The 57,671-nt window shown below is 46.2% G+C and carries 46 protein-coding genes (1 of these 46 running past the window's edge); 28 read left to right on the top strand and 18 right to left on the bottom strand.

Annotation, left to right across the window (positions count from 1 at the left end; all coding sequences use genetic code 11):
• Positions 1-952, bottom strand: partial view of a Na+/H+ antiporter NhaC family protein gene (locus MO387_RS14190; protein WP_107403921.1) — the 5' portion only. Its footprint begins 383 nt before the window's first position; only the first 952 of its 1,335 coding nucleotides appear in the window; it begins with the start codon at positions 950-952; its stop codon lies beyond the left edge, outside the window.
• Positions 953-1,676: 724 nt separating this feature from the next.
• Between MO387_RS14190 and MO387_RS14185 the strand changes: the two genes are divergently transcribed.
• The gene (locus MO387_RS14185; protein ID WP_107950295.1) at positions 1,677-2,522 is read left to right on the top strand and encodes an FAD:protein FMN transferase; all 846 of its coding nucleotides are present in this window, start codon (positions 1,677-1,679) and stop codon (positions 2,520-2,522) included.
• Between the two features lie 131 nt (positions 2,523-2,653).
• Here MO387_RS14185 and MO387_RS14180 read toward each other — a convergent pair whose 3' ends face one another.
• Together MO387_RS14180 and MO387_RS14175 are read right to left on the bottom strand one after the other, a co-directional pair.
• The gene (locus MO387_RS14180) at positions 2,654-4,285 is read right to left on the bottom strand and encodes a methyl-accepting chemotaxis protein (protein ID WP_107948871.1); all 1,632 of its coding nucleotides are present in this window, start codon (positions 4,283-4,285) and stop codon (positions 2,654-2,656) included.
• Positions 4,286-4,448: 163 nt separating this feature from the next.
• Positions 4,449-5,339 (bottom strand): DMT family transporter, encoded by an 891-nt coding sequence (locus MO387_RS14175; protein WP_107948869.1) that lies wholly within the window; start codon positions 5,337-5,339, stop codon positions 4,449-4,451.
• A 312-nt stretch (positions 5,340-5,651) separates the two neighbouring features.
• Here MO387_RS14175 and MO387_RS14170 point away from each other — a divergent pair, with 312 nt between their 5' ends.
• Positions 5,652-6,428 (top strand): helix-turn-helix transcriptional regulator, encoded by a 777-nt coding sequence (locus MO387_RS14170; RefSeq protein ID WP_107948867.1) that lies wholly within the window; start codon positions 5,652-5,654, stop codon positions 6,426-6,428.
• Positions 6,429-7,205: 777 nt separating this feature from the next.
• Here MO387_RS14170 and MO387_RS14165 read toward each other — a convergent pair.
• The 4 genes from MO387_RS14165 to MO387_RS14150 form a co-directional block, all read right to left on the bottom strand.
• Positions 7,206-7,607: a GreA/GreB family elongation factor gene (locus tag MO387_RS14165; protein WP_006083949.1), complete on the bottom strand. Its 402-nt coding sequence runs from the start codon at positions 7,605-7,607 to the stop codon at positions 7,206-7,208.
• A gap of 734 nt (positions 7,608-8,341) precedes the next feature.
• The gene (locus MO387_RS14160) at positions 8,342-8,476 is read right to left on the bottom strand and encodes a DUF2474 domain-containing protein (protein ID WP_014620618.1); all 135 of its coding nucleotides are present in this window, start codon (positions 8,474-8,476) and stop codon (positions 8,342-8,344) included.
• Between the two features lie 197 nt (positions 8,477-8,673).
• A complete protein-coding gene (gene cydB / locus MO387_RS14155; protein ID WP_107948865.1) occupies positions 8,674-9,681 on the bottom strand; it encodes a cytochrome d ubiquinol oxidase subunit II in 1,008 nt (335 codons plus the stop codon).
• A 60-nt stretch (positions 9,682-9,741) separates the two neighbouring features.
• On the bottom strand, positions 9,742-11,076 hold the full coding sequence (locus MO387_RS14150) for a cytochrome ubiquinol oxidase subunit I (RefSeq protein ID WP_107948863.1): 1,335 nt from the start codon (positions 11,074-11,076) through the stop codon (positions 9,742-9,744).
• Between the two features lie 157 nt (positions 11,077-11,233).
• Here MO387_RS14150 and MO387_RS14145 point away from each other — a divergent pair, with 157 nt between their 5' ends.
• Both MO387_RS14145 and MO387_RS14140 read left to right on the top strand, forming a co-directional pair.
• Positions 11,234-12,652, top strand: a complete 1,419-nt coding sequence (locus MO387_RS14145) for a PLP-dependent aminotransferase family protein (RefSeq protein WP_107948861.1) — start codon at positions 11,234-11,236, stop codon at positions 12,650-12,652.
• 122 nt (positions 12,653-12,774) lie between these two features.
• Positions 12,775-14,073 carry an aminotransferase class I/II-fold pyridoxal phosphate-dependent enzyme gene (locus MO387_RS14140; RefSeq protein ID WP_107948859.1) on the top strand — a complete coding sequence of 433 codons (1,299 nt, stop codon included), beginning with the start codon at positions 12,775-12,777 and terminating at the stop codon, positions 14,071-14,073.
• Between the two features lie 121 nt (positions 14,074-14,194).
• Here MO387_RS14140 and MO387_RS14135 read toward each other — a convergent pair whose 3' ends face one another.
• Together MO387_RS14135 and MO387_RS14130 are read right to left on the bottom strand one after the other, a co-directional pair.
• Positions 14,195-17,422, bottom strand: a complete 3,228-nt coding sequence (locus MO387_RS14135) for a DUF2339 domain-containing protein (RefSeq protein WP_107948857.1) — start codon at positions 17,420-17,422, stop codon at positions 14,195-14,197.
• 225 nt (positions 17,423-17,647) lie between these two features.
• Entirely contained in the window at positions 17,648-18,784 is a 1,137-nt protein-coding gene (locus tag MO387_RS14130; protein ID WP_107948855.1) for a methyltransferase, read from the bottom strand.
• A gap of 148 nt (positions 18,785-18,932) precedes the next feature.
• On the opposite strand from MO387_RS14130, the gene MO387_RS14125 reads away from it, so the two are divergent.
• The 17 genes from MO387_RS14125 (at position 18,933) to dinB (ending at position 36,849) form a co-directional block, all read left to right on the top strand.
• Positions 18,933-19,631 (top strand): alpha-ketoglutarate-dependent dioxygenase AlkB, encoded by a 699-nt coding sequence (locus tag MO387_RS14125; RefSeq protein ID WP_107948853.1) that lies wholly within the window; start codon positions 18,933-18,935, stop codon positions 19,629-19,631.
• A gap of 170 nt (positions 19,632-19,801) precedes the next feature.
• Positions 19,802-20,122 (top strand): BolA/IbaG family iron-sulfur metabolism protein, encoded by a 321-nt coding sequence (locus MO387_RS14120; RefSeq protein ID WP_107948851.1) that lies wholly within the window; start codon positions 19,802-19,804, stop codon positions 20,120-20,122.
• 286 nt (positions 20,123-20,408) lie between these two features.
• A complete protein-coding gene (locus MO387_RS14115; RefSeq protein ID WP_242326348.1) occupies positions 20,409-21,527 on the top strand; it encodes a TRAP transporter substrate-binding protein in 1,119 nt (372 codons plus the stop codon).
• 168 nt (positions 21,528-21,695) lie between these two features.
• Positions 21,696-22,205 carry an S-ribosylhomocysteine lyase gene (gene luxS / locus MO387_RS14110; protein ID WP_006083939.1) on the top strand — a complete coding sequence of 170 codons (510 nt, stop codon included), beginning with the start codon at positions 21,696-21,698 and terminating at the stop codon, positions 22,203-22,205.
• A 165-nt stretch (positions 22,206-22,370) separates the two neighbouring features.
• The gene (locus MO387_RS14105) at positions 22,371-24,425 is read left to right on the top strand and encodes a TonB-dependent receptor (RefSeq protein ID WP_242326346.1); all 2,055 of its coding nucleotides are present in this window, start codon (positions 22,371-22,373) and stop codon (positions 24,423-24,425) included.
• 401 nt (positions 24,426-24,826) lie between these two features.
• The gene (locus MO387_RS14100) at positions 24,827-26,161 is read left to right on the top strand and encodes a Na(+)-translocating NADH-quinone reductase subunit A (protein ID WP_006083937.1); all 1,335 of its coding nucleotides are present in this window, start codon (positions 24,827-24,829) and stop codon (positions 26,159-26,161) included.
• On the top strand, positions 26,161-27,360 hold the full coding sequence (locus MO387_RS14095; RefSeq protein WP_006080463.1) for an NADH:ubiquinone reductase (Na(+)-transporting) subunit B: 1,200 nt from the start codon (positions 26,161-26,163) through the stop codon (positions 27,358-27,360). Before MO387_RS14100 ends, MO387_RS14095 begins: the two co-directional genes overlap by 1 nt.
• Positions 27,353-28,141 carry a Na(+)-translocating NADH-quinone reductase subunit C gene (locus tag MO387_RS14090; protein ID WP_107948845.1) on the top strand — a complete coding sequence of 263 codons (789 nt, stop codon included), beginning with the start codon at positions 27,353-27,355 and terminating at the stop codon, positions 28,139-28,141. The genes MO387_RS14095 and MO387_RS14090 overlap by 8 nt, the downstream gene beginning before the upstream one ends.
• The gene (locus MO387_RS14085) at positions 28,141-28,773 is read left to right on the top strand and encodes an NADH:ubiquinone reductase (Na(+)-transporting) subunit D (protein ID WP_006080467.1); all 633 of its coding nucleotides are present in this window, start codon (positions 28,141-28,143) and stop codon (positions 28,771-28,773) included. The genes MO387_RS14090 and MO387_RS14085 overlap by 1 nt, the downstream gene beginning before the upstream one ends.
• Before the next feature lie 5 nt (positions 28,774-28,778).
• Positions 28,779-29,387, top strand: coding sequence for an NADH:ubiquinone reductase (Na(+)-transporting) subunit E (nqrE, locus tag MO387_RS14080; protein WP_006080469.1), 609 nt, complete (start codon positions 28,779-28,781; stop codon positions 29,385-29,387).
• A 46-nt stretch (positions 29,388-29,433) separates the two neighbouring features.
• The gene (gene nqrF, locus MO387_RS14075) at positions 29,434-30,690 is read left to right on the top strand and encodes an NADH:ubiquinone reductase (Na(+)-transporting) subunit F (RefSeq protein WP_006080471.1); all 1,257 of its coding nucleotides are present in this window, start codon (positions 29,434-29,436) and stop codon (positions 30,688-30,690) included.
• Between the two features lie 98 nt (positions 30,691-30,788).
• Positions 30,789-31,835 carry an FAD:protein FMN transferase gene (locus MO387_RS14070; protein WP_107948843.1) on the top strand — a complete coding sequence of 349 codons (1,047 nt, stop codon included), beginning with the start codon at positions 30,789-30,791 and terminating at the stop codon, positions 31,833-31,835.
• Between the two features lie 11 nt (positions 31,836-31,846).
• Complete coding sequence (gene nqrM, locus MO387_RS14065) at positions 31,847-32,071, top strand: (Na+)-NQR maturation NqrM (RefSeq protein WP_063884096.1); 225 nt, start codon at positions 31,847-31,849, stop codon at positions 32,069-32,071.
• A gap of 261 nt (positions 32,072-32,332) precedes the next feature.
• The gene (gene bfr, locus MO387_RS14060) at positions 32,333-32,806 is read left to right on the top strand and encodes a bacterioferritin (protein WP_106651431.1); all 474 of its coding nucleotides are present in this window, start codon (positions 32,333-32,335) and stop codon (positions 32,804-32,806) included.
• Between the two features lie 9 nt (positions 32,807-32,815).
• A complete protein-coding gene (bfr, locus tag MO387_RS14055) occupies positions 32,816-33,283 on the top strand; it encodes a bacterioferritin (protein WP_006080476.1) in 468 nt (155 codons plus the stop codon).
• 296 nt (positions 33,284-33,579) lie between these two features.
• A complete protein-coding gene (locus MO387_RS14050) occupies positions 33,580-35,583 on the top strand; it encodes a methyl-accepting chemotaxis protein (protein WP_107948841.1) in 2,004 nt (667 codons plus the stop codon).
• Positions 35,584-35,772: 189 nt separating this feature from the next.
• Positions 35,773-36,849: a DNA polymerase IV gene (dinB, locus tag MO387_RS14045; protein WP_107948839.1), complete on the top strand. Its 1,077-nt coding sequence runs from the start codon at positions 35,773-35,775 to the stop codon at positions 36,847-36,849.
• A 43-nt stretch (positions 36,850-36,892) separates the two neighbouring features.
• Here the strand turns inward: dinB and MO387_RS14040 are convergent, their stop codons facing one another.
• Positions 36,893-37,792 (bottom strand): LysR family transcriptional regulator, encoded by a 900-nt coding sequence (locus tag MO387_RS14040; RefSeq protein WP_107948837.1) that lies wholly within the window; start codon positions 37,790-37,792, stop codon positions 36,893-36,895.
• A gap of 92 nt (positions 37,793-37,884) precedes the next feature.
• Between MO387_RS14040 and MO387_RS14035 the strand changes: the two genes are divergently transcribed.
• The gene (locus MO387_RS14035; protein WP_107948835.1) at positions 37,885-38,817 is read left to right on the top strand and encodes a DMT family transporter; all 933 of its coding nucleotides are present in this window, start codon (positions 37,885-37,887) and stop codon (positions 38,815-38,817) included.
• Between the two features lie 135 nt (positions 38,818-38,952).
• On the opposite strand, the gene MO387_RS14030 is transcribed toward MO387_RS14035, so the two are convergent.
• The 3 genes from MO387_RS14030 to MO387_RS14020 all read right to left on the bottom strand — a co-directional run bounded on the left by MO387_RS14030 (position 38,953) and on the right by MO387_RS14020 (position 42,967).
• Positions 38,953-40,599 carry a methyl-accepting chemotaxis protein gene (locus MO387_RS14030; RefSeq protein WP_107948833.1) on the bottom strand — a complete coding sequence of 549 codons (1,647 nt, stop codon included), beginning with the start codon at positions 40,597-40,599 and terminating at the stop codon, positions 38,953-38,955.
• Between the two features lie 95 nt (positions 40,600-40,694).
• Positions 40,695-41,249, bottom strand: a complete 555-nt coding sequence (locus tag MO387_RS14025) for a cache domain-containing protein (RefSeq protein ID WP_006080485.1) — start codon at positions 41,247-41,249, stop codon at positions 40,695-40,697.
• A gap of 257 nt (positions 41,250-41,506) precedes the next feature.
• On the bottom strand, positions 41,507-42,967 hold the full coding sequence (locus tag MO387_RS14020; RefSeq protein WP_107948831.1) for an aminoacyl-histidine dipeptidase: 1,461 nt from the start codon (positions 42,965-42,967) through the stop codon (positions 41,507-41,509).
• 219 nt (positions 42,968-43,186) lie between these two features.
• Here MO387_RS14020 and MO387_RS14015 point away from each other — a divergent pair, with 219 nt between their 5' ends.
• From MO387_RS14015 to MO387_RS14000, 4 genes are all read left to right on the top strand, one after another.
• Positions 43,187-44,725 (top strand): peptidase M17, encoded by a 1,539-nt coding sequence (locus MO387_RS14015; RefSeq protein ID WP_107948829.1) that lies wholly within the window; start codon positions 43,187-43,189, stop codon positions 44,723-44,725.
• A gap of 1,241 nt (positions 44,726-45,966) precedes the next feature.
• Positions 45,967-47,256 carry an NCS2 family permease gene (locus tag MO387_RS14010; protein WP_006083923.1) on the top strand — a complete coding sequence of 430 codons (1,290 nt, stop codon included), beginning with the start codon at positions 45,967-45,969 and terminating at the stop codon, positions 47,254-47,256.
• Positions 47,257-47,466: 210 nt separating this feature from the next.
• The gene (proB, locus tag MO387_RS14005; RefSeq protein ID WP_107948827.1) at positions 47,467-48,585 is read left to right on the top strand and encodes a glutamate 5-kinase; all 1,119 of its coding nucleotides are present in this window, start codon (positions 47,467-47,469) and stop codon (positions 48,583-48,585) included.
• 12 nt (positions 48,586-48,597) lie between these two features.
• Entirely contained in the window at positions 48,598-49,875 is a 1,278-nt protein-coding gene (locus tag MO387_RS14000) for a glutamate-5-semialdehyde dehydrogenase (protein ID WP_107948825.1), read from the top strand.
• A gap of 132 nt (positions 49,876-50,007) precedes the next feature.
• On the opposite strand, the gene MO387_RS13995 is transcribed toward MO387_RS14000, so the two are convergent.
• The 3 genes from MO387_RS13995 to MO387_RS13985 form a co-directional block, all read right to left on the bottom strand.
• The gene (locus tag MO387_RS13995; RefSeq protein WP_107948823.1) at positions 50,008-50,310 is read right to left on the bottom strand and encodes a hypothetical protein; all 303 of its coding nucleotides are present in this window, start codon (positions 50,308-50,310) and stop codon (positions 50,008-50,010) included.
• Between the two features lie 201 nt (positions 50,311-50,511).
• Positions 50,512-50,988, bottom strand: coding sequence for a Cys-tRNA(Pro) deacylase (ybaK, locus tag MO387_RS13990; RefSeq protein WP_107948820.1), 477 nt, complete (start codon positions 50,986-50,988; stop codon positions 50,512-50,514).
• Positions 50,989-51,152: 164 nt separating this feature from the next.
• Complete coding sequence (locus MO387_RS13985) at positions 51,153-52,079, bottom strand: DMT family transporter (RefSeq protein ID WP_107948818.1); 927 nt, start codon at positions 52,077-52,079, stop codon at positions 51,153-51,155.
• A gap of 288 nt (positions 52,080-52,367) precedes the next feature.
• On the opposite strand from MO387_RS13985, the gene dnaK reads away from it, so the two are divergent.
• On the top strand, positions 52,368-54,287 hold the full coding sequence (dnaK, locus tag MO387_RS13980) for a molecular chaperone DnaK (RefSeq protein WP_107948816.1): 1,920 nt from the start codon (positions 52,368-52,370) through the stop codon (positions 54,285-54,287).
• A gap of 110 nt (positions 54,288-54,397) precedes the next feature.
• Positions 54,398-55,531, top strand: coding sequence for a molecular chaperone DnaJ (gene dnaJ / locus MO387_RS13975; RefSeq protein ID WP_006082793.1), 1,134 nt, complete (start codon positions 54,398-54,400; stop codon positions 55,529-55,531).
• 420 nt (positions 55,532-55,951) lie between these two features.
• Here dnaJ and MO387_RS13970 read toward each other — a convergent pair whose 3' ends face one another.
• Entirely contained in the window at positions 55,952-56,719 is a 768-nt protein-coding gene (locus tag MO387_RS13970; RefSeq protein ID WP_107948814.1) for an ATP-binding protein, read from the bottom strand.
• On the bottom strand, positions 56,719-57,360 hold the full coding sequence (locus MO387_RS13965) for a hypothetical protein (protein WP_107948812.1): 642 nt from the start codon (positions 57,358-57,360) through the stop codon (positions 56,719-56,721). Before MO387_RS13965 ends, MO387_RS13970 begins: the two co-directional genes overlap by 1 nt.
• Between the last annotated feature and the right edge of the window lie 311 nt (positions 57,361-57,671).

Below are 57,671 nucleotides of genomic sequence, written 5' to 3'. Positions count from 1 at the left end.
AGGCAAGACCACCTTGTTGCTGCATAAGTGCCGCTAAACCACCAACCAGCATAGACAAAATGAAAATCTCCTGCATATTGCTAAAGCCAGCATAAATATCTTTACCAAATTGGATTACGCCGTAATCCATGGTAAACAGACCCGTAGCGCCCGCTAATAAGATACCTAAGGTCAAGACCACAAATACGTTCAGACCCGCTACAGCTAAGATCAAAATGGTCAAATAAGGAATGACCTTAATGAGATCAATGTTCTGCGTCGCTAATTCCGCCTGGCCTTGGCCTGCAAATACAAAGGCAATCAAGGTTAGCAGTGATGCTGGGATAGCGAAAATCAGGTTTTCACGGAATTTATCTTTCATATCACAGCCTTGAGTACGGGTAGCTGCAATCGTGGTATCTGAAATAATCGATAAGTTGTCACCGAATAGGGCGCCAGACATGACCGCACCTGCCATCAGGGCGTAGTCGATTTGCGCTTGGTCGGCCACGCCGAGGGCGATGGGGGCGACAGCAGCTATGGTGCCCATTGATGTCCCCATGGCTGTTGCGATAAAGGCCGCAATCACGAAGAAACCGGGTAACAACAAGTTTGATGGGATCAGTGATAAACCCAGAGCAACGGTGGCATCGACGCCGCCTGTGGCTTTAGCGACCGCCGCGAAGGCGCCTGCTAATAGATAAATCAAACACATAGCAATAATGTTGCTGTGACCAATACCGCCAATAAAGGTATCAATCGATTGATTCAATTTCTGCTTTGATAGAATCAACGCCAGAATAATCGCAGGTAAAATGGCGATAACACTCGGTAATTGATAGAAGGCGAAGTCGACACCTTGGCTTTGGAAATACACACCCGCGCCAATGAAAAGACCAAGGAAAACAAATAATGGCAACAGGGCAATGAAAGATGCCGGGCTGTGCTGTGTTGCTGGTGTTGGATTGCTCAAATGTTATCTCTCTTTCGCTTAGAGTTCTTTCCGCTGGATCCTTAGCAGTCAAACTCGCTTAAATTTAGTGTCGCTTCGGCATCGTATCTTAGCAACTTGAGGCAAAGCATATTTGATCCCTGCTAACCTGTCAATTTAGACGTCTAGATGTTTTTACTTCCGTTGTGATCGCTAGGTTATTAATTGGTTGTATAAGATGAGGCTTAGTCTGTATTTTAATTTGTAATCAATGCATTAACAGTTTGCATTCAGGTTAAGTTAGCGGGTTTTTATCTGATTTAGAGTGTATTGCAACAGAATGGAATAGCGTGAAATTTAAGCTAATGACTGGTGTGATGGAGTAAGCTGGCTATTTATCGCCCCATTGAGTTTGAGTTGTTGATGGGTAAGCCAGCATCAATAACGTAAATAATGAGTGGCAGTAAGCAATAGGGCTCAGTCGGGGATGTTTTGATTTAGTTCGCTTGTTTAGCGTTGCGATAGTAATGGCACGTAAAATAACTTTAAGAATGCCTTAATAAGCAATCTATTGTTTTTAAATGTAAAACGTTCTCTAGTATCTAAAGTCCCTATAAAAATTAATGGCAACAATTTGTATTGAAGTAGAGACTTTAATAGAATCCGCACAAATTATGTTAATTACTCTTAGTGCTTTGTTTAAATTTAACGGGATGAAGTGTTTATTGCTGATCCCTCAGATCTTCCTACTACAGTGGGTTTTATCATGATACGTCGCGCTAAGCCATTACTCGGAACACTGGTGGAAATTGCCGCCGAGTCACTGCCAGATCAAGGCGGTGTGATCCCACTTGGGGATAAAACCTTAGAAGCCGCGATCACAGCGGCTTTTTCGCGTGTGGCGCATATTGGGCGGTTGCTGAGTTTTCATCAGCAGGACAGTGAGTTAAATCAGTTAAATCGCCAGCCGGGAACATGGATTCGTGTAAGCCAAGACAGTTTACGGGTGCTCAAGTTAGCTAAGTGGCTAGGCAAGGCGAGCAATAATTTATTCAATTGTACTGTCGGCGGGGAAATGATGTCCCGCGGCGCTTTGCCTGCTTATCTTGGTATGCCTTTACTGTTGCAAGGCGAGTGGCAGGATATTGAAATAAAAGGCAATCAAGTGCGATTAGCTAGACCACTCATTTTAACCTTAGATGGTATAGCCAAAGGTTATGCGGTCGATATGGCGGTGAGTGAGTTGCGCCGCGCGGGCGTTGGCGGTGGCTGGGTCAATGCAGGGGGGGATTTAAAAGTCTTTGGCAGTGCCTCTTTAAATGTACTCTGCCGTGGTCCAAAGGGATTGAGCCAAAAGATTTGCGTGAGCAATATGGCGCTGGCAAGCTCGCGAGTATCACAAACTTTAAGCCATGATTATCCTGCGTTATTACTGCCCACGGGCAATGTTACTGATGTGAATGTCGATACTGAAACTGAGCGTATTGTCAGTGTGAGTGCGCCTTTTGCTTGGCGTGCCGATGCCTTGACTAAGGTCGCAGGTTACCTAAGTTCTGACTCCGTCACTGATAGAATTGCCCACTTAGGTGGTCGATTAGTCAGTTTTGAGTGATGTATCTTTTGGCTGTTTTACAGCTTTTGCAGGATTCCTATTAAATTGTTTCTATTAAAAAGAGTGCCTTTATTGGGCACTCTTTTCGTTTCAATAGCTTATCGCTAACCATTTATCGTTAGTCATTTATCTTAAGCGACTTTAAATCGCGCCACTTCTTTTTGTAGATTGCTGCAAATAGCCTTAGTGTTGACGACGATTTGCTGAGTCTCTTGAATGACTAAGTTGCAGTATCTGGTTTTATCGGATAATTCAGTCAAGTTACGGTTAATTTCTTCGGTTACATGGGTCTGTTCTTCGGTCGCCGTTGCCGTTTGAGTGGACATCTCGCTGACCTTAGAGGTGGAGTTTAGGATTTCATCCAATGCATCTTGGGTTTGGCTGGCGAGGGTGACAGTTGATGTGGTCAGGCTGGCGCCCGATTCAATGCTTTTAACCGCATCATTTACGCCGCGTTGTAACTCTTCAATCATACGCTGAATATCTTGGGTCGAGGTTTCGGTGCGACTCGCCAGTGTACGCACTTCGTCGGCGACCACGGCAAAGCCGCGGCCTTGCTCGCCAGCGCGCGCCGCTTCAATGGCCGCGTTAAGGGCGAGTAGGTTAGTTTGCTCGGCAATAGAGCGGATCACATCGAGCACTGAGGCAATATTGGCTGAATTGACTGAGAGTTTTTCAATAACAGTCACGGCATTCTTAACCGATTCAGACAGTTGCTGAATATGATTAACGGACTGGGCGAGGATATTTTTACCTTCCACCGTTTGGTCGTTCACCTTAGTGATTTCGGTCGCAGTGTGCAGGGCATTGCTGGCGACTTCTCTTACGGCCGCACTCATTTCATTGACTGCTGTGACTATGGTATCGACAAACTGCTCTTGTTCATGACTGATGTTGATAGTGGTTGCCGACTTAGTCGCAAGGCTTTCAACGGTTTGGCTCACATCCTTGGTTTGGCCAATAATTGAGATCACCATTTGCTGCAGTTGTTCTACAAACAAGTTAAAGGCCTCGGCAAGCTCACCGATTTCATCCTGACGTTTGATCGGGATCCGTTGAGTTAAGTTACCGTCACCATCAACAATGTCATTGATCCTGCTAGTGATATCTTTAATAGCATTAACGATGATTTTAGGGCCGAAGTAGGCAATCAACAGAGCGACTATGGCCACTAAGCTGGCTATGGTGAGGGAAATTTGGGTTTGGGTGGTTGCCTGTTCTGTCGCTTGCAAGTCCAGCTCTTTGACGCGGTTATCGGCCGCTTCCCCTGCGGCATTATAGATGCTTCTTAAGGCTTTAAATTCTTGTTTGGATTTGGTTTCGTGGAGTTGTTTCGCGCGTTCAAAGTCATTACTTTTGACGGCATTAATGACTTCAGATGAGGCTTGATACCAAAGGGAAAATTGCGCTTCAAAGCCATTGGTGGATTGCAGTACCAGCAGATGGTCTTTAAGGATTTTTTTAAACTCGCCCATTCGGTCACGGGCTTGGTCGACGTTTTCTTGCCAGTTATCAATCTCACTCTGGCGATTCTCGGCTGATAATTCTTCCCTTAATAACACTTCTTCACTGAGCTGCGCTTGGTAAAGATCGCGGTCGGCATTGAGAATCGCCGAAATCGCAGGATTAAATAACTGACTGAACTCTTGCATCTGTTTTACCGTCGCACGGCTTTGCATGGCGTCGGTGACGGCCATAACAATGAGCGCTGTCGCCATAATGGCAAACATCAGTGAAAACTTAACGCGAATACTATTAAACATAGGGATATCTCCATTAATAACCTAATAAATAGCTTAGCCGTTATTGATGAAATTGCTTTTACATGCAGTAAATTGCGATGGGATTCTGGGCGAAGTTTTGTGCCCATAGAAAGAAGATGAATCGCCCCGACTGTGCAGCCAGGGCTTAGGTGTTTAGCTTAAATTATTCGGGGCAAGCTAAGGTGGGGATGGCTTTTGGCTTAGGTTTTATCTGCACTAGCATGACGCCAATAATGACCATAGAGCCGCCAATGTAATGATAAATGGCCAAGGTTTCATTTAGGATGATGGCCGCCAGTATCGCCGCAATAATAGGCATTAAATTAAAGAATACGCTGGTGCGATCGGCGCCGAGTTTGCTTATGCCATTGATCCAAGCCCACGGCGCGAGCAGCGAGGCCGCAATTGCCGCATACAGTATTAGTGGTGCCGATTGCGTGCTGATCGCCATACTCGGGCTACTGAACAGCAGTGGTGTCAGCATAAATACGGCTATGAGTCCTTGAATATAAACCGATTCCCAAGTGGGCAGTGGTAATTGCCAGCGTTTTAGTAATACACCATAGAGTGCATACACAAAGGCGCTGAACAGCAATAACAAGTCACCTTGGGTGACGCCGATGGCAAGATTCATCATATCGCCGTGGCTTAACATAAAAATTAAGCCAACGAGCGAGATCAGTGTGCCACCAAAGGCTAACGGCGACAGCTTCTGTTTGAGTAAGGGAACGGCTAAAAATAGGCTGATCATAGGCACGAGTGAGGTGATCAATGCCATATTCGTCGCCGTGGTGGTGGCCGCGGCAAAATAGGCCAGACTCTGGTTGAGCACCATACCTAGCATGGCCAAAGTCGCGAACTTAGGTAACAGTGGCAAGATCACTCGGCGCTTTTGCCACACGCGACCCGCGACAAAGGGCGTTAATAGCAACATTGCAAAAAACCAACGGTAAAACGCTATGGCTTCAGGATCGATAATCCCAAATGAGAGTTTATTAACTATCGAGTTACCCGCCCAAATGAAAACGGCTAATAGGGGAAACAAATACAACATGATTTTGCCTTTCGATAATGGTTTACGTGGCTGGACATGAGTGAATAGGCATAAGCGACTGAGTCTACATGGCTAAAACTGAGTAACTCAGAATGAGAGACTCTGCTTACTACGTATTACTTATACATCCAGATAATCATTGCAGGCAATTATCCATGGTCGGTTATGATATAGATATCGCTTATCAGACAAGGTCAGTTCCCCGGCGGACAGAGTGCTATGGGGTAGCAAAATTGCTTGAGTGCTATTAACCAGTTGAGTGCTATTGAATCAGAGAGTGTATTGAGCTAGAAGGCTTTAAGGACAGACAAAATGCGTACGGTTTATCATCCCCTTACGGCAGAGCAAGAGCCAGTTGCGGATATTTTCTTTAACTATGAAGCTTTCTTGCCAAATACGGTAACGCCAAAACATCAACATGTTTGGGGACAACTGCAGTTAATCAGCGGTGGCATCATGGAGTTACATGCTGCAGGGCAACGGTTTTTATCTCCGTCGCAATATGCAATTTGGGTTCCTGCGGGGATAGAGCATGAAAGTTTCACTCGGCGTAGTATCCATTATTGTTCGATGAATATCGTTGCCGAGCGGGTTGCGGCGTTTCCCCTAGAGACCTGTTTGTTAGCTGTGACACCTATTGCCCAATCTATCGTTAACGATCTACGGGAGCGGCAAGTTAGAGTGGCAAACTCGGCGGCGGATAAGCGCCTCGTTGAGGTTTTGCTCGATCAGCTCACTATCGGCAAAGCCCTGCCGCAATTTTTGCCCACAGTCTCAGATAAACTGTTACAGCCGTTGTTGCTGGCACTCGAAGCGGATCCTGCAAGTCCTAAGACCTTTAAATCTTGGGCAAGTGAATTACATACCACAGAGCGTACCTTAGCCCGTCGTTGCCAAGAAGCGCTGGGGATGAGTTTTACCGAGTTAAGGCAAAGGCATAAGTTTATCTATTCATTACAATTGCTGCGTCAGGGATTAGCGATCAAAGAGGTAGCATTAACGCTCGGCTACAACCAAACCTCACCTTATATTGTGATGTTTAAAAAGTATGCCCAGTGTTCGCCAGAGCAATATCGCCGTCGATTGTGATGGCGCATAGGTTTAGTGTGATGGCATATAAGCTTAGTGTGTTGAAAAATGACCGGGTGTTAAGTCGAACGTTAGCGGGTGAGTTGAAGCGATAAGCTGATAAAACCGTGAAATAAAATAGAGTGCTAAAGCATTTAGCACTCTATTCTCGGCCTATTTAAAGAGAGGATTTAAGGGGTTTTTACATTGTTGGATAAATTAGTCGGATGCTTTTTGGCGGTTCCGTTTATCCTGACGCTTCTCTTTTAAGGTTTTCATTGGCGGTTTTTTGTTTTTTTCTTTACTCATAGATATAGACTCCAAAGTGAAGGTCACTATCCGAATCCGCGCCGCAATTCGGTTTCGATAGTTGGGCTCAATTTTTATTTCAGGCTTAAATTGAGTCGGTTTATTTATAAAGGACACATAAAAATGAATTTAACGATTGAGGCGCCGAATCTAAACCTCTTAACCCTTTTGCTGTTTTACCTTAAAGCGCTGCCATGACTTAGTGTAAATAGTGGCAAAAGGCGTTAATTACAGTGTCAAATTCATTTAATAGCTGTCTTTAATAAATAACGCGGCCAGTTAATGACTTCAAAATAACATTCCTTCTTATTGTGTTCTGTTGAAAATACCGCTAGAAGCCGCCGCTAATAGCGAGTTGAAGTATGTTGTCACGGAGTAGAACACACTATATCTTTAATTACGTCATCTAAAATGGCTCAACACTTGAGTAGATTCAGTCAACATAAACCACTAAAAGCCATTAGAAATAACGCTGCTTGAATCAGCTGGCTACTTAGCTTTTTTAGGCTTTTTCGCTAGGCTGATATCTTTAATCATAAATAGCACCGGCTTGCCTAAAATACTCACTTCAGCCAGCTCGCCCTTTGACCGCCCAAGTAAGCTGACGCCTAAGTCGGATATAACAGAGAAGCGTCCTGCACTGGGTTTGTGCTTTGGTGGATACACGAGCTCAATTTGATACTCTTGCTGATCCTGCAGATTAACTAAGCGGATCTCCCGCCCTACAGTCACTTTATCACTCGCCGTATCATGCTTGAGCTGCTCAAGCTTGCTAATCACCCCAGCCAAAGCGGTTGGGCGCAGCGAGGCATTAAAACTGTTCTGTAAATAATAGGTTTCGGTTTTTAGAATAAAATTCTGAAATAGACCGCTAAAAAATGAATATGCCATTCCCGCCTCTGAAATAACCAAGTAAAAGTACAAGCAAAGAATTTAAAAAGAGGAATCACTGTATTCAGTGCTTATTTAACAAGAGTATTAAAGTTCTGCCGAGCGCGAGTGACGCTCGGCTTAGACTGGGAATTTGAGAGAGAAGCGGAATGATTTAGCCAAACAGCACGTTGAGCTAAGAGTGCTAGCTAATACATGAGAAGATAGTGATGAAAATGCAGTGATAAACATAGTTTTACATCTCCAGTCAAAAAGTGTGTGTGATGGATTGCTTTTTTAATCGTTCAATATGGCGAATAACTTAAACTTAAAGTGTTAACTAAATAAGCCATGTTTACTTGCTTGATACCATAGGCCAAGTGAGAAAATAATGCAAGCCTAACCAGGTTTATATTGCTGAGTATACTTATCTACAGTAAATATTTTACTTAACACTAAATTAACTATTTTGATGTTAACGCTAACCTTAGTCAATTTAATCCTAGCACGCGTAAAATAAATCGAGCACTGTGAGCTTAGCGATAAAATACGCATTAAGTAAATAGCACACTAATTAACTCAAATAGCTCACTAAAATAGCTGGCTCAAATAATGCACTCACTCAAATGTACGCTCGAATAATACCTTCGCACGGTGATTGTGATGCTTCAGTATATTTTAACGCTATGCTATGCAAGCTAACTGAATTAAGCCTTAATATGCGCGTTTAAAGTTGTAAAGTACTGAGTATCCACTTAGGTGGTTAATCCCGCGCCTTTCAACAGTATTTTAATGCACATGGAGACGAGGAACAGGCAGCTGACGCTCGTACACCAAATGAGCACTAACCAGCCAAGTCGATAGGTGAGGGATTTAGTTGGGGTCGTCATGTTTATCTCCAAGGTGTTAGTCAGTGTCTCAATTCAACCAGTGTCTGAATTGAACCAGTGTCTGAATTGAACCAGTGTCTGAATTGAAGCCTTAATGGAATTCACTGTCTAAAGTGAACTCGCCGTTTAAATAGAGTCCGCTGCCTAGGCCGAGTCGCTTCGGCAGCATTTTGGGCAATGTCTTACCTGAGCAATCGCTAGTGATAGCCTGCATCTTTAGTCACTTTGCCGCGGAATACGTAGTAGCTCCAAAAGGTGTAAACCAAAATCAGTGGGATGATCATCAGCGCGCCGACGAGCATAAAGCTTAAGCTGCTATCGGGCGCTGCCGCCTGCCAAAGACTGATGTTGGGGGGAATAATGTGCGGCCAGATACTGATCCCTAGTCCACTAAAACCTAAAAAAACTAGGCATAAGGTGAGCAGAAATGGCTGATAGTTATCATTGCGGCGCAAGGATTTCATCAAGGCCCAGCCACAGGCTAATACCAGTATTGGCACTGGGGCGAAATAGAATAAATTCGGCAAACTAAACCAGCGCAGGGCAATATTGGGCTGCACAAAAGGCGTCCATAAACTGACTAAGCCAATGGTCATGAGCAGGCATAAGGTCAGTGCTCTGCCGAGTTGTTGCATGATTGTCTTAAGCTCGCCTTGGCATTTTTTCACCAGCCAAGTCGCGCCGAGCAAAGCATAGGCCAGCATAAGGCCAAATCCACAGAAGAGTGAGAAGGGCGTTAACCAATCGAAACTTCCGCCGCTAAATTGCTGCTCGCTGACCGAAATGCCCGAGATAAACGCCCCCAGCACTACGCCCTGTGAAAACGTGGCCGTGATAGATCCGAACATAAACGCTTTATCCCAAAAGGGTTTAGCTTCTGCGCCTGACTTAAATCTAAACTCAAATGCCACTCCACGAAAAATCAGTGCCAGCAGCATGATGAGCAGCGGTATAGTCAGCGCTTCGAGCACTATGGCATAGGCGAGGGGAAAGGCACCGAGCAGGCTGGCGCCGCCGAGCACTAACCAGGTTTCGTTACCATCCCAAACGGGGGCGACGGTATTAACCATAATGTCCCTGTCGTCCTCGTTGTGAATAAAGGGAAACAGTATGCCTATGCCGAGATCAAAGCCATCCATCACGATATACATTAAGGTGGCAAAAATGATGATCCCGAACCAAATCAAGGGTAAATCGAATTCCATGGTGAGCCCTTAAATATGTTTAAGATTGAATAAGTAAAACTAGATTTATTTACTTTAAAATTAATGGCTTGTTGTCGCGATATCTGGCCCTTTGCGGATGAGTCGCATCATATAGCTATAACCCACGCCGAAGATGCCGCAGTAACTGACGATGAAAATCCCTAGGCTTATACTCAGGTGGGTAACGCTGTGGGAAGATACGGCATCCTGAGTGCGCATCAATCCTTGGATCACCCAAGGTTGGCGGCCAAGTTCGGTCGTAAACCAGCCCGCTAGTGTCGCGAGCAGTCCTGCGGGGCCGAGCAGCAAGACAAAACGCAGAAAGTGTTTATTGCTGTAGAGTTTGTCTTTGCGTCTGAGATAAGCGCTCCACAGTCCGGCAAAAATCATCAATAGGCCTAAGCCGACCATGACTCTAAAACTCCAAAACACTAACAACACATTGGGTCTGTCCTCGGCGGGATACTCAGTCAAGGCTGGCACTTGTTTGTTTAAATCGTGCTTTAAAATCAGGCTCGCCAGCCCTGGGATTTCGAGGCTGAAGTGGTTTTTCTCTGCGTCCATGTCAGGAATGGCAAACAAGATCAGCGGTGTGGGTTTATCGCCCTCATTACGCCAATGGCCTTCCATCGCCGCTACTTTTACAGGTTGATATTCAAGGGTATTTAAACCATGAAAATCACCAATCACAGCCTGTAATGGCGCGACGATTAACGCCATCCACATCGCCATAGACAACATCTTGCGGATCGCGGGTGTATCGTTACCTTTGAGTAAATGCCAAGCCGCCGATGCGCCCACAAAGAAAGCCGACGAAATAAAGGCCGCCACTGTCATATGGGCTAAACGATAGGGAAATGAAGGGTTAAACACTATCTGAAACCAATCCACAGGAATAACGCGATTGTTCACAATTTCAAAACCTTGGGGCGTCTGCATCCAGCTGTTTGAAGCTAAGATCCAGAAGGTCGAGATAATCGTACCCGTGGCGACCATGCAAGTGGCGAAGAAATGCAGGTTTTTGCCGACCTTCTGCTGACCAAATAGCATGACCCCCAGAAACCCCGCTTCGAGGAAGAAGGCGGTAAGCACTTCATAGGTCAGTAGCGGCCCAGTCACGCTGCCCGCGAAGGCGGAAAACGCGCTCCAATGGGTACCAAATTGGTAGGCCATAACAATGCCAGAGACCACGCCCATGCCGAAGTTAATAGCAAAAATCTTCGACCAAAATTGATAGAGTTGTTGGTACACCTGATTCGCAGTTTTCAACCATAAGCCTTCTAATACCGCTAAATAAGTGGCGAGGCCGATAGTGATGGCGGGGAAAATAATGTGAAAAGAGATAGTAAAAGCGAATTGGATCCTAGCAAGTACAGTGGCATCAAAATCAAACATAATTTCCTCGAGAGATAAGAGTCTCGTTACAAAGGCATTCATTAATGCAGTGTCCACTGAGCCTAATATTGGCCCAGCGGTGAAAGCTTGTGTGCCATTAGAGCATGGGATAAGCTAGCTATAACAGGCACAGAATATATTGATTTGGCTATAACAGATGGCGAAATACGAACAGTTAGCGCAGGAATTAAAGACACGAATAGCCCAAGGCGTCTGGCAGGCGGGGGACAAGTTGCCGTCGCTGCGCCAAACTGTGGCCGATTCGGGTTTGAGTTTGATGACAGTGCTTAATGCCTATCAGCTATTGGAAAGCCAAGGCGTGATTACGGCGCAGGCAAAATCTGGCTACTTAGTGGCGCCGCAGCCAGAAACCTTTCGTTATCCAGATCGCCAGCGGCAGATTTATCTCTCTGATAAAGTGGATATTAACGAGTTCGTCTTCTCTGTTTTACAGGCGTCAAAACAGGCGGGCATAGTGCCCTTTGGCTCAGGTTTTCCCGATCCCAGTTTATTCCCGCAGCAAGCGTTGGCGCGCTCATTAGTCAAAGTCACTCGGCACATGTCACCGTCTTTTGCCGCCGATAATTTACCGCCGGGGAATGCGGGGCTGCGTAAGGCGATTTCCCAACGTTATGCCAAATTGGGCATGAGCATTTCACCCGATGAAATCTTAATTACTTCGGGCGCCATGGAGGCGCTGAACTTGAGTTTAGCGACCCTAACTCAAGCGGGGGATTGGGTAGTCATTGAATCCCCGACCTTTTATGGCGCGATGCAGGCGATTGAGCGGCTTAAGCTTAAGGCCATTGCGGTCGCGACGGATCCACAACAGGGCATTGATCTTGAGGCGCTAGCGGAAGTGTTAAAAACCTACCCAGTGAAAGCCTGCTGGTTGATGAGTCAACATCAAAACCCCTTAGGTTGTAGCTTGTCTGATACTAAAAAACAGGCGCTTTATCAGTTACTAAACGAGCATAAAGTCAGTTTAATTGAGGATGATGTTTATCAAGAACTCTATGTCGATTCCAGCGCGCCAAGGCCAGTAAAAGCCTTCGATACCGAAGGACGGGTGTTGCACTGCGGCTCATTTTCTAAGTCTTTGATTGCTGGTTATCGTGTCGGCTGGGTGGCGGCGGGATACCATGCACCGCAGTTACAACGCTTACAAGTCATGTCGACGTTATCGACCAGTGCGCCGATGCAGCTCGCCATCGCCGATTTTATTCAGTCGGCGCAATATGAACGGCATTTGAAACAGTTACGTAAAAAGTTAGCCAGCCGTAAATTGGCCATGTATCAATTATTGTGCGCGCATCTGCCCGAATCTGTGGGGGTCAACTTCGCGCAGGGCGGCTATTTTCTCTGGTTAGCGCTGCCATTACACATGGACGCTACACAAATTTATTATCAGGCGATTGAGCGTGGGATCAGTATTGCACCCGGAAATCTCTTTAGTAATCAGGTCGAATTCCGCCATTTTATGCGTTTGAATGCCTCATACGAGTGCTCGCCAGAGATAGTCTCTGCGGTCGTGGTGCTGGCCGAACTTATCCGTAACTATTCGCGCCGAAGTTAAAGATGTGTCTAAAAAATTTTAGACTTCTAGATGTCTATCTGTTAGCTTGTTGAGCATGCACAAATCTTGTGCAATTCTCAATGTCGATTGAATACTGGGCTGCTACGGATAAGGAAGGGAAAATGAAATTAGAGTCACTGGCATTACACTACGGTTATGAGTCAGAAGCGACCACAAAAGCGGCCGCGGTACCTATCTATCAAACCACCTCTTATACCTTCGATGATACCCAGCATGGTGCTGATTTATTTGACTTAAAAGTCGCGGGTAACATTTATACGCGGATAATGAATCCGACTACTAACGTGCTAGAGCAGCGTCTCGCAGCTATAGAAGGCGGCATAGGTGCGCTGGCCGTGGCATCGGGTATGGCGGCGATTACCTATGCGATTCAAGCACTGACTCAAGTTGGCGATAATATTGTCAGCACCAGTCAGCTCTATGGCGGCACTTATAATCTGTTTGCCCATACGCTGCCGCGCCAAGGCGTTGAAGTGCGTATGGCGGCCTTCGATGATTTTGAAGGACTCGATGAGCTGATCGACGACAAAACTAAGGCCTTGTTCTGCGAATCGATTGGTAATCCAGCGGGCAATATTGTCGATTTACAGCGTTTAGCTGAGATTGCCCATAAGCATGGCGTGCCTTTAATTGTCGATAATACGGTTGCAACCCCAGTGTTATGTCGCCCCTTTGAGCATGGCGCCGATATCGTAATCCACTCTTTAACCAAATATATTGGTGGCCATGGCACGACCATTGGCGGGGTGATTATCGATTCTGGCAAGTTCGATTGGGTCGCAAATAAAGAAAGATTTGCCTTACTTAACCAAGCCGATCCTTCTTACCATGGCGTGGTTTATACCGAAGCCTTTGGCCCCGCAGCATTTATTGGTCGCTGCCGTGTGGTACCGCTGCGCAATACCGGCGCCGCGCTTTCACCGCACAGCGCATTTTTACTGTTGCAAGGCCTTGAAACCTTAAGCCTTAGAATGGAGCGCCATTGCTCGAACGCGCTAGCATTAGCCGAATATTTGGTGTTGCATCCGGCGGTCAGTTGGGTGAACTACGGCGCATTGCCGAGCAGCCCTTATCAAGATAATTGCCACAAGATCACTGGCGGAAAAGCCTCTGGGATCATTAGCTTTGGGATTAAAGCGGCCACGCCTGAAGAGGGTAAAATTGCCGGTGGACGTTTTATCGATGCGCTGCAGATGATCCTGCGTTTAGTGAACATCGGCGATGCGAAATCCTTGGCCTGTCACCCTGCGAGTACCACACACAGACAGCTCGATGCTGATGAACTGGCAAGGGCGGGCGTGTCAGAAGATCTTATCCGTATCTCGGTTGGGATTGAGCATATCGACGACATCATTAATGATGTGGCGCAGGCGCTCGATAAGGCACTGGTGAGCAAATAGTTCTTATTGAATAGCCCATATCGAATAGCTGATATCTCATCGATTTATTAAATCGTTAACAGTAAAAAGCCGCCATCGATTCAATTCGATGGCGGCTTTTTTTAGTGCTTTTAAAACGATGTTAATCTTGCTGCAATCGATTTCTTGCCTTCTGGTAGAAGTAAGAAACGGTAAGCAAAATAACCCCGATCAGCATAAAGGCAATGACCTTTTGCACTAGCTCGAAGGACGCCATATCCAGTAATAGCACCTTGAGCGTCGATAGGATAAATAGCCCTGCGGCGAGGCGGATCATATCGGCATTTTGTGGTTTTAAGCTGATAAACATCAACACACTGCCATGGATAACCAATAAAATCGCGCTGAGTGGGGCGGCAATCATGCTATCAAAACTATAACTCCACATGAAGTAACTCAAGGCGAGTAACAGATGCCAACCCCACTTAAGTCCTTGTAATGGCAAGATACGTCTATGCAAACGTATTGCTGCGCCGTGCTGCAAGATAAGCCTTGCTAGTAGTGCCAGTGATAAAAACTCGATTAACACAAACGAGGCATTATCACGATTAAGCCCAAGCATGATCTCAAAATGCAACATGATGGGCAACAGGGCTAAGCCTAAAGTGAGGCCATAGGCGAGATGGTAGCTTTCCTTTATTGCGGCTTGGATTTCGGCAACTAGGGTTAACTTCATGCTATGTGAGGCTTGGCTTACAGGCCTTTGGCTTGCACTTCTATGGCTTACACCTCTTTGGAGCAGCAAGGCAAAATAACCACTTAAGGCTAACGCTGTCATCGCTATTCCTACTAGCTCTGAATGATTAAAACCATAAACGATCACGGCCAATACCAGTGCAAAGTAATAAGGGCTTAGTTGCCATTGAAGTTGCAGTAAGGGGCGCCATGTCTCGGGTAATTGGCGATAACGAAGCAGGGTGAAGCCCATAAAGAGGGCACCAATAACCAGCGCCGCGAGTCCTTGCCAAACGTGAATAAGACATAGCGAGGCGGTCATCAGAACCGCTAGCCAAGTGAGGATTTTGGCCTCTATGTTCAAACTCTTATGTTTAACAAAGTAGGCTAAACCTAGGCTCATAAAGGTGCTCAGCCAGAGGGCAATAGCGGTATATTCCCAATAGTTGCGGATAACTTTAGGCAGCAGAATAAGCGGCAGCAGCAAGTAACAGCAGATTTGCATGCTATAAGCGGCTTTGGCAAATAGTGCATCTTTATAGTGGCGGCGATACCAATAATGGGCCAAGAGTAAGGCGGTAAATAACTCAATTCGTGCCAGTTTTGCCATGAGCGGCTGGGCGCTAAAGCTAAAACTGTCCGCGAGCGTTATGCCTTCAACAACCTTAAACAGCAGTGGCAATAGCAAGAGCCAAGCGGCAAATTCGCTGACAACGAGTTTGTCCTTTGCGCTTAAGTACAGTAGTAATAGGCTGACTAGCGGCAAGATAGCGAGATAGTAATCGCTGCTCAAAAGGTAAGCCGCGAGGATAATTGTCGCCACATAAAAACCGCTTAATAGTTCTTTTAATATTCTGCAAAGCTGATGTTCTAACGCAGAAAGCGGCGCATTTGTGAATGTTAATAGTCGAATGGCAAAGACTAAGGCGGCGCAACTTAAGGCTAGTGCGATCAGCGAAACGCCAAAGGCCGACAAAGCTGAAATTGCCAAGGCATCTAATATGCTGGATTCTAACAGTGCCATGCTATCAAGCACGCTAAACGCATTTAACCCTAATCCCATTAGCAGTAATACATAAGCTTCGGTGCGCACTGAAACCAGCTCTTCTTTGGTGCCAATCCATAACAGTAATAAGGCTTCGAGCAGTAAGACTAAGCCGAGGAAATCATGGCTAAGTAAATACAGTGCTGCAAATCCGGCAAAACTTCCTGCAAAGACTAACAATAAGCCGCTGCGGGCTTTTTCTAAGCGGCTTTTTAGCTGCCAATAGAGGGCAGCACAAATTAGAGCGTTGACCGCAAAGATTTCCCCTGCGAACTCAGTAAATTGCGTTAATTCGAATAACACAAAGGCGAGCAATGCTATTGGCAAGGCGAGTATGCGATGGCTCAGCGTATTGCTTGGTTGTTTATCTTGATGGGTAAACTGCTGGGTAAATATTAAGCCGGTGATGCCGTAGAGATAAAAGGTCGCATTAATACTGATAAGCGCCAGCAGACTGCCGCCGCCAAAGTCGGTGAGTGGCAATGGCACAAAATAACTAAAGGCTTCGATGCAGCCAATGTGCAGCAGGGCGGTGATTTCCACTAATAGCGGCCACTTTAACTTACGACTCTGGGCAAGGGCGCCGGCACCAATAAGCAGTAAATAAGGCAGATACAGCAGCGGCGCGTAGCTTTGGGATAACAGCATCATAGGCGCGGTCGAGCCGCCGACTAAGGCGATGACGGCAATGACTTTGGCATCTAAGCGCATCGACAGGCCATAACCTGCCAGAGTGATTATTAACAGTAAGATAAAACTCGCGCTATTGGGGATGATTTCAAAATATGGCCCAATAAAGTAAGCGCAGAGAAAGTTTAGGATAAGGCCTAATCCGACTATCCCTGAGCCAAAGTCCGCCATGCCCGCGCGTTTTTGGCGAATAAAAATCCCGCCGGCTATGATAGCGTTCGCACTGGCAAACCCGAGTAGGGCTTTGCCCAGTTCAGAGAACCAATGGTTGATGGAATATTGCAGTAAGTAACCAAAGCCTAAGGTCAGGGTGATGATCCCCGCGACTGTCATCAAAAAGACCGGGCCTAATCCCTTGGCTTGATAATGATGGTAGAAAGATTTGATTTGTTCGGTAATTGCGCCAAAGGGCGCCATGATGGCCGCTAATCCTTGGGATAACAGATCGTCAAATTGACTCGCCACTTGTACGCTTGCCTGTAATTTAACTTCATCACTCAGTTGTTGGCCCTGCGCCTGGTATTCGGTTTTAGCGACTTGTTCTGCTGAGGTATTTTTTGTGTTTCTTTGCCAAGGATCTCCTTGCTCAGCGTTTTGCTGCCATGGGTTTGGTTCTGCAGGAACTGGCGCTACGGGAGCGGACTCAAGGATTGGTGTGTGTATCGCATAGGCTAATGCGGGCGTGTTACCTGCGGCGGGGATCACTGCCGCAATCGATGCAGCACCCGCTGTCATACTATCTGCCGCCATACTAAGACTGGTATCAGAGGCGTCTTCAGTCGCAATTTGCTGACTTAAGGTATCGAGCTTAGTTGAAAATTCTGCCAATTGACGGCTGAGCGAAGATTGCTGCGATAAATGCAGCGACTGTAATTGTGCCAGCTCAGCTTTTAGTTGGGCGACGTCATCCTTTAACGGCATATCTCAATCCTAGTTAAGTGCCTAATAGCTTAAAAACATTCAGCGCTTAAGAATTTAAGGACTTAAGCACCTTTGCAATTGGATTGTACTTGCGACAGGGGATTTCGGCTAGCCATAGCGAATGTGGAAAATGCTGATAGTGGTGTAGAACAATATTTTAGCGGGTTTAGTTCAACAAAGAGCCAGACATTGCTGGCTCTGATTAAAGTGCTAATTGCGGCAGGGTTATTTCTTTTGCGCCTGCAGGATCACAAATTTACCGTTGGAGGCGACTGTGGTGCAGTTTTTAAATAAGCGCTGCAATTTCACATGGTAAGCCAGATGGCGGTTGCCGACGATATGTAAAATCCCTCCGTCTTTTAAGCGGCGGCGAGCATCTAAAAACATCTGCCAGGCGATATGATCGGTAATGGCTTCGCCTTGATGGAAGGGCGGATTACATAGCACCAGATCCGGTTGCACTTCTTCTGGCAGATGCGTCATGCAGTCGTCCCAATAGAAGTGGCCTTTATCTGCAGGCAATTGATTACGCGCCCAGTTTGCCTTGGCTGATGCGACCGCCATTTCAGAATCGTCGATAAAGTGGATATCAGCTTCAGGGAATAACTGAGCGGTTCGCAATCCCAGCACGCCATTGCCACAACCGAGATCGACAATCGACTTGAAATCCCCTTTCGGCAGATTTTCGAGCATGATACGTGCGCCAATATCGAGTTTGTTGGCGGCAAACACATTACTTAAGTTGCTGATCTCAAGTTGATACTCAGGTACGGTCCAAGTCACTTCTTTGGCTAATGGTCTGGGTTTACCATCGCTGACACAGGTAATTACTCGGGTGTTTTTCCACGCTAAACTGGCGCTTGCAGGGCCTAAATGCTTAGCAAAGACATCGAGCAAGGCGCCATTTATCGATTTGGCTTTGGCTGCCACTAATACACGAGTGCCAGCGGGTAACACTTGCGATAAGCGTGTTAGCTGGTGGGCAAAGTAGCTTAAGTTCTTAGGCAACTTCATCAATACTAAGGCTAAGTTTTCTGGCAAGGTATCGCGGCTGGTAAACCATTGCAGGTTATCCAGCGGCAACTGATTGCGGCCATGGTTTTGCTCTGTGCCTAAAAAGCTGGTTCTGGCATCGGTTTCAACACACAGTGACCAACTTGGATTCAGTTTCGATACACCACAGCTTAAGGCGCCGAAACTGTCGTTGATAATGGCGGTTGGCACGGCGGCTTGCTCTGACTCAATAAGGCTTTTGAGTAAGTGTTCATCGGCGGCATCCCAAGCTTGAAGATTAGATTCTTGCTGAGCTGGATACCGTAAAAGTTCGAGTTCAACACCCGCTACTGAAAATTGTGTTGTCATGTGCCACACTGCGCCAATAAATTAAGGCGCAGATTATCGCAGATTTCATGGCGCAGTGCGACGGCTCAGCATCAAGAGCTAATGTTAGCCCTGCTATGGACGCAGCGGCAAGCAAACGGATCGATAGTTGCGGGGGACAAGTAGGTTGATGGCTAAAGATAATGAGCGGCGTGACAACCAAGGTTACGATTTGTTTTCTGAGCTTGATGATGAAGCGGGTCTTGATTTACAGCTAAGTTTGAACCTTACCGATCACGGTTTGAACAAGACTGGACAACCCATACCGCCCATCACCTTAGTGCGGGGTTATCTTAATGCTGAGCAGCAACTTGCGTTGATGAAAGAAGCGCTGACCTATCCCTTAAGTCGCCCTGAAATCCAAGTCTTTGGTCAGTTTCACGCTATTCCTCGCCAGCAAGTGTGGTTTGGCGACTCGGGCTGCGACTATTTATATTCAGGACTGTTTATCCGCGCCTTACCTTGGCCTAAATATGCCCATAAGTTGAGGGAAAAGTTAACGCGGGATTATGGATTGACCAGCAATGGGGTATTAGTCAATCGCTACGCAGATGGTAAAGATTGCATGGGAGCCCACAGCGATGATGAACCAGAAATTGCCCATGGTAGCCATATTGCGTCTATTACCTTAGGCGCCACGCGGGATTTTGTGCTTAAGCATAAACACAGCCAAACCAAGTACAACATCAGTTTGCACAGCGGCGATCTGCTGATCATGCATTGGCCCATGCAAAACGACTGGTTACACAGCTTACCTAAACGCTTGAAAATAAAAGAGCCCCGCTGGAACTACACCTTTAGACAACTCATCGTTAATTTCCATGGCTAAATGCCCGTTGTTAAATGCCTACTGTTAACTGTTTGTGGCTGCGGACTGCCTGCCAAATAAGGTGAGATATAATGTGGTCGTAGATCAGCAAACTGAATAAGTGAATTTGATCTTTTCCACCTGAAGCAGTACTCTGCGGCCACTGGATTTCCCCATTCTGAGACTCGAATATGTCCAATACTCATGCCCAGGGCACAGTGGCTAACACTATCACGCAGAAGTTAACCGAAGGCTTCTCGCCGACGCACTTAGAAGTGATTAACGAAAGTAATCGTCACCATGTGCCCCCGAATTCAGAAACCCATTTCAAAGTTGTGCTCGTGAGCGATCAGTTTGATGGTTTACGCCTCTTGGCCCGTCATCGATTGGTTAACACTCACTTAGCCCATGAGCTAGCTAATGGCGTGCATGCCTTGTCGATCCACACTTTCACTCAAAGTGAGTGGGATGCGAATGCGCAAGTGCCTAATACGCCAAATTGTCGCGGTTAATCAAAAATTATTGCAGTTAATCAATAGACTAATTAATCAGCTCTACAAAGTTAATTAGTTTAGAACCCAAGGCCACTCCTCATCGAGTGGCTTTTTGTTTTAAGTCAAACTAAGGTCATTTTCTGGTTTCCTTGCCCGAGTTTCTGGTTTCCCTATAGGCGTTTCTGTGTTAACAATATGTTCTATTTTAAGGGTTTGGGTGATGCGATTGCGGAGCTCTGTCCTGAGAGCATGTTCACGTCTGTTAGAACCATGGGCTCGTTTGATGTCAGGGAGAGTATTAAAAATGCGTAAGTTTGGGAGTGTACTCGTCTTAATGCTGCTGATGGGGCTGAGCGGTTGTAATCCCGCAGCCAGTGACGCGCAAAGCGTAGCCGTTTCCCATGCCGCAACGGATGATCCCCAAGCTATCCCCGCAATTGAATGGCGCCTTGCAACCTCTTGGCCCAAAAACTTCCCCGGTTTAGGTATGGCACCTGAGCGTTTTGCGCATTTAGTCGATGACATGTCTAACGGTCGGTTAAAAATTCAGGTTTATGGCGCGGGGGAATTGATGCCAGCGTTTGCCATCTTTGATGGCGTGAGTCAGGGAAAAATTCAAATGGCCCATGCCGCTTCTTATTACTGGAAAGGTAAGGCGCCCGCTGCGCAGTTTTTTTCATCGATTCCCTTTGGTATGACGGCGCAGGAAATGAACGGCTGGCTACACTACGGCGGTGGCATGGCGTTGTGGGATGAAGTGTATCGCCCCTTTGGCATCATTCCCCTCGCGGGTGGCAATACGGGCATGCAAATGGGCGGCTGGTTCAATAAACCGATTAATACGATTGCCGATTTTAAGGGATTGAAGATCCGTATGCCGGGCTTGGGTGGCGAAGTATTAAAGCGTGTCGGCGCTATTCCTGTGAATATGGCGGGGCGTGAACTCTATGGTGCGCTACAAACTGGCTCGATTGATGCGGCTGAGTGGGTGGGGCCATTGAACGACCTTGCCTTTGGTCTACATAAAGTGGCGAAGTACTACTATTACCCTGGTTGGCATGAGCCGGGTTCTAATATGGAATTCTTGATTAATAAAGCCGCCTTCGAGAGTTTACCTCAAGATTTACAAGCCATAGTTAAAGTCGCGGCGAGAGCCATTAATCAAGATATGCTCGATGAATACACGACCCGAAACGTGGCCGCCCTTGAAACCTTAGTGAATGATGAAGGGGTGGTGCTTAAGGCGTTTCCACCGAAAGTGTTGTTGGAACTTGAGAAAATCTCGAAACAAGTGATTGAAGAGCAAGCTAATCAAGATCCTTTAATGCGCAAAGTGTACGCCGCCTATCACGCCTACGAGCAAGGTGTGCGCCAGTATCATAAAATATCTGAGGATGCTTACGGCCAACAGCGCCAACACTAAATGCGTGGTGTTTTTAGCACTCACTGTCACATTAACAGCTGATTTATATGAGATGATTTCATCTTAAATTATCTTGTTATCGGCGTAATTCATTTGGTGTTATGCTTGCAAGCCATAAATAGACAGTTACAGTGGCGCTGATATCGCCCTGAGAATTTGGAGATCCCTATGCCATTACTTGATAGCTTTACCGTTGATCATACTCGAATGAATGCCCCAGCAGTTCGTGTTGCTAAGCACATGAGCACGCCAAAGGGCGATGCGATTACGGTATTTGATCTACGTTTTTGCGCACCGAATAAAGATATTCTCAGTGAGCGTGGTATTCACACTCTGGAGCACTTATTCGCTGGCTTTATGCGTGACCATTTAAATGGTAGCAATGTTGAGATCATCGATATTTCGCCAATGGGATGCCGTACCGGCTTTTATATGAGTTTGATTGGTGAGCCGACTGAGCGCCAAGTGGCCGATGCGTGGTTAGCTGCGATGGAAGATGTGCTTAAAGTGGTTGAGCAGTCAGAAATCCCTGAGCTGAACGAATACCAATGTGGTACGTATGAGATGCATTCATTAGAGCAGGCACAAGAGATCGCCCGTAATATTATTGCGGCTGGCGTAAGTGTGAATCGCAATGATGATTTGAAATTAAGCGACGAAATTCTAGGTAATCTGTAACGGTTTGCACTCTTACTTGTATAAGAGTGCCTAGCCAGTAAATTCAGTTTCCTGAAGTTAATGAGAGAAAGCGACGAGAGTCGCTTTTTTTTTCAAACAAATTCAGCTATTTTACAAGTTAATAACAAAAACACCGTACGCTAACAAAATTTTTGGGAGCTTGGTATGCCTAGTCGTTACTTCACAGTATCACTCTGTGCAATTTCTGTATCTCTTGCCTGTTCTAACACAACGTTCGCCGATGATTTCCACAGTCAAATGCTTGAACTGAACCAGGTCAATGACACATTCCACTCCACTGCTGACAGTTTAGCGTTAGGCCAGTTAACGGCTTTGACGGTTTTACCTGCAGATCTTAACGGAAATCCAGCAAGCATTAATATGCGCAGCGCGAGTCAAGGCGTGGCCGTATTGCAAGATAGAGTGTATTTCTCACCTGCGCCTTATTCTGCACCGCAATTACAACTATTACCCAATCTGCTGCAACAACAGAGTGTCACTGTCACGCCAATGGCGAATATGGCGGTTGGTGGGCAAGGGGCGTTTGGGGTGGTGAGTTATCAAACCTTACCTGTAGCCGAGCAAGCGGAAAACAGTAAGGTAACGCTCGAAGGCAATACGGATGCTGACTACAGTGTCGATGTGAATTGGGGCGTGAAGCAAAAAGAATACGGCATGATACTCGCGGTTAACTACAGTGATGGTAGCGGCGCCGATCACTTACTCAATGGTCAAGATACTGACCGCCAAACCACTGATATCTTATTTAAAATTAATGCTGCGAGTTTATTAGGTGCCCGAAGTCCGCAGGTGACTGAGTTTACCTACCAGTTCCTCGATTATGATAGCTATCGCTCCCAACTCGGCTTAACGCAGGCCGATTGGCAACAAGACCCGATGAGTTTGTATTCGGCTACGGCTGGAGATAAGCATCAAGGGCGTCACCATAAGTATCAACTGTCGCACCAAGTTGCGCTTAGTGGTGGGCATAAGGTCATCACGGACTTTTACTATCAATCCTATTCGCAGCAATTAAATCAACTAAATCAATTTGATGGGCAAGTGCTTGATACCCAGAGTTTAGCTGCGCTGGCCGCATTTGAACGGCAGCCGACAGTCGATGGCGTCGCGGTCGCCTCATTACAACAAGACAATGATTTCAGCTCCTTTGGGGTACAAACTGAATCGGTGAATCAGTATGGCGCCCATCAAATTAGCTATAGCGCTCGTTATCATACGGATAAAGCCGAGATGCACCTTGGCGATCAGCAGAGTCTATGGCAGCAGGACTTGAGTGTAGTGAGTGATGCACCCAATGCGCTGTTGGCTTATACCGATGATGCGACGGCATTCACTTCGGCCATCGACTCCTTGTTTAATTGGGACGGATTGCAGCTCAAACTCGCGCTCGCCTATGAAAAAGTGGACGTTAATCGCAAGGTCAATTTAGCTTACGCCGGACTCGAAGCTGCAGATTTTTCCGACAGTGATTGGATGCCACAACTTGGCGTTTTATATCATGCTGGAGATTGGCGCTTTAGTACGGATATTCGACGCTCATGGACCGCCGCGAGTGCGGGGAATATTGAGCAAGAGGCACAAGTGTCGCTGCAATATCAAGTCAGCGCCCAATATGCCAGCGAGCATTTTAGTGCAGACATCAAAACCTACGTCCAAGATTTTGATAATCTGCATGTCAATTGCGATGCGTATACCCAATGTGCCGACAGTCGTTTGTGGGTTCAAGGCAATGTCGTGGATGTGCTGACCAAAGGAGTTGAGCTGAATCTTGGCTATCAGTGGGAACTGGGCAGCGTGCAGTTACCTTTAGCGTTAAATTATCAGTATTCAAATGCCGAGTATCAAACCAATAGCTGCAATGAAATCCAAGGCTGCGTCGTGGCTGGCGATAGGGTGGCCTGGTTACCCGAGCAGCAACTGCAGTTGAGTGCTGGGATGAAATATGCAGAATATGAACTGCATGCGAATGTCTTTTATCAATCGGAGCGCGAAATGGGCCAATTCGGCGCCCAATTACAGCCTGTCGCCGCACAATGGCGGGTAGATTTAGCGGCGAATTATCATTTTAACCGTCACCATGAGATTTATTTTCGGATTGAAAACCTCTTAGATGAGACATTAGTCACAACAGCATCAAATAGCGGAATTCGATCGGAAAATGGACGTATTAGCTATTTAGGTTATCAATGGCGCTTTTAAGTTGAATTTTATTTCGTTTGAATTTAAATCAATTGAAACAAATAAGATCGATTTAAGACGCGTTTAGTGGATGTTTCGACTTTTTGCTAAATTAAATCTTTAATTATTAATGCTATAGTACCCAGTGGCCGTAATATTCTCTCTTTCTGATCAGTCACTAGGTCGGAAGGTGAACGCCGTAGCGCATGATTCTTTTCAATCCGTATTTTAGGTTTGAAATCACCTATAATTTTCGTGGCGATGCCAAGTCAATTGGGGTAAAATGCGCGCGACCAGCGTGATTGCGATCGCATTTCTGTGATAAATCTGCGCTAGCTCAATGCAGTAGGTTTTGTTTAAAACCTAAGTATTTAGCAGGAACGCGGCGCATTGTCTTTCCTTCAAACGTAGTGCTTGTGGATATGATTACAATTAAGAAAGGATTGGAACTGCCTATAGCAGGCGGACCAGAGCAAGTTATCCATAATGGCCCAGCCATTAAACATGTAGCTACTTTGGGTGAAGAGTATATTGGCTTACGTCCAACGATGAAAATCAAAGTGGGCGATAAAGTACAAAAAGGCCAGGTTCTTTTTGAAGATAAGAAGAATTTAGGCGTTAAATATACGGCTTTAGCCAGTGGTACTATATTAGACATTAACCGGGGCGCCCAGCGTGTTCTGCAGTCTGTTGTCATTGCAGTGGAAGGAAACGAAAGCGTTGCCTTTGCTAAATATGATGCCACTGCACTCGATACGCTCGACTCGCAGTTAGTCCGTGACAATCTGATCGAATCAGGTTTATGGACAGCATTGCGTACTCGTCCTTTTAGCAAAGTTCCTGCTGTAGACTCTTCTGCTGCTGGTATTTTTGTAACCGCAATAGATACTCAACCTCTTGCCGCTGATCCCGTTGTGGTGATCCGTGAGCATAAAGAAGATTTTGCTAATGGTCTTAAGGTCTTAGCAAGACTTACTGACGGTAAAGTTTACCTTTGTAAAGCGCCTGGCGCTGATATTCCTGCCGCAAACGCCCAAGTTGAAGAATTTGCTGGTGTGCACCCTGCAGGATTAGTCGGTACTCATATTCACTTCTTATTGTCTGCCTCTGCAAAACGTACCGTTTGGCATATTGGTTACCAAGATGTAATAGCAATTGGTCAGCTATTTACGACGGGTGAACTCAATACCGAACGTGTTATTGCGATCGCAGGCCCTAAAGCGGCTAAGCCAAGACTCGTACGCACTGTTGTGGGCGCGAGCATGACTGAATTAACCGCAGGTGAAGCCTTAGATGGCAATGTTCGTCTGATTTCAGGCTCTGTTCTGAATGGTCGTACAGCCGTTGGCCCACAAGGGTATTTAGGTCGTTACCATGTTCAAGTAAGTCTGTTAGAAGAAGGTACAGAGAAAGAATTTTTAGGCTGGGTATTACCAGGCTCAGACAAATATTCTATCACTCGTGCATTCTTAGGACATCTTGCTCCTTCTCGTCTGTTCAGTATGACGACCAGTACAGGTGGTTCAGACCGCGCTATGGTGCCAATTGGTAACTATGAGCGTGTAATGCCATTGGACATTCTTCCTACTATGTTGTTGCGTGACTTAATTTCAGGTGACTTTGACGGTGCTGCCACTTTAGGCGCGTTAGAGTTAGATGAAGAAGATCTCGCACTGTGTACGTTCGTATGTCCAGGCAAGTATGACTACGGTTCATATCTGCGTGACTGTCTAGATACGATCGAGAGGGAAGGCTAATGAGCTTGAAAGATTTTTTCGAACGTATTGAACCCGACTTTGAAAAAGGCGGTAAATACGAAAAGTTTTATGCCCTATTCGAAGCGGCATACACAATTTTTTATACCCCAGGTAAAGTGAACAAGGGCAAAACCCACGTTCGCGATAACCTCGACCTAAAACGTATGATGATTACGGTTTGGGCTTGTGCTTTCCCAGCGATGTTCGTGGGTATGTACAACGTAGGTTTACAAGCTCAATTAGCTTTAGTGGCTGGTTTTGCTACCCCTGACGTATGGCAAGTGAGCTTGTTCAGCATGTTCGGTACCGAACTGACGGCAAACTCTGGCTGGCCTGCGCTAATGTGGTATGGCGCCTGTTTCTTCCTACCTATCTACGCGGTGACCTTCGCCGTCGGTGGTATCTGGGAAGTGCTGTTTGCCTCTATCCGTGGCCATGAAGTCAACGAAGGTTTCTTCGTTACCTCTATCCTGTTCGCTTTAACGCTGCCAGCAACTATCCCATTATGGATGGTGGCGCTGGGTATCACCTTCGGTGTGGTCGTGGCGAAAGAAGTGTTCGGTGGTACAGGGCGTAACTTCTTAAACCCAGCACTAGCGGGTCGTGCCTTCCTGTTCTTCGCTTATCCGTTGAACATGTCGGGTGATACCTCATGGGTTGTGGCTGACGGCTACTCAGGTGCGACTGCACTGAGCCAAGCTGCTGCGGGCACATTAGATTACGCAATTAACCAAAACTGGTGGGATTCGTTCTTCGGTTTCATTCCAGGTTCAGTTGGTGAAGTGTCTACATTAGCGATTCTGTTAGGTGGTTTGGTCATCATCTACACGCGTATCGCTTCATGGCGCATCGTTGGCGGTGTAATGGTCGGTATGATTGCCATTTCTACTCTGCTGAACGTTGTCGGTAGCGACACTAACCCAATGTTTGCAATGCCTTGGTACTGGCACTTAGTGTTAGGTGGTTTTGCGTTTGGCATGATGTTTATGGCGACAGACCCAGTGTCAGCGTCATTCACTAACCAAGCTAAATGGGCATACGGTATCTTGATCGGTGCAATGGCTGTGTTTATCCGCGTGATTAACCCTGCATTCCCTGAAGGCATGATGTTGGCAATTCTGTTTGCTAACTTGTTCGCGCCATTGTTCGACCACTTCGTGGTTCAGGCAAATATCAAGCGGAGGATTGCCCGTGGCTAGTAATAAAGATTCGTTCGGCAGAACCTTATTTATCGTCGTTGGCCTATGTCTAATTTGTGCGATATTTGTGTCTACTGCAGCAGTGTTACTGAGACCGACTCAAGCAGAAAATAAACTGCTCGATAAGCAAAAGTACATTCTGGAAGCCGCTGGTCTTATCGATACTAAAGCTGGCAAGGTCACCAAAGCGCAAATTCTGGATACATACGGCAAACACATCGAAGCTAAACTGGTCGATTTAAAAACGGGTGCATGGGTTGAGGGTGTTAATGCTGACACTTTTGATCAACGTAAAGCGTCTCGTGATGTGAAAACCTCATTTGTACCTGAGAACGACATTGCTTCAGTGAAACGTGTAGCGGATAACGCTGTGGTTTATCTTGTTCGTGATGAACAAGGCAAATTAACGAGTGTGATCCTGCCAATCCATGGTTATGGCCTTTGGTCTACTATGTATGCCTTCCTTGCTATGGATGCTGATCTAAACACAGTGCAAAGCTTAGTCTACTATGAGCAAGGCGAAACGCCGGGCTTAGGTGGCGAAGTGCAAAATGCTCAGTGGAAAGCGAAATGGCATGGCAAAAAGTTATTTGATGAGCAAGGTAACATTGCTATCAGCGTAACTAAAAACCCAGCTGTTGCTAGCACTGAATACGGTGTAGACGCATTATCTGGCGCAACCTTAACGAGTAATGGTGTGCAACATTCACTGACATTCTGGTTAGGGAAAGAAGGTTTTGCGAGTTTCATTGAAAAAGCACGCAATGGAGGTCTCAACTAATGTCTGACGCTAAAGAACTGAAACAGGTTCTGACCGGACCTATAGTCAACAACAACCCGATTGCTTTACAAGTACTTGGTGTATGTAGTGCATTAGCGGTAACGAGCAAGCTCGAAACTGCACTGGTAATGGCGTTGGCGTTAACTGCGGTAACAGCGTTTTCGAACCTGTTTATCTCAATGATCCGTAATCATATTCCAAGCAGTGTGCGTATTATCGTACAGATGACCATTATTGCCTCTTTGGTAATCGTGGTTGACCAATTGCTGCAGGCTTATGCTTATCAGATCTCTAAGCAGCTGTCGGTATTCGTCGGTCTGATTATTACGAACTGTATCGTAATGGGTCGTGCCGAAGCTTACGCGATGAAAACACCGCCAATGATGAGCTTTATGGATGGTATCGGTAACGGTTTAGGTTACGGTGCGATTCTGTTAGCTGTTGGCTTCGTACGTGAACTGTTTGGTAACGGTTCTCTGTTCGGTGTTGAAATCCTGCACAAGATCTCTGATGGCGGCTGGTACCAACCAAACGGTCTGCTACTACTGCCTCCGAGTGCGTTCTTCCTGATCGGTGTTCTGATTTGGATTATTCGTACCTATAAGCCAGAGCAAGTTGAAGCAAAAGGGTAAGTGCGATGGAACATTATATTAGCCTGTTAATTCGCTCTGTTTTCATTGAAAACATGGCACTGGCCTTCTTCCTAGGTATGTGTACTTTCTTGGCTGTGTCTAAGAAAGTCACCACAGCCATGGGCCTAGGGATTGCGGTAGTTGTAGTGTTAACTATCTCTGTCCCAGCAAACCAAGTTATCTATCAAGGGCTGCTTGCTCCTGGTGCACTTGCTTGGGCTGGCGCACCTGAAGCTGACTTAAGCTTCTTGAAATTCATTACCTTTATCGGTGTGATTGCGGCTTTGGTTCAAATTCTGGAAATGGCACTGGACAAGTACTTTCCACCTTTGTACAACGCATTAGGTATTTTCTTACCTTTGATCACAGTGAACTGCGCGATTTTCGGTGCGGTATCATTCATGGTTGAGCGTGACTACAAGTTAGGCGAGAGTGTGGTGTTTGGTTTCGGCTCAGGAGTGGGTTGGGCATTAGCTATCGTATTGATGGCCGGTATCCGTGAGAAGCTGAAGTATGCCGACGTGCCTAACGGCCTACGTGGTTTAGGGATTACCTTTATCACTGCTGGTTTGATGGCCTTAGGTTTCATGTCGTTTTCTGGTGTGTCTCTGTAAGAGACACATAACGGCTTCTTGAATTGGACCTTCTAAGGATAAGTTAATGGATATTCTTGGTATTTTTAAATCTACTCCGCTCGAGGTTTACCTCGGTGTGAGTATGTTTACTGCTATCGTCCTCATCTTGGTATTAGTGATTTTATTCGCTAAGTCTAAGTTAGTGGCTAGCGGTGACATCACGATCGGCATTAATGACGATCCTGAAAAAGCAATTACAACCGGTGCTGGCGGTAAGTTGTTAGGCGTTTTGGCTAACAGCGGTATCTTTGTATCGAGTGCGTGTGGTGGCGGTGGCTCATGTGGCCAATGTCGCGTAGTGATTAAGTCTGGCGGCGGTGATATTCTGCCAACAGAACTTGACCACATTAGCAAAGGTGATGCCCGTAAAGGCTGTCGTCTTTCTTGTCAGGTTAACGTTAAGAACGATATGGAAATCGAGCTTGACGAAGAAATCTTCGGTATCAAAAAATGGGAATGTGAAGTTATCTCTAACGATAACAAAGCCACTTTCATTAAAGAACTGAAGCTGCAAATTCCTGATGGCGAATCTGTACCTTTCCGTGCTGGCGGTTATATTCAAATCGAAGCACCTGCTCACCATGTTAAATATGCAGATTTCGACGTACCTGCACAATACCGTGGCGACTGGGAACACTTCGGTTTCTTCAATCTTGAATCTAAGGTTGATGAAGAAACGATTCGCGCATACTCAATGGCTAACTACCCAGAAGAGTTCGGTATTATTATGCTGAACGTGCGTATTGCTACGCCTCCACCACGTAACCTGACTCTGCCTTGCGGTAAGATGTCATCTTACATTTGGAGCTTAAAAGCTGGCGATAAAGTGACAATTTCTGGCCCATTCGGTGAATTCTTCGCGAAAGATACCGATGCAGAAATGGTGTTTATCGGCGGTGGTGCGGGTATGGCGCCAATGCGTTCGCACATCTTCGACCAACTGAAGCGTCTTCAGTCTAAACGTAAGATGAGCTTCTGGTACGGTGCACGTTCTAAACGTGAAATGTTCTACGTAGAAGATTTCGACGGCCTTGCGGCTGAGAATGATAACTTCGTATGGCATGTGGCCCTTTCAGATCCTCAACCAGAGGATAACTGGGATGGTTACACAGGTTTTATTCATAACGTATTGTATGAAAACTATCTGAAAAACCATGATGCACCAGAAGATTGTGAGTTCTACATGTGTGGACCTCCAATGATGAACGCTGCCGTAATTGGTATGTTGAAAAATCTTGGTGTCGAAGACGAAAACATCTTGTTAGATGACTTCGGCGGCTAATGTTCATTAGTCCTAGATAGAAAAGTTGCAGATGTTGAGGATAATCTCTCATCTGCAACTTTTGCATTTAAGGGCCCAAATAAGAGTAGTAGGTCACTATGTTTCAGACCTTAAAGATCAATACCTCAGTATTAAAGCATTCATTTAACTGGCTAGTCCTCGTAGGGCTGGCCTTTTTTGTTTCAGCCTGCTCAAAGCAGAATGAGGTCATTTCATTAGCGGGCAGCACTATGGGGACGACTTATCACATTAAAGTCGTGCCGAATGAGCTGATGCCGACGGCGCAATTACTTCAAGCGGAAATTGATTTAGCCCTTGAGCTAGTCAATGACCAGATGTCGACGTATCGCCCAAATTCAGAATTATCCCGTTTCAACCAATTGCCATTGGAGCAAAGCGTTGAAGTTTCAGCGGATACCATCAAAGTGGTGCAAGAGGGAATACGCTTATATCAAGTGACGGATAAGGCACTTGATATTACCTTAGGTCCTTTAGTTAACCTGTGGGGATTTGGTCCTGATAAGCGTCCAACTAAGGTTCCGACTCAGGCCGATATCGATGCGGCGAAAGCCAAAACCGGTATTAGTGAGCTTTCGATAGAAGGTCATCGTTTAAGTAAGCATAATGCGCATTTGTACGTAGACCTGTCATCAATCGCCAAAGGGTTTGGGGTTGATAAAGTGGCTTCCATTCTCGATAAATACCACGCGACTGGGTATTTAGTTGAAATTGGCGGTGAACTGAGCATTAAAGGTGCTAAAGGCGATGGTAGCTCTTGGCGCGTTGCCATAGAGCAACCGACCGATGATGGCTCTGAAGCCGTACAGCAGGTTATCTCACCAGGGACTATGGCGATGGCGACCTCGGGCGATTATCGTAATTATTATGAGGAAGACGGCCAACGTTTTACCCATATAATTGATCCACGTACCGGTTTGCCAATCAATCATAAGCTAGCATCTGTGACCGTATTGCATCAGAATTGCATGACTGCCGATGGTTTTGCGACGGCTATGATGGTTTTAGGTACAGAAGCATCATTGGAGCTTGCCAAGAAGGAACACTTGGCGATAATGCTAATTGAAAAGCAAGGCGAAGGATTTAAAGTCTATTACAGTGACGCCTTCAAGCCTTTCCTTAAGTAGTTGGAGTTAACATGAGCACTTTTATCGCGGCATTTGTAGTTTTATTACTGTTCTTTTTGCTGATGTCGATAGGTTATCTCATCAAGCGCAAAGCCGTCGAAGGAAGCTGTGGCGGTTTAGGTGTTCTAGGGATTGAGAAAGCGTGTGATTGTGATGACCCTTGTGACAAACGTAAACGTCGTATGGCCGCTGAAGAAGCGCGCCGTGAGAAGTTAACCAAAGATCGTATTATTTAATATTCTCTCAATCGTCTGTTTCGACAATAGCCTCCCATCTGGAGGCTATTTTTTTGCATGAAACTTATCAAGCTAGACCATCCAATTAAATTTATCCTTGGGTTATGAGGGAGATAGCGCGTTAATCTAAGCAGGAATGAGAATGCTTTTCATCATTAAGTTTGTGAAATATAAAGATAATTTGAGTTGATGGGTAAATTGTACTAGGCTAGAAGCTTGATTTAGATCAATCTTTTTCACGCTTACCAAGGATAGTAACTTATGAAAGGTCATCCTAAAGTGGTTGGGCAACTGAATCGGGTGCTTACCTGTGAGTTGACCGCCATCAATCAATATTTCCTCCATGCCCGCATGTTTAAACATTGGGGCTTAGAGAAACTCAATCACGTCGAATACAAAAAATCCATCCAAGATATGAAGCACGCCGATAAGCTCATCGAGCGCGTGTTGTTTTTGGAGGGTCTCCCAAATTTGCAGCAACTCGAGAAACTTCGCATTGGTGAACATAGCCAAGAAATGCTCGACTGCGATCTGGCCATGGTGCAAGAGCAACTGACATTGCTGCGTGATGCCATTAACCTATGTGAAGCCGAGCAAGACTATGTGAGCCGCGATCTGCTGGAAGACATCCTTGAAGACGAGGAAGAACACTTAGATTGGCTTGAGTCGCAGCAAGAGCTCATTACGCTAACCGGGATTCAAAATTATCTACAATCGCAAATTAGCGACCAATAGGAGCGGAATATGAAAGGCGATAAAGACGTCATCGATGCGTTAAATCGACTCCTAACGGGAGAACTCTCGGCAATGGATCAATATTTTGTCCATGCCCATATGTACGAAGATTGGGGCTTGAATGAACTCTATGAGCGCATCGCCCATGAGTCCGATGATGAAAAAGCCCATGCGGCCAAATTAGTACAGCGTATTTTATTCCTCGAAGGAACGCCTAATGTTGCCGCCCGTGAGGCGTTGAACATAGGTAAAGATGTGGAAGAGATGCTGCGTAATGATCTCGCCTACGAGTACAAGGTCGCGGACGATTTGCGCCAAGTGATTGCCCTGTGTGAGCAGAAGCAAGATTACCAAACCCGCGAAATCCTCGAAGTATTACTCGACGATACTGAGTCGGACCACATGTATTGGCTCGAAAAACAACTCGGACTTATCGACCGTGTTGGGCTACAAAACTACCTACAAACTAAGATGTAATCACTAAATCGAGATCAGCGGGAGTGTCTCGCTGATCCTATTTCTACCGCTTCCTATTAATCCAATCTGTATATAGTCTATCTGACTGTAAAACTCTGCCTCTACAAACTCATCCTCTGCAAAACATCTTAAATTTAGCGAATCCTGTTATAAGGCCAATATCCTTTCTTTACAAATACTTATTTACGTTTTTTATGGCGATTTCATCTGTTGTTAACAGGTAAAAATTGTTACCGTGTAAAACTATTTTTGCGAGCCATATTGTTAACTTGTTGGCCAGCCAGACGGGAAGATTGATGGGATATATGAAACGTTCTCTAAGTTTGCAGTTAGTGGTGACTATCGTTGGAGCGCTTGCTGTACTGCTTACCTTAGTCGCCGCTTTGTTGGTGACGAAAGAAAGTGATAACACGCGAAAGCAGGTCGATGCGGATATTTCGGCGTTAGTTGCCTTAAAAGCCAATGAGATTAGCGGTTACTTTATTGCTAAGGGCCAAGTGATCCATTCAGTGTTTGCCGAGCCGGGTTTAGTCAAATGGTTTACTCAGTATCACGCCCGTGGCAGTCATCTCGCGGCTGATCGCCATTATCAAGACATTATTGCTTACTTTAAGTCTTTCTCCGATCGCGATAGCGATGTTAAGTCGGTGTTTTTTGGCTCGGCCAATACCTTCGAGTACTTTGACCTTAATGGCCGCTTCGATGGCGACCCAGATTACTACACCAACAAACGACCTTGGTGGCAGGAGGCGATTGACCAGCGTGGCTTGTTTGTTGGCGATCCTGCGGTCGATGCGAACGATGGTTCAATTTCTGCCACGGTTAAAACCCCTGTTTATGCTGCCAATGGTGAGCTGATTGGGATCGGCGGCATGGATATTTTGATTGATACTATTGGTAAATCCCTGCTGGCACCGATCAAATACCGTGACTTTGGCCAAGCTTTCTTGATGACAGACGAAGGCAAGTTGGTGTATTTCCCTGGTTTTTCAGAACGTTTCCCGCCGGGTTCTTTGGCAAATCAAGTGGACACTCAGTTTAAGCAGACCTCAGGGTTTTCGGCATTAAGACAACAGATGCAAAGGGAAGCGCAAGGGTTTGCTAACGTTACGTTCAATGGCGTGCCCCAGCGGGTGAGCTTTGTGACTGTGGGCGGCGATTATCCCAAACAAAAGTGGCACTTAGCCTTTATGTTGCCCCACGAAGTGATTGAAGCGCCAGTGACCGCTACGTTCTGGAATGCGAGTATGGTCGCCATAGGTATCATGCTGCTAATGGGGGTGACGGTATGGTTGATGTTGCTACCCTTTAGACGTCAACTCGCTAATTTATTGGATGCGATGGAAGATATTGCCGAAGGTGACAGTGATTTATCAAAACGTATTCTAATGGATCGAGAAGACGAGTTAGGCAAACTTGGCGATGCCTTTAATCGCTTTGCCGAGAAAGTGCAGCACATGCTGTTGGATACGCGCAGTTTAACCCAAGAGGTAGGCACGGGTGTTATTGATGCGCGGCAGATTTGCGATTTAGCCGTGTCGTCGGTCTCATCGCAGAAGCAGCAGATAGATTCGGTTGCTACCGCTGCAACGCAAATGGCGCAAACCAGTCAAGAAATGGCTGTCAGTGCCCAGAGGGCGAATGATTTTGCTCAGAAGGCGCAAACTCAAGCCTACGATGGTACACAGATTGTTTCCCGTGCGACCGAAGGGATGAAGGCACTGTCGCAACAAGTGATTGCGGCGGCGAAAGTGATTAAACACTTACGCAATAGCTCAGAGCAAATCGGTGAAGTCTTGAGCGTGATCCGTAACATTGCCGAGCAAACTAATCTATTAGCCCTTAACGCAGCAATTGAAGCGGCGCGTGCGGGTGAGCAAGGCCGTGGCTTTGCTGTGGTGGCAGACGAAGTGCGCACGTTGGCATCGCGTACCCAAGATTCTACCGCTAACATTCAAGGCATTATCCAAACCTTGCAACAAAGCGCATTGCAGGCCGAGCAAGTGATGGAATCGGGCGTTGAGCAAGCGAAAGCGGGGCAAGAGTTAACGACTCAGGTCGAAGCGGCACTGAATGATATTGCCACGGCGATTATGTCAATCCAACAGCAAACGGTTGAAATAACCGTAGCAATCGATCAGCAAGCCGTGGCAGCCGAGGAAGTGGCGCTCAATGTCGATAATGTGCGGGGGTTGTCGGATCAGTCTTTGCTTTCGAGTCAGGACTTGTCGCAAAGCTTGCAAGGCTTTGAGGATATGACCCGCGCACTTACTCGCAATATCGGCCAATTTAAGATTTAAGCCTGAGTTGGTCAGTGAACTATTTGCTCACTGACCATCAGCTCAATCACGGCATCACTCATAGTGCACTCACAAAAGGAGCTTAGGCTCCTTTTAATTTTAGGTTTCCCGCCCGATCCTCGCTAAATTGATGACGAACACTTGATTACTGTTTTTATATACAGTATTTTGGCGTTGGAGGAATTCAACGTGCGAAAAATTATTCACATCGATATGGACTGCTATTTTGCGGCAGTGGAAATGCGCGACTTTCCCGAATACCGTGGCAAGCCTTTAGCTGTGGGCGGCAGCAGCGATCGTCGTGGTGTTATTAGCACTTGCAGTTACGAGGCACGTAAATTCGGTGTGCGTTCGGCGATGGCGACCGCTTATGCCTTTAAGTTGTGTCCCGATCTCATTTTGGTTCCTGGGCGGATGCAGGTTTATAAAGATGTCTCACTGCAAATTCGTGAAATTTTCTCCCGCTATACCCCATTGATTGAGCCGTTGTCCTTAGATGAAGCCTATTTAGACGTGAGTGAGTGCCAACAATATAAGGGCTCGGCGACCTTGATTGCGCAGGCCATTCGCAGCGATATCTTAGCCGAAACTGGGTTAACCGCTTCGGCAGGCATAGCACCTGTGAAGTTTTTGGCTAAAGTTGCCTCGGATTTGAATAAGCCAAACGGCCAATATGTGATTACCCCTGAGACACTCCCTGATTTTGTTAAAACCTTATCGCTGCGTAAAATTCCCGGTGTCGGCAAAGTCACCGCCGAAAAGCTCTCCTCGCTTGGGCTCAATACCTGTGGTGATGTGCAAGCCTATTCTAAACCTGAGTTATTGGCGCGATTCGGCAAGTTTGGTGGCGTGCTGATTGAGCGTTCCCAAGGCATCGATGAGCGGGGCATTTCCGCCGACAGAGAGCGTAAATCAGTGGGTGTTGAAACTACGCTGGCAAAGGATATTTATAGCCTAGAGCAGTGCCAGCAAGTGATGCCGGGGTTGATCCAAGAATTAGCCCTACGTTTGAGCCGCAGCGCTAAAGAGCGCAAAATTCACAAGCAAGTGGTCAAACTCAAGTTTAATGATTTCAAACAAACCACCATTGAGCATCGTAGCGATGAAGTCTCGATTGTGATGTTTTATGATCTACTCGCACAGGCGATGGCAAGGCAAGAGGGTCGCGGCATTCGCCTATTAGGTATTTCGGTCGGCCTCGCCGATTCTATCCTCGCAGTGCCCGAAATCCTAAATGCCCAGACTCAGCTTGATTTAGCGCTCTAGGCGTTTACTGAGTCGATACGCCGCAGACTCATACCTGAATGGCTCAATAAGCCTCGGGTGGATTTGCCAACATAAAATCAATTAACAGTCTGACCTGCAAGGGTAAGTTGTCCCGATCGCGATACATCAAGTAGGCGGTGCGCGGAATACCTTGCCATTCTGGCAGTATTTGAACGAGCTTGCCGCTTTGTATCTGTTCACTCGCCATGCTGATGGGCAATAGTCCAATACCGAGTCCCGCCACTACAGCCTGACTGGCGATCGCCATATCATCGACGGCTAATTTGATGTTCCCCCTCGGCTCAAACTCGAAATCTTGCCCTGTGATATTGTGCTGTAAGCGCCATGTTTTTACGGGCTTTGCGATGATAACTGGATGCTGTTCGAGTGCTTCTATGGCTTGCAGTGCATGCCACTGGGTTGCCGATGTGCTGGCGCAAAGCACAAAGCTAATCGTGGTGAGCGGCCTTGCAATCCAATCGGGATCTTTAGGTTCACCCACTCGAAAGGCGATATCGATGGCGTTTTCACTGACATCGATATTCATGTTCGACAGGCTTAAATCGATGTCGATATTGGGATAATGCCGTTGGAAGGCGTTGAGTGATTCACCTAGCCAGCGATAGGTAGTGTTAATGGGCGCCGAGATCCGCAGTTTGCCAACCGCTTGATGTTTATCCGCATGCAACTCACCGGATACCTGGTTTAACTCGATAAACAGCGGGCCGCAGCGTTCGAGATAACGCTGACCTGTGGCGGTAAGGTTGACTCTATGTGCGTCTCTGTGCAGTAAACGCAGGCCTAATGATTGTTCTAACAGATTGATTCGACGACTTAAGGTTGAAGGTGGAATGCCTAAGTGTTGCGCCGCGAGCTTAAAGCTCCCTTGTTGTGCCACCACCCAAAATAGGCGCATATCGTCTAAGGAATAATTAAGTTTCATATTTGGAATTTAAGCTCTCAATCTTGTAGGTTTTAATAATATATGAAACTTATAAACTAAGCTCAATCCCAATTACCTCCCTAGAGTCCGATATGAAATCCCATACACCTTACATGACATTCGTTTGTCTACTGATTTGCGTTTTTAGCTGGGGCAGCGTGTTTCCCATTGCTAAGCGAGTGCTGGAGGAGATGTCAGGTGAATCCCTCGTATTCTGGCGTTTTACCATTGCGGCGGTGACTCTGGCGTTATATATCGTTTTTACTCGGCAGGCTTGGCCCAAATTGAGTTTGGCGCAATACGCTGTCATAGCGCTAGTGGGCGTGATTGGTGTGGGCGGCTTAAATCTGGCGTTATTTAATGGGCTGCAGTACACCTCTGCCGCCAATGGCGCCTTGATTATGGCGCTCAGTCCGCTGGTGACTTCAATCGTCAACGCGCTATTACAGCGTGAATGGCTCAGCAGACAACAAGTGTTTAGCTTAGTGGGCGGTTTGGCGGGCGTACTGCTAGTGATCACCAACGGCAGTGTGCAGCAGTTGCTCAATTTCAGTTTTAACCAAGGTGATGTGATGATTGCCGCTGGCATGTTGGCGTGGAGTGGTTATACCATTTGTTCGCAACGGGTCGGCCATTGGTTGCCTGTGTTGCCCTTTACCTTGCTGAGTATGATAGCTGCCAGTGTGTCTATGTCCGTTGTTGGGCTAGGCCGTGGTGAGTTTCACCCTTGGCAGGAGCTGATGGGGCTGTCGACAACGGCTTTGTCTAGCGTGCTCTACATAGGTTTATTCGCTACTGTGCTCGGTTATCTGTTTTGGATTAACGGCGTTAAGGCGCTTGGCCCCGCTAAGGCATCGGTCTTTTTTAATCTCGTGCCTGTATTTGCAGCATTAACGGCGTTAGCTATGGGACAGGCGGTAACGGAAATGCAATTGGTAGGGATGCTGATAGTGATCCTTGCGTTGATGTTACCTATGTTGGTCAATCTGCGGGCGACAAGAGGCTTAATGGTTAAGCGCTGCTAATCGATGCTAGCTTTGCTGTTTAAATATAAGGGAGCACCGGAATTCAGATAATCACTGCGACAGGTTTATGCTCCCTTATTCGGTAGAGGGGACTTTTCAAACATCACATATTTGCAAGCACACACTTTCAACAACTTACAGTTTAAAACGACTGACCAGCGCCGTGAGGTTACCCGCCATTGACGAGAGTTGTACGCTCGCGGCGTAGATTTCATCAGTGTTGCGTAAACTGTCCTCCGACTGTTCGGCAATGTGTTGAATATTTTGATGACTCTCATTGGCCATAGTGGTTTGCGCTTTGGCAGCGAGGGCGATTTGATTATTCATCTCGCTGATCTGACTCACCATTTCTGCAATATGCGCGAGGGCTTCACCGGCATTACTGGCGGCTTCGACGCTTGAAATGGCCTTTTCATTACCGATATTAATTGCCGCCACAGCGCTTTGGGTGCCATTTTGCACATTGGCGATCATCAATTTAATTTCTTCGGTGGATTGGTGGGTCTTAGAGGCGAGGGAGCGCACTTCATCGGCAACCACAGCAAAGCCGCGTCCTTGTTCGCCCGCTCGCGCCGCTTCAATCGCTGCGTTAAGGGCTAATAGATTGGTCTGTTCGGCAATAGATTGGATCACCTCAAGCACGCGGCCGATATGTTGGCCTTCTTGTTCGAGTTTGTTGATTTGCATTTCTGCCGAGCCTACATCCCCTGCGAGTTCTCGAATTACATTGATGGTTTTTTTCACTCTTTCTTGGCCATCTGCGGTAAAGATATCGGCTTGTTTCGCGGCATCGGCGGCATGACTGGCACTGACTGACACTTCTTGCACTGAGGCAGCAATGTGATCACTGGCATCGGCGATTCTGTGGGTGGCCGCCTGTTGATCCATCAAGGTATGTTTTGCCGTGGCACTGGTTTTGGCTAGCCCTTCGGCGGCGACATTAAGCTCCGAAGTAGATTGTTTAAACTGCGAGATAATGCCATGTAAGTTATCGAGAAAATGATTGAATGCCTTGGCGAGATCACCAAGCTCGTCCTTAGAGGTTAGCTGGACTCGCTCGGTCAAATCACCATCACCATCGGTAATGTCGTGGATTTTCGCGAGCAAAACTGCGAGCGGCTTACTAATGAGTTTAGGCAAGGCAACGATGAATAGAATGCAGATCAGGATACTAATCGTTAAAGCAATTAACTGCATCTGCTGCCCACGATAGGCGTCATCATCCACTTGGGTGACGGCTGCTGCCGTGTTGCTGTTTAAGTCATCGATCAACTGATTAATATTTTGATGCAACTGCTCGAATTGCGTCGCTGCTTGGCCAAAACTCAGATCAATGGCGGTCGTGCGACCGTTACGGCCATTTTGGGTGCGCTGATTGCTGATTTCAGAAGTGGTGGTACTCCACGCCTCGAAACTGCGATTTAATTCATTGAGTTTTTCTTTTGCGAGGGGACTAGTGGTCACCTCGGAAAACTGATTAAGGTGTTCTTTGACCAAAGATATACTATTAGTGTGCTGTTTTAGAAGGCTATTATAGGAGTCCGTGCCCACGTTAACGAACATCAGGCTACGTTCGGCAACTTGCGCTTGGTAAAGCTCTTTATCAGCTTGCAGCAGTTCAGATTGGCTCGGTAAGTATTCGAGTGCGAGCGTATTTGCGCTGTTATTTAATGCTTTAAGCCCTAAGATGCCAGTTGAAGAGGCGAAGATGACTACGCCAGCGAGTAGCAGACTCGGGTAAGTCAGTTTCTGGTTAACGGAAAGATCTTTATACCATTCCATAGTCACGCCCTCCTTGATTGATACACTGAAAGGTGAGGGCCGCGATAACCACGAAATAAAAGCGGATGCGGCCCATCACTGGCGTTCTCTGGCTATTAGAGTCCGAATTGATCGAGGTTGATCCCGATGGTGATAGCACCAATTGCGGCATCGCCATCCATGACGGGTATCGATATTTGTACCAGATAAGCTTGGGAGCTAGTGTCAAATTTGACCGGACCTATGTGCTTATCGCCTTTGCCATTGGCGAAGGATTTTTGCCATTTATCCTCATCACCCTGCCAGTAGTCCGAGGTTTTACTGGTCATGGCGACGTTAGCACCTTGATTATCCATGAGAAAAATTTCTTGGTAGTAAGGTTGGCTGGCTTCGAAGGTGGTGAGAAACTTGGCCGCTTCGTTGTTCATCAAGGACGACATAAAATCATCAATCCCAGCGGTGGCGATCCATTTTTCATCTAATGTTTTGATCGAATCTAAACTTTTGCCTTGAGCATTTTGCGCTTTAACGGCATTCACCAGCACCACTTCTTTACCTAATGGCATCAGTGAATCGGCTAGATCGATAACGGCTTGGGGGACTTCTTCGGCGAAACTGAGGTTACTGCTGAGCAGTAGTGCGGCGGCTGACAAGATTTTACCAAATTTCATGATCTCTATTCCTTAAGGTCACAGTATTGAAGGGGAAAGCGGCTATCTCTAAAAGCGCGACAAGCAAAAATACGTTCGGGTTAGACAGAACAACTATAGTAGAAAATTCAAGTTATTCAGTTCTTTCATAAAAATTTTATCAATGGCATTTCTACACACTAATAGAAGGCGCGATAAAAAATAAGGCCACATCTGACTTGAGCAGATGTGGCCTTGAATTGAGTGCCAATTGAGCGAGCTAGGCTAACATTCTGGCGTTACGCCTTAACTGGAATACGCTCGAGTACGGCTAATAATAAGGTCCAATATTGGCCGACTGTGGTGATGTTCACCATCTCATCTGGTCCGTGTGGATAACGAATCGTGGGGCCAATCGAGACCATATCCATTTCTGGATAAGGTTTCTTGAATAGACCACACTCAAGACCCGCATGGATCACCATGATCACAGGCTCTTTCTGGTAAATGTCTTGATAGGTTTCGCGTACTATCGCCATCACAGGCGAGCTGTTATCTGGTTTCCAACCTGGGTAAGCGCCGCTTAAATCGATATCGGCTCCGGCTAAGTTAGTTAATGCAGTTAACATGCCTTCGACTTGAGTACGGCCAGAATCAATCAGTGAGCGAATAAGGCACAGGATAGTGACTTGTTCATCGTCAGTGCTGATAACGCCTACGTTGAGTGAGGTTTCAGTCACACCTTCGACTTCATCGCTCATGCGGATCACGCCGTTCGGGCACACATGCAGCAAATCGATCAGGGTATTTTGGCTGTTTTCGCTCATCACACGTTTTGGCGTGGGGATAGTGTTTAACACTAAACGCATATCAGGATCGGCAATGGCGAGTTCAGTGCGGATAAGCGCTTCAAACTCAGCGACTTTTTCGTTTAAGGCACCGACGTTTTCTTCTGGCAACATAAAGCTGATGTTGGCTTCACGTGGGATCGCATTACGCAATGAACCGCCGCTAAATTGTGTCAGCTCTAACGCTAAATTATCTGCATTTTCAAATAGGAAACGCGCTAATAACTTGTTGGCGTTGCCGCGACCTAAGTGAATGTTCACCCCAGAGTGACCGCCTTTTAAGCCAGATAAATGCAGGCTAAAGGCTGAGTAACTTTGCTCAGACGCTTGCCAAACCATAGGCAGGGTGATTTGAGCATCGACGCCACCGGCGCAGCCCATGTAAATTTCACCTTCTTGCTCAGAATCTGTGTTGATCAGGATCTCTGCGTCTAACATGCCCGCCTGTAAACCGAAGGCGCCCGTCATGCCAGCTTCTTCATCGATGGTCAGTAGCACTTCTAATGGACCGTGCTTGATATCATCTGAGCCCAAAATGGCCAGCGCCGATGCCATGCCGATACCGTTATCAGAACCTAAGGTCGTGCCTTTGGCTTTAACCCAATCGCCATCGACATAAGCTTCGATAGGATCTTGGGTGAAGTCGTGTACTTTGTCGGCATTTTTCTGCGGCACCATATCGATATGGGCTTGAATGACCACGATTTTACGATCTTCCATTCCAGGCGTAGCCGGTTTGCGGATGATCAAGTTGCCAACGGCATCTTCAACGACGGCAAGTTGTTTGCTTTTTGCCCACGCTTGAATGTGCTGGCTTAAGGCTTGCTCATGCTTAGATGGGTGGGGAATAGCGCAGATTTGTTCAAACCATTGCCATAATGGCTGTGGGTATAACTGACTTAAAGCTGTCACAGAAGTGTCCCTCATAAGGTCTTGTGGGTATAGGGCAAATTTGCGGCCATTCTAGCACATTCTGCGCAGCCAATTAATCTCAGCATCACAGGCTTTTGTTACGCTGGCAGCCAAAGTTTCCAGTTGGGATTTTTCAGAGGGTCTCGATACCACTTTTAGATTGGTAATTAGATGATAGAGCGGGAATAATGCAGACACAATAATGAAAAAGGATGGGTCATGTTTCAAGTTAACTTCGTTGATGTAAAAGCAGAAAATGCCATTTTTGATGGTGAAGGTTGGGATGCAGTTGTGGTGGTGACGCCCGATCTGGATACCATAGGTTTTGATGAGATCAGTTTATTGGCTCAGCACGGTGCCCACGTGGATAAGCGCGTAGGTAAGAGCCCGACATTACTGTTTGCCCCGGGTCTTGCGGGAGGTCGCTTGATCATTGCGCCTGTCACCCAAGTGAACGACGAGTATGTAGATGTGCGTGTATATGCTGATGCCGCAAGGGCGGCGATTGCCATTGCAAAAGAGGCGGGCGCCAAACGTCCGTTGTTATATGTGGTGCCATCGAAGGAACTGCGTTTTAGTTTTGCCTCTGAAGTCGCGGCGTTAGCCTGCGGTCAAGAACTGTGGCAAACCTTAGAGCTGCGTGAAGCGACGGGCTTAACGCCTACATTTGAGGCCATAGGGTTATTATCTTCATCAACCCATAACAGCAATTTACTCAATGCGTTAGAAGCGGGCCGCGTATTAGCGCGGGATTTATGTGGTACAGAACCTGAGCGCATGTCGGCTAAAGCCTTTGCCGATTATTGCCTGCAATCCTTAGCGGGCAGCGTGATCAAAACCGCAGTGGTAGAAGACAGAGATATTTTAGAGCGTGACTATCCGCTGCTCAGTGCAGTGGCGCGTTCCTCTTTTGCCGTCGGTCGTCATCAACCTCGGGTGGTGAAATTAGAATATCTGCCAGAGGGTGAAGTGACTCGTACTTTCCTGTTCGCGGGTAAGGGCGTGATTTACGATACCGGCGGCGCTGATCTGAAAGTCGGCGGCTCTATGGCGGGCATGAGCCGTGATAAAGGCGGCGCTTCTGCCGTGGCGGGGCTATTCAAAACCTTGTCAATGCTCAAGCCTAAGGGCATTCGAGTGATTGCCGAGTTAGGTTTAGTGCGTAACAGCATAGGCAGCGAAGCCTTCGTGACCGATGAAATCATCACCAGTCATGCGGGTGTACGAGTGCGGATTGGTAATACGGATGCCGAAGGGCGCTTAGTGCTGGCAGATTTACTGAGTCATTTACGCATCAAAGCCGTGTCGGCGGTGAAGCCTGAAATGTTTTCGGTAGCAACACTCACGGGTCACGTAGTGCGCTGTTATGGCAGTTATCCTGCGGCGGTGGAAAACTCAGTGGCGAGTTCGCAGCAATGCGCTGTCACTTTACAACAGCAGGCGACTCAATGGGGCGAACCCTTTGAAGTGTCTACATTGCGACCTGAAGACTTCGCGAAGATCCGCGATGTGTCGGGCGCTGCTGAAATGTTATCTTCAAATAATGCCCCATCATCGATTACCGCGCGCGGACATCAATATCCGGCGGCGTTTTTACTGAAAGCGTCGGGGCTATTTGACCATGGTGTAACAGCCCCGATTCCCTTAGCTTATATGCACTTAGATATCGCAGGCAGTGCGACAGAAGGTGATCCGCTCTACGGCAAACCTACGGCCAGTCCGCTGGTGGGCTTGTATCAATATCTGATCAATCGTTAGTAACAAAAAGAAATAATTCTGTAATATCTTACTTATTAGATGCTTACAGGATTATTTCTGTTTTTCTGTGAAACAGATCGCCATTAACCCTACTATAATTGTGTAATTTAATTACATTAAAAAGCCTTAATTAAAAAAAATACAAATAAAGGTTGTAATAAAACTACAAAACCATATAATTGCTTTCGTGGATTAGGCGCTATGCCTTTCCTCTCTAGTCTATCCAGGATGGATATTTTTCTCCAAGGACCTGAGTGACAAGTCGTCTCAACGGATATGAGAATCTCTAGTTCCAGGGAACCGAGCCAAGCTTCACTAGAGTACTTAATCACAACTAATTTAGGAGTATTGACTATGTCTTATACAGGCAACAACCATTTTTATTGGCAGAACACTTGGTTTAACACTGATGTTTTGCGTGGCGGTTTATTCGCCATGAGCTTTAAGGCTTAACCCTCCTTAAAGTTTAGTTTCCATCATCCATCATCCATCAACCTTTGTATCGCCTTTTTTGGCGTGTTTAGACTCAAGTAGTATATCGATGTTTTTGCATGGATATGCCAGGTTTTTCCCGCTAGCGCGGTAATGTACTTCCCCGAAAGGGACGCTTGAAATATGTCTTTGCCTGCTCATTGAGCAGGCTTTTTTTTGCCTTTTTTTCGCTTAAGCGTTTAACTGTTTTACCAAATGGTAATGAGCATAAACGGTTAGTGTCAGAAGTGATAAAGCGCCTATTGTCAGCCCTCGCGCTTAATCGCCTCCTCAGAGGTGAGGGATTGCTTCTTTGATAAATGTGGCGTTGAGATTACTGGAGAAGAGGTTGAAGTGTATGTTGAGCCTGCGCCACTCTGGGATTATTGGTATGCACTGGGTGATCCTAAAAAATTCCAAGCGATCCTTTCATGCGCTACGTAAACGCTATTCGATGAAGTAGTTTGCTCAGGTGATAGCATTACCAATGCTAATAAATACAAGCTTAACTAAGTTGCTAAGCGCTAACTGACTCCGCATATTTATCATTTTATTGAACCGCACAGTCATGGCGAGGTTTCCATCATTTGCGTTCAGAATAAATCACTCGGCCGTTTACCGAATGATTTATGGTTACTTGTGTTTATCCCTTGCCAATTTTCTGGCCTGACCAGCCTAAACTCCCTATAATCGGCTGCAAATGTCATCACGCTACATAGTGTTTACATCTAACTACCCTACATACTTAAAATAAAAAGGAACCTTGTTCCATGTTAGAAAAACTGTTCAAACTGAAACAAAATCAAACGAGCCTCAAGCAGGAAGCGGTCGCAGGTTTGACAACATTTATGACGATGGCCTACATCATTTTTGTGAATCCAATGATGTTAGCCGATGCGGGCATGGACCATGGGGCTGTATTCGTCGCGACTTGTTTGGCTGCGGCTGTCGGCTGTTTAGTTATGGGCTTGATGGCGAATTATCCTATCGCACTTGCACCTGGGATGGGGCTGAACGCCTTCTTTACCTACACAGTTGTGGGTGAGATGGGTTACAGCTGGGAGACAGCACTTGGCGCGGTATTCCTGTCGGGTATTTGCTTTTTAATCTTATCTTTAGTGCGCATTCGAGAGTGGATTGTAAATAGCATTCCCATGTCGCTGCGTATTGGTATTGCCGCTGGTATTGGTCTGTTCCTTGCGCTGATCGGCCTTAAGAGTGCCGGTATTGTGGTGGCAAGCCCCGCAACCTTAGTGACCTTAGGCGATATCACCGCATTTCCGGCGGTCATGGCTGTGTTAGGTTTTTTCCTGATCATTGCTATGGTGCAACGTGGAATGAAGTCGGCGGTTATCCTAAGTATCTTGATTATCACAGGTTTGGGATTAGTGTTTGGTGATGTGCAGTATCACGGCATTGTGTCTATGCCGCCATCGATCATGCCAACCTTTTTGAAGATGGATTTATCCCAAGTCTTTGAAGTCAGCATGTTATCTGTGGTGTTTGCCTTCTTATTTGTCGACCTCTTCGATACCTCTGGCACTTTAGTTGCGGTTGCGCAGCGCGGTGGTTTCCTCGATGAGAAGGGCCGTTTACCGCGATTAAACCGTGCCTTAACTGCTGACAGTTTAGCGACCATTGCGGGCGCGGCTTTTGGTACATCGACGACCACAAGCTATATCGAAAGTACGGCGGGTGTGAGCGCGGGTGGTCGTACTGGTTTAACGGCAGTTGTAGTGGGATTACTCTTTATTGCTGCGTTATTCCTGTCGCCATTGGCGGGCATGATCCCAGCGTATGCGACGGCGGGCACACTGTTTTATGTGGCGATTCTGATGATGTCAGGACTCGTGCATGTCGAATGGGAAGATTTGACTGAAGCCGCACCGGTAGTCGTTGTATGTATTTTAATGCCGCTGACGTTTTCCATCGCCACAGGCATCGCCTTTGGGATGATCTCATACGCCGCAATCAAATTACTCACAGGTCGTTTTAGCGATCTCAATGTGGGCATTGTTGTCTTGGCTGCGCTGTTTGTGGCTAAGTTTATCTATGGCTAATCCTATCGATTAGTGACTCGTGCAGTGCGAGCTCGCAACGTAGATTGTCTACAATAGACAATATTTTTTGAGGGTCATCTCATCGATGGCCCTTTTTCATGCGTGATTCCAAGCAAAATCGAAAATTTATCTCGAGTTAATAACTCCTTGCTACCAATTACCCAGCGGATTAGGTATAAGGATTGTTCGGTTATTTTTTACAAATGAATAATGAACTTAAGTGAGATTGCGTATCGCCGCGTAGTAGTGAAATTGGGGACGAGTGTGCTGACCTCTGGCAGTAAACAGCTAGATAAAGCCCACATGGTTGAGCTTGCTCGTCAAATGGCCGCACTGATGAAGTCAGGGGTCGAAGTCGTATTATGCACTTCAGGGGCCATTGCCGCTGGGCGTGAACATCTCCAATACCCGACACTGCCCGACACTATGGCCAATAAGCAATTGTTAGCCGCTGTCGGGCAAAGTCAGTTGATCCTCGCTTGGTCACAACTCTTTAGTATTTATGGGCTGCATGTCGGCCAATTGCTGCTGACCCGTGCCGATTTGCAGGATAGGGAGCGTTACCTTAACGCCCGCGACACGCTTAATGCCTTGCTGGCCAATAATATTGTGCCCATCATCAATGAAAATGATGCCGTTGCCACCAATGAAATCAAAGTCGGTGATAACGACAATCTATCGGCCCGTGCCGCACTGTTGTGTGATGCCGATTTATTGATTTTATTGACGGATCAAAAGGGCTTATTCGATGCCGATCCGCGCACTAACCCGAATGCTAAGTTGATCTCCCAAGTCGTCAAGATTGACGACAGCCTACGTATGTTAGCGGGCGGTTCTGTTTCTGGTTTAGGTACGGGCGGAATGTCGACTAAATTGGAAGCGGCGGATATTGCTCGCCGTGCAGGCATCGAAGTGGTGATCGCCTCTGGCCATCACCCCGATGTGATCAAAAAAGTGGTGAGTAAGGAATCGGTTGGTACGCATTTTAGTGCGATTGAAAACCCGCTAGAAAGCCGTAAACAGTGGATTTTAGCCGGCCCTGCGACTCAAGGTTCTTTAGTACTCGATGCCGGTGCGGTCAAAGCTGTGACTGACAAGGGCCGCAGCTTATTGTCCAAAGGTATCGTCGGCGTTAAAGGCCAGTTTGAGCGCGGCGCTACGCTGCAATTAGTTGATCAAAAAGGTAAAGTGATTGCTAAAGGGATGACACGATACTGCGGCCAAGCCCTGAGTTTGATCGCGGGCAAGCATTCCGACGAGATCGAGTCTTTACTCGGTTACGATTATGGTGACGCAATCGTGCACCGCAACGACATGGTTGTCTTATAAGCGAGGTCTGTTTTGAGTCAAATTAATCAAGAACAGTATTTACAGCAACTTGGTAATAATGCCAAACAGGCAAGTTACGCCTTAGCCAATTTAACCGCTAGCCAAAAGGCTGACTTACTCGAAGCCATCGCCGATGCGCTGACGGAAAATACAGCCGCTATTTTAGCCGCGAATGCTAAAGATGTGGCCGCTGCTAGAGCCGATGGATTAACGGATGCGATGATCGACAGACTGTTGCTCGATGATGCGCGTCTGGCGGGCATTATCGGTGATATTAGCGATGTGATCCGTCTTGCCGATCCGGTAGGTGAAGAATTTGGCAGCAAGTTATTAGATAACGGTTTAAGGCTGACTCGCCGCCGAGTACCACTTGGGGTGATCGGTGTTATCTATGAGGCTCGGCCTAATGTCACTGTCGATATCGCGGTACTTGCCCTTAAAACCGGTAATGCGGTGATCCTCCGTGGCGGTAAAGAAACCCTAGCATCGAATAAACTCATTAGTGAGGTGATCCGCGGCGCGATTGTCGCCCAAGGTTTACCCATAGATGCGGTGCAATTTATTGATTCTTCAGACAGAGCTTTAGTGACAGGTTTACTTAAACTCGATCAATATGTCGACATGATAGTGCCGCGAGGCGGTCAAGCACTGCAGCGCTTATGTGCCGAGCAGGCGACCATTCCAGTGATTTTAGGCGGCATAGGTATTTGCCATTTATATGTCGATAAAAATGCCAATCTTGAACGGGCTCTCGAAGTGATCGCTAACGCCAAAGTGCAGCGTCCAACTGTGTGTAATGCGCTTGATACCTTGCTGGTGGATGAGCATGTGGCGAGCACCTTTGTGCCGCAAATTGCCGAGTATCTGCATCGTTTAGGCGTGCGTTTTTCAGTTTGTGACACAAGTTTTAGTTTGCTTGATGGTTTAGGGTTTGATGTGACGCTCGCTAAGGCTGAGGATTTTGGCATCGAATGGTTGTCGTTAACCTTAGGCATTAAAGTGGTGAGCGATATCGATGCTGCCGTTAGTCATATTCGCCAATATTCTAGCGGCCATTCGGAAGCGATTTTGACCGATGACATTCACGCTGCTGCGCATTTTATGAACCAAGTGGACTCAGCGGCTGTGTATGTGAATGCCAGTACGCGCTTTACCGATGGCGGTCAGTTTGGCCTTGGCGCCGAAGTCGCTGTGAGCACGCAAAAACTCCATGCTCGCGGCCCTATGGGGCTTGAGGCATTAACCACGTATAAGTGGCTAGCTTGGGGGGATTACACAAGCCGTGTTTAGTGGTTAAAAACCATAAAATTAAAGCCGTTAACGCATTACGTTGACGGCTTTTTTGTTTGCATAGTTTGATTGTATAGTTTGATTGTAAGTACCAATTTGCACTGTCTATTTATGGCAGTGTCTGTTTGCGCATTAATGGAGAAGCGGCGTATAAGTGGCAAGTAACCAGATACAGAAAAATAGCGTCGACATGACGGTAGTGAATCTACGAAAGGCCTTGATGTATTCCAAGGTATAAATAAAGTACTTTTCCTGCACTCTGCGGGTGAGTAAGACCGAGGGCAGCATAAAACTGCAATAGAGCATGACTACCATAGTGGTAAAACTGTTTCCCCAGAAATGCTCATAAATAAATAAGGCGATGCAGAGTAGCATGGCGCACCAGCTGATTGGGCTGATGCTATTTTCTGGGTTCCATTGGGTTGATTTTTCCATCTGACTATCCTTAGTCGATTTGTACCTCAGTACAATTTATAGACGGATATCTCGGCTTTATCAAACGCTTTCTATTGTATGCTCAGTACGCTGCTGTCGTTGGAGTCTTGTTCACCATTTATTCAACATGAGCGAATGTTGCATAAAGTGGAGTGACTTACTTAACGTCGAATAACTTGTGCTTAATGTGGCCTGAATAGCTTAAAGCGTCTTGATATCGGCAAATTCGCCTTTGCAAAGCAGGGCTAAGTCAGTGGCTGCTAAGCTTATCTCTAAACCGCGTCTACCCGCGCTGACATAAATCCTATCGAAACCTTGAGCGCTGGTATCAATTATGGTCGGTAACTGTTTTTTCTGCGCTAGCGGGCTAATGCCGCCAACCAGATAGCCCGATGATTTTTGCGCGAGTTCGGCATCGGCCATTTGCAGTTTCTTTTGTCCTAGGCATTTTGCCACGGCTTTTAGATTGAGCTGATGATCGACGGGCACGAGTGCGACGGCAATCGGCGCATGGGCTTTGTCGATGGCGACTAAAAGGGTTTTAAACACTTGTGCGGGTTCGAGTCCTAAGGTGTTGGCAGCTTCTTCGCCGTAGGCGGCGCAGTGTGGATCGTGGCTGTACTCTAGGATTTCAAACGCAATTTTGGCTTTTTTCGCCAATCGAACGGCCGGGGTCATTCTATACTCCTTCACAAAATGGGTGATATTAGCGCTTAATTTAGATGTAAAACGTTAGCCACTTCGGTTTTTACGTTCTTTAATTGGCTCATTACAGTGAGCCAAGTTTGTTTAAGGCGGCGACTCAGTGATGACTCTGCCATCACTCAGCTATCTCTCAACCATCATTCAGCTAGCTTTGGCTTTGGGCTTATTTTGCTTTTACGCTCGGTAAAACGGGGCCAAAGTTGTTGCAACATCATCCCTGATAAAATAAAGGCTAGACCGAGATAGGTCGCCATCGCGATCGTTTCCTGCAAAATCCACGCGATAAAACCAATCGACATTACAGGGGATAAAAACACCATAGTGCTGATGTTCGCGGTGCGAGTGGCGGTTTTCAGTGCCATTAACCAGAGCACGAAGGTAATGCCCATCTCAAACAAGCCCACATACATACCTGCAAATATTGCCTTAAGGCTAAAAATGGGCAGGGTATCTGTCAGTACTAAAGTGACGGCAATAAAAGGTAAGCCGATAAGAAAACTCAATAATAAACTCACCACGGGATCGCCTTGATCTTTGGTGTTGACGATCCAATATAGGCACCAGAGTAAGGTGCTGGTCAGCGCAAGGCCGATCCCGAGCGGGCTATCAAAACTAAAGCCGCTGATATCGCCGCCGGTGGCAATGATAAACACCCCAGTGTAGGCAATCAGCGCCGCAACAATGTCGCTCTTACGCAAATGTTGCTTTAACAAAGGCGCAGCCAGTAACGGCAGCAATACCGCCCAAGTGTAATTGAGTGACAAGGCTTGCTGCGCTGGCAGTAAGGAATACGCCTTAAACAGCACCACATAGTAAAGGAAGGGATTGATGAGCCCTGTAACTAGATAAAATGCAGGGCGGCGTAAAAACTGTTGCTTGAGTAAGGAAAGCTTTTTTTGCCAAGCCAGGATACCGCCAAGGGCAATAATCGACGTGAGCACGGCAACAAACACCAGTTGCAGTGGCGTGTAGTAACTCAAGGCAATCTTAAAGGCCGTGGCCACTGTAGACCAGAGGAAGACCGCCGCCATGCCATACACGTACGCTAAATTCGAAGACTTCACTCTGCTACCTTACCTGGATAAACATCCGCCCAATGTGGGCAGATTGAATAACAGCTTGGGTTGATAAGCAAGACTATTTTATGTGCTTGGATATTTTATCCCGCGGCAGATGAGAGAAAGATAAATCAGAAAATTTTTTTGTTCGCCCTTGTAATTAAATTCCCTGTCCCAATATAGGTATCAAGGCAGAGAAGGTGGCCAACGATGGACTTGATATTTCAACCGTCTAGCCCCATATCAAAACCAACTAAACAAATTTAGATTGAATGAAATTTTTCGGAGGACCTCATGGGTAAAATTATTGGTATCGACTTAGGCACAACAAACTCTTGTGTAGCTGTCCTCGATGGTGGCAAAGCACGTGTGTTAGAAAACGCTGAAGGCGATCGCACAACCCCGTCAATCATCGCATATACAGATGATGAAACCATTGTCGGTTCGCCAGCAAAACGTCAAGCTGTGACTAACCCAACTAACACATTCTTCGCGATTAAGCGTTTGATCGGTCGTCGCTTTAAAGATGACGAAGTCCAACGTGACGTGAACATCATGCCATTCAAAATCATTCAAGCCGACAACGGTGATGCATGGGTTGAATCGCGTGGCAACAAGATGGCTCCACCACAAGTTTCTGCAGAAATCTTGAAAAAGATGAAGAAAACCGCAGAAGACTTTTTAGGTGAAGAAGTAACAGAAGCGGTTATTACTGTTCCTGCATACTTCAACGATTCACAACGTCAAGCGACTAAAGATGCGGGTCGTATCGCAGGTCTTGATGTTAAACGTATTATCAACGAACCAACGGCAGCAGCATTAGCCTACGGTATTGATAAGAAACAAGGCGACAACATTGTTGCGGTATACGATTTAGGTGGTGGTACATTCGATATCTCTATCATCGAAATCGACAGCAACGATGGCGACCAAACATTTGAAGTGTTGGCAACCAACGGTGACACCCACTTAGGTGGTGAAGACTTTGACAACCGTTTGATCAACTACTTAGCTGACGAATTCAAGAAAGAGCAAGGCTTAGATCTGCGTAAAGATCCATTAGCAATGCAACGTCTGAAAGAAGCAGCTGAAAAAGCGAAAATTGAACTTTCAAGCACCAACCACACTGAAGTGAACCTGCCATACATCACGGCAGACGCAACAGGTCCTAAGCATTTAGTGATTAAAATCACTCGTGCTAAATTGGAATCGCTGGTTGAAGACTTGATTCTCCGTACATTAGAGCCACTGAAAGTTGCCCTGGCTGATGCAGATTTATCTGTAACAGACATCAACGAAGTGATTCTAGTGGGTGGTCAAACACGTATGCCTAAGGTTCAAGAAGCAGTGACAAACTTCTTCGGCAAAGAACCTCGTAAAGACGTGAACCCAGACGAAGCGGTAGCCGTAGGTGCTGCAATTCAAGCTGGCGTACTGTCAGGCGACGTGAAAGACGTATTACTGTTAGACGTAACACCACTGTCTCTTGGTATCGAAACCATGGGCAGCGTGATGACTAAGTTGATTGAGAAGAACACCACTATTCCTACTAAGGCGCAGCAAGTGTTCTCAACAGCCGATGACAACCAAAACGCAGTGACTATTCACGTACTGCAAGGTGAGCGTAAGCAAGCGAGCGCGAACAAGTCATTAGGTCAGTTCAACTTAGACGGTATTGAGCCAGCACAACGTGGCCAGCCACAAATTGAAGTGATGTTCGACATCGATGCCGACGGTATTCTGCATGTGTCTGCTACAGACAAGAAAACCGGCAAGAAACAAAACATCACCATCAAAGCATCTTCTGGCTTAAGCGAAGAAGAAGTGGCGCAAATGGTACGTGATGCCGAAGCTCACGCAGATGAAGACAAGAAGTTTGAAGAGTTAGTGCAATCACGCAACCAAGCTGACGGCTTAGTTCACGCAACTAAGAAACAAGTTGAAGAAGCGGGCGATGCACTGCCAAGCGAAGATAAAGAGAAAATCCAAGCTGCGATGGATGCTGTTGACACTGCTATCAAAGGCAATGACAAAGAAGCCATTGAAAAGGCAACTCAAGAACTGATCGAAGCATCTGCTAAGCTGATGGAAATCGCTCAAGCTAAGTCTCAAGCTCAAGGCGGCGACAATGCCGACGCGGGCAAACAGGCTAACGCTACTGCCGATGACGTTGTCGATGCTGAATTCGAAGAAGTGAAAGACGACAAGAAATAATGACTTGTCATCAATCAAATAGATTGATTTCAAAGCGTTAATTTCTAGGCGGGCGTTACGGGGCAACCCTAACGCCCGTTTGTTCAACACCAGCTGAGAAGCATGAGATTATGTCAAAGCGAGATTATTACGAAGTATTAGGTGTCAGTCGTGACACTAGCGAACGTGAAATTAAAAAGGCCTACAAACGTCTGGCCATGAAATTTCACCCAGATCGCAACCCAGGCGACAAAACCGCAGAAGCTAACTTTAAAGAAATTAAAGAAGCCTATGAGATCCTAACCGACGCCGACAAAAAAGCGGCCTATGACCAATTTGGTCACGCGGGTGTGGATCCTAATCGCGGTGGCGGTGGTTACGGTGGTGGTCAAGGCGATTTCGGCGATATTTTCGGTGATGTCTTTGGCGATATTTTCGGCGGTGGACGTCGTGGCGGTCAACGCCAAGCGGCCCGCGGCTCAGATTTACGTTACAACCTAGAGTTATCACTGGAAGAAGCCGTTAAAGGCTTAACCAAAGAACTGCGGATTCCAACACTGGCGACCTGCGATCTGTGTGAAGGCAGCGGCGCTAAAAAAGGCACCTCTGCAACCACCTGTGGCACCTGTCATGGTCAAGGCCAAGTGCAAATGCGCCAAGGTTTCTTTGCGGTGCAACAGCCTTGTCCAACCTGTCATGGCCGCGGCAAGATCATCAAAGATCCTTGCACTAAGTGTCATGGCGATGGCCGTGTTGAAAAGAGCAAAACCTTATCGGTTAAGATCCCAGCCGGCGTTGATACGGGTGACCGTATTCGTTTAGCGGGTGAAGGCGAAGCGGGTGAGTTTGGCGCGCCAGCAGGGGATTTATACGTTCAGGTCAGTGTGCGTGAGCATGCGATTTTTGTCCGTGATGGCAACAACCTTTACTGCGAAGTGCCGATATCCTTCAGTAAAGCGGCCCTAGGCGGTGAGATTGAAGTGCCAACACTGGATGGTAAAGTCAGCCTGAAGATCCCAGCCGAAACGCAAACGGGTCGTATGTTCCGTTTACGTGGCAAAGGCGTCAAGTCGGTTCGCAGCCATGCGGTAGGCGATTTGCTCTGCAAAGTGGTTATGGAAACCCCAGTTAACTTAAACGATCGTCAAAAAGAACTGTTACGCGAATTTGAAGCCACCTTAACCGGTGAGTCAAAGAAGCACAGCCCAAAGGCTGAGGGCTTTTTCGATGGCGTGAAAAAGTTCTTTCAAGATCTGAATAGCTAACTTGGTCTAGTGCGCAGCGCTTAGCTGCGCACTAGATGAAAAAAGCCCTGCAATGGTTAATCTTGCAGGGCTTTTTTATATTTGGATTTTGAATTTTTAAAATCTAAATCAAAGTCGTGGGGCTTCACCCCACACCCGACCAAGGAGGACTGCTCGTCCTATCCTCCTTGGATGCTCCATGACGCCCCTAACGGAGTTGAAAGCCCCTTGTGCTCATAACCAAATTTGCTACCGCTTCCGAAGGATGCGTCCCTGCACCTGCGAAAGCTAGCTTGCCATCCATGGCAAGACTCACGCAATTTGCCTATTCGCCCTGCGGCAACTCCGAGGGGATGGTGTATTCGTTTGGCTTTGATGTGATTGATTAATTATTAAAACTATGATTCTTTATTTTTTGTGGTTTACTCTTGGGTAAACTATCTATTTTATGTATTCTTTAGCAAGTGGGATTTTAAGTGTCATTTTAAATTTCGAGTACTTTACATTATTAAAAGAAAATGTTGAGGCATCAGAGTCTAATGTTAGGCGACCATCATGTAATTTGACAATCCTATCAGCAAAATAGAAGCCAATTCCTTTTCCATGAATGTTTAGTAATTTTGCATTCTTTCCTCTGTAGCCTTTAAGGAATAGTTTTTTTATTTCATCAGGTTGTACGTGAGGACCGAAAGAAGTAATTTCAACTTCTAAACTATCATTGTAAACAATAAATTTAGCCACAACATCCATTTCATTAGGTGAGTATTTTATAGCGTTATCTAGAAGCAAGAAAGGTAAAATGTCAATTAAACTTACAGCCATGATGCAAGGATGGCTTCTAATATCACTCTCTAATTTAACTTTAACCTTATGTTTTTTGCATGTGCTATTTAAAACACTTTTCGCACTAAAGAATTTATTGTACAAGTCAACTTCATACGGTATGGATTGTGAAAAAAAATCAGGATTTAGTTCATACTCAATAAAGTCTAATCGCGTTGTTGAAAGCTTTGTTAGAAAAGCTAAATTTTCAACATGTTTTCTAATTTCTTCGGCATGCTCTGAGCTGCAATTGAGTGGTTCTTTTTCGCCAATCACTGATGTACGGACCGATTGAGCAAGTCTAGAAGATGCTGTTATCATTGATTGATTAAAATATCTTAATTCATGCAGAGAATCATGTATAAGTTCTATATGTTCTTTATCCATTAAAATATCATCCCTGAGACAAAGTTTATCAACAATCCTTTTATAACATCAGAAGAGTGCTTTTCTACGAAAGACTTGAAACCTGAAGTATTACCAAGAGAAAGAGCTTTAATAAATTCTTGTTCAATCTTCCATACCTCAAATAAATCAATTCCCTTTTCTTCTATTAGGAATAATCTTATTCTGCGCCATCTTTCAACATCACTACCAACAGTTTTTATTGCATGGCTGACTGCAGATTTTAAAGCATCACCATCACCACGACTTATTTTCCTGTCAGCTCTAGATATCATGTCGGCGACTTTTAGGCTTGATGCATGTGATGATGCGACTATTACATATTTGTCAGGGTATAAATCTTTTATTTCTTTTACAATGTAAGCTCCTTCAGAAGTATCACCAAATTTTTTCCCTACACCTTGGATGTCACAAACTATTACTGCGAATGGTATAAGTTGGTCAAAAGAGTCTATATCTGTAAATTGAGTTACATTATATCCAGCGTTACGATAGGTTTCTAATTCAGGGAATGGTTCATCATCGACAATTGCAATGGAAATATTCCTTTTTAAAAAAGCCAGTTCTTTATTAACTTCAACACTAGATAAAGACTTCTTGTTGAAAAAGTATTTTATGTCCACAAGTTTTCCTATTGGGAATAGAAAGCATTTTTTATTATTGATGGAATATAACATATTTCAATATTAACTCTCACTTAAAAATTTATTTAATTTAGCCTATTTTGTTTTTATAAAAGATAGGACATGCATAACTCTTTTCATACGAATAGTTTATTGTAATGCCACAGAAGTTCACTGATCCCTGTGTAGTGGCACACTAATTTTGGCCACCTAAATAGAGGTGATATTATTGCCTCATAGATGACCTTAGGTGAACACATGAGATCGACAACCAGAAAAACATTTAGTGCTGAATTCAAACTTGAAGCAGC

The sequence above is a fragment of the Shewanella sp. N2AIL genome (assembly GCF_022690845.1).
Taxonomy (GTDB): domain Bacteria; phylum Pseudomonadota; class Gammaproteobacteria; order Enterobacterales; family Shewanellaceae; genus Shewanella; species Shewanella baltica.
This window is presented reverse-complemented; position numbering and strand designations above follow the sequence as displayed.

Coding starts and splice junctions, on each gene's coding strand:
- MO387_RS14185 (WP_107950295.1), top strand. CDS start 1,677: ATGATACGTCGCGCTAAGCCATTACTCGGAACACTGGTGGAAATTGCC.
- MO387_RS14180 (WP_107948871.1), bottom strand. CDS start 4,285: ATGTTTAATAGTATTCGCGTTAAGTTTTCACTGATGTTTGCCATTATG.
- MO387_RS14175 (WP_107948869.1), bottom strand. CDS start 5,339: ATGTTGTATTTGTTTCCCCTATTAGCCGTTTTCATTTGGGCGGGTAAC.
- MO387_RS14170 (WP_107948867.1), top strand. CDS start 5,652: ATGCGTACGGTTTATCATCCCCTTACGGCAGAGCAAGAGCCAGTTGCG.
- MO387_RS14165 (WP_006083949.1), bottom strand. CDS start 7,607: ATGGCATATTCATTTTTTAGCGGTCTATTTCAGAATTTTATTCTAAAA.
- MO387_RS14160 (WP_014620618.1), bottom strand. CDS start 8,476: ATGACGACCCCAACTAAATCCCTCACCTATCGACTTGGCTGGTTAGTG.
- cydB (WP_107948865.1), bottom strand. CDS start 9,681: ATGGAATTCGATTTACCCTTGATTTGGTTCGGGATCATCATTTTTGCC.
- MO387_RS14150 (WP_107948863.1), bottom strand. CDS start 11,076: ATGTTTGATTTTGATGCCACTGTACTTGCTAGGATCCAATTCGCTTTT.
- MO387_RS14145 (WP_107948861.1), top strand. CDS start 11,234: ATGGCGAAATACGAACAGTTAGCGCAGGAATTAAAGACACGAATAGCC.
- MO387_RS14140 (WP_107948859.1), top strand. CDS start 12,775: ATGAAATTAGAGTCACTGGCATTACACTACGGTTATGAGTCAGAAGCG.
- MO387_RS14135 (WP_107948857.1), bottom strand. CDS start 17,422: ATGCCGTTAAAGGATGACGTCGCCCAACTAAAAGCTGAGCTGGCACAA.
- MO387_RS14130 (WP_107948855.1), bottom strand. CDS start 18,784: ATGACAACACAATTTTCAGTAGCGGGTGTTGAACTCGAACTTTTACGG.
- MO387_RS14125 (WP_107948853.1), top strand. CDS start 18,933: ATGGCTAAAGATAATGAGCGGCGTGACAACCAAGGTTACGATTTGTTT.
- MO387_RS14120 (WP_107948851.1), top strand. CDS start 19,802: ATGTCCAATACTCATGCCCAGGGCACAGTGGCTAACACTATCACGCAG.
- MO387_RS14115 (WP_242326348.1), top strand. CDS start 20,409: ATGCGTAAGTTTGGGAGTGTACTCGTCTTAATGCTGCTGATGGGGCTG.
- luxS (WP_006083939.1), top strand. CDS start 21,696: ATGCCATTACTTGATAGCTTTACCGTTGATCATACTCGAATGAATGCC.
- MO387_RS14105 (WP_242326346.1), top strand. CDS start 22,371: ATGCCTAGTCGTTACTTCACAGTATCACTCTGTGCAATTTCTGTATCT.
- MO387_RS14100 (WP_006083937.1), top strand. CDS start 24,827: ATGATTACAATTAAGAAAGGATTGGAACTGCCTATAGCAGGCGGACCA.
- MO387_RS14095 (WP_006080463.1), top strand. CDS start 26,161: ATGAGCTTGAAAGATTTTTTCGAACGTATTGAACCCGACTTTGAAAAA.
- MO387_RS14085 (WP_006080467.1), top strand. CDS start 28,141: ATGTCTGACGCTAAAGAACTGAAACAGGTTCTGACCGGACCTATAGTC.
- nqrE (WP_006080469.1), top strand. CDS start 28,779: ATGGAACATTATATTAGCCTGTTAATTCGCTCTGTTTTCATTGAAAAC.
- nqrF (WP_006080471.1), top strand. CDS start 29,434: ATGGATATTCTTGGTATTTTTAAATCTACTCCGCTCGAGGTTTACCTC.
- MO387_RS14070 (WP_107948843.1), top strand. CDS start 30,789: ATGTTTCAGACCTTAAAGATCAATACCTCAGTATTAAAGCATTCATTT.
- nqrM (WP_063884096.1), top strand. CDS start 31,847: ATGAGCACTTTTATCGCGGCATTTGTAGTTTTATTACTGTTCTTTTTG.
- bfr (WP_106651431.1), top strand. CDS start 32,333: ATGAAAGGTCATCCTAAAGTGGTTGGGCAACTGAATCGGGTGCTTACC.
- bfr (WP_006080476.1), top strand. CDS start 32,816: ATGAAAGGCGATAAAGACGTCATCGATGCGTTAAATCGACTCCTAACG.
- MO387_RS14050 (WP_107948841.1), top strand. CDS start 33,580: ATGGGATATATGAAACGTTCTCTAAGTTTGCAGTTAGTGGTGACTATC.
- MO387_RS14040 (WP_107948837.1), bottom strand. CDS start 37,792: ATGAAACTTAATTATTCCTTAGACGATATGCGCCTATTTTGGGTGGTG.
- MO387_RS14035 (WP_107948835.1), top strand. CDS start 37,885: ATGAAATCCCATACACCTTACATGACATTCGTTTGTCTACTGATTTGC.
- MO387_RS14030 (WP_107948833.1), bottom strand. CDS start 40,599: ATGGAATGGTATAAAGATCTTTCCGTTAACCAGAAACTGACTTACCCG.
- MO387_RS14025 (WP_006080485.1), bottom strand. CDS start 41,249: ATGAAATTTGGTAAAATCTTGTCAGCCGCCGCACTACTGCTCAGCAGT.
- MO387_RS14015 (WP_107948829.1), top strand. CDS start 43,187: ATGTTTCAAGTTAACTTCGTTGATGTAAAAGCAGAAAATGCCATTTTT.
- MO387_RS14010 (WP_006083923.1), top strand. CDS start 45,967: ATGTTAGAAAAACTGTTCAAACTGAAACAAAATCAAACGAGCCTCAAG.
- proB (WP_107948827.1), top strand. CDS start 47,467: ATGAACTTAAGTGAGATTGCGTATCGCCGCGTAGTAGTGAAATTGGGG.
- MO387_RS13995 (WP_107948823.1), bottom strand. CDS start 50,310: ATGGAAAAATCAACCCAATGGAACCCAGAAAATAGCATCAGCCCAATC.
- ybaK (WP_107948820.1), bottom strand. CDS start 50,988: ATGACCCCGGCCGTTCGATTGGCGAAAAAAGCCAAAATTGCGTTTGAA.
- dnaK (WP_107948816.1), top strand. CDS start 52,368: ATGGGTAAAATTATTGGTATCGACTTAGGCACAACAAACTCTTGTGTA.
- dnaJ (WP_006082793.1), top strand. CDS start 54,398: ATGTCAAAGCGAGATTATTACGAAGTATTAGGTGTCAGTCGTGACACT.
- MO387_RS13970 (WP_107948814.1), bottom strand. CDS start 56,719: ATGGATAAAGAACATATAGAACTTATACATGATTCTCTGCATGAATTA.